Origin of the sequence: Colwellia sp. BRX8-4 (assembly GCF_014077345.1) — a bacterium.
Taxonomy (GTDB): Bacteria; Pseudomonadota; Gammaproteobacteria; order Enterobacterales; family Alteromonadaceae; genus Colwellia_A.
The window spans coordinates 1-57,671 of sequence record NZ_JACGVS010000021.1 but is presented as its reverse complement, the minus strand read 5'-3'; the positions used below and the strand labels follow the sequence as shown (position 1 = coordinate 57,671).

At 38.0% G+C, this 57,671-nt stretch carries 50 protein-coding genes and 1 other RNA gene (1 of these 51 running past the window's edge); 26 read left to right on the top strand and 25 right to left on the bottom strand.

The features are described 5' to 3' along the window. The 3 genes from ubiH to H4J56_RS15910 all read right to left on the bottom strand — a co-directional run. Positions 1–685 carry the 5' portion of a 2-octaprenyl-6-methoxyphenyl hydroxylase gene (gene ubiH / locus H4J56_RS15920; RefSeq protein ID WP_182213937.1) on the bottom strand. The gene continues 539 nt to the left of window position 1, outside the view, so only the first 685 of its 1,224 coding nucleotides appear in the window; its start codon is at positions 683–685; its stop codon lies beyond the left edge, outside the window. A 189-nt stretch (positions 686–874) separates the two neighbouring features. After that, positions 875–2,242: a Xaa-Pro aminopeptidase gene (gene pepP / locus H4J56_RS15915; RefSeq protein WP_182259589.1), complete on the bottom strand. Its 1,368-nt coding sequence runs from the start codon at positions 2,240–2,242 to the stop codon at positions 875–877. A 14-nt stretch (positions 2,243–2,256) separates the two neighbouring features. Next, positions 2,257–2,826 (bottom strand): UPF0149 family protein, encoded by a 570-nt coding sequence (locus H4J56_RS15910; RefSeq protein ID WP_070374244.1) that lies wholly within the window; start codon positions 2,824–2,826, stop codon positions 2,257–2,259. Between the two features lie 185 nt (positions 2,827–3,011). Here H4J56_RS15910 and zapA point away from each other — a divergent pair, with 185 nt between their 5' ends. From zapA to metK, 5 genes are all read left to right on the top strand, one after another. Beyond that, a complete protein-coding gene (gene zapA / locus H4J56_RS15905) occupies positions 3,012–3,320 on the top strand; it encodes a cell division protein ZapA (protein WP_182222197.1) in 309 nt (102 codons plus the stop codon). A gap of 92 nt (positions 3,321–3,412) precedes the next feature. Beyond that, positions 3,413–3,594, top strand: a non-coding RNA gene (ssrS, locus tag H4J56_RS15900) — 6S RNA. A 481-nt stretch (positions 3,595–4,075) separates the two neighbouring features. Continuing rightward, complete coding sequence (locus H4J56_RS15895; RefSeq protein WP_182213943.1) at positions 4,076–4,777, top strand: ABC transporter substrate-binding protein; 702 nt, start codon at positions 4,076–4,078, stop codon at positions 4,775–4,777. 103 nt (positions 4,778–4,880) lie between these two features. Next, the gene (gene murI / locus H4J56_RS15890) at positions 4,881–5,729 is read left to right on the top strand and encodes a glutamate racemase (protein ID WP_220465961.1); all 849 of its coding nucleotides are present in this window, start codon (positions 4,881–4,883) and stop codon (positions 5,727–5,729) included. A gap of 130 nt (positions 5,730–5,859) precedes the next feature. Beyond that, positions 5,860–7,047 carry a methionine adenosyltransferase gene (gene metK, locus H4J56_RS15885; protein ID WP_182213945.1) on the top strand — a complete coding sequence of 396 codons (1,188 nt, stop codon included), beginning with the start codon at positions 5,860–5,862 and terminating at the stop codon, positions 7,045–7,047. Positions 7,048–7,138: 91 nt separating this feature from the next. On the opposite strand, the gene H4J56_RS15880 is transcribed toward metK, so the two are convergent. From H4J56_RS15880 to H4J56_RS15870, 3 genes are all read right to left on the bottom strand, one after another. After that, positions 7,139–8,119 carry a rhodanese-related sulfurtransferase gene (locus H4J56_RS15880; protein ID WP_182213947.1) on the bottom strand — a complete coding sequence of 327 codons (981 nt, stop codon included), beginning with the start codon at positions 8,117–8,119 and terminating at the stop codon, positions 7,139–7,141. Between the two features lie 248 nt (positions 8,120–8,367). Next, complete coding sequence (locus H4J56_RS15875; protein ID WP_182230157.1) at positions 8,368–11,475, bottom strand: efflux RND transporter permease subunit; 3,108 nt, start codon at positions 11,473–11,475, stop codon at positions 8,368–8,370. Between the two features lie 10 nt (positions 11,476–11,485). Then, the gene (locus H4J56_RS15870; protein WP_182230158.1) at positions 11,486–12,670 is read right to left on the bottom strand and encodes an efflux RND transporter periplasmic adaptor subunit; all 1,185 of its coding nucleotides are present in this window, start codon (positions 12,668–12,670) and stop codon (positions 11,486–11,488) included. A 239-nt stretch (positions 12,671–12,909) separates the two neighbouring features. On the opposite strand from H4J56_RS15870, the gene rsmE reads away from it, so the two are divergent. From rsmE to ruvX, 4 genes are all read left to right on the top strand, one after another. Further along, positions 12,910–13,671 (top strand): 16S rRNA (uracil(1498)-N(3))-methyltransferase, encoded by a 762-nt coding sequence (rsmE, locus tag H4J56_RS15865; protein WP_182213953.1) that lies wholly within the window; start codon positions 12,910–12,912, stop codon positions 13,669–13,671. A 24-nt stretch (positions 13,672–13,695) separates the two neighbouring features. Then, positions 13,696–14,652, top strand: a complete 957-nt coding sequence (gene gshB / locus H4J56_RS15860) for a glutathione synthase (protein WP_070374249.1) — start codon at positions 13,696–13,698, stop codon at positions 14,650–14,652. Positions 14,653–14,792: 140 nt separating this feature from the next. Continuing rightward, positions 14,793–15,347: a YqgE/AlgH family protein gene (locus H4J56_RS15855; RefSeq protein WP_070374250.1), complete on the top strand. Its 555-nt coding sequence runs from the start codon at positions 14,793–14,795 to the stop codon at positions 15,345–15,347. 19 nt (positions 15,348–15,366) lie between these two features. Then, positions 15,367–15,801 (top strand): Holliday junction resolvase RuvX, encoded by a 435-nt coding sequence (gene ruvX / locus H4J56_RS15850; protein WP_070374251.1) that lies wholly within the window; start codon positions 15,367–15,369, stop codon positions 15,799–15,801. Positions 15,802–15,920: 119 nt separating this feature from the next. Here ruvX and H4J56_RS15845 read toward each other — a convergent pair whose 3' ends face one another. Together H4J56_RS15845 and H4J56_RS15840 are read right to left on the bottom strand one after the other, a co-directional pair. Further along, a complete protein-coding gene (locus H4J56_RS15845; RefSeq protein ID WP_182213955.1) occupies positions 15,921–17,048 on the bottom strand; it encodes a PilT/PilU family type 4a pilus ATPase in 1,128 nt (375 codons plus the stop codon). Between the two features lie 427 nt (positions 17,049–17,475). After that, positions 17,476–18,519 carry a type IV pilus twitching motility protein PilT gene (locus tag H4J56_RS15840; RefSeq protein ID WP_070374253.1) on the bottom strand — a complete coding sequence of 348 codons (1,044 nt, stop codon included), beginning with the start codon at positions 18,517–18,519 and terminating at the stop codon, positions 17,476–17,478. A 68-nt stretch (positions 18,520–18,587) separates the two neighbouring features. On the opposite strand from H4J56_RS15840, the gene H4J56_RS15835 reads away from it, so the two are divergent. The 8 genes from H4J56_RS15835 (at position 18,588) to H4J56_RS15800 (ending at position 24,328) form a co-directional block, all read left to right on the top strand. Continuing rightward, positions 18,588–19,268: a YggS family pyridoxal phosphate-dependent enzyme gene (locus H4J56_RS15835; RefSeq protein ID WP_182251348.1), complete on the top strand. Its 681-nt coding sequence runs from the start codon at positions 18,588–18,590 to the stop codon at positions 19,266–19,268. 91 nt (positions 19,269–19,359) lie between these two features. Next, a complete protein-coding gene (proC, locus tag H4J56_RS15830) occupies positions 19,360–20,175 on the top strand; it encodes a pyrroline-5-carboxylate reductase (RefSeq protein WP_182251343.1) in 816 nt (271 codons plus the stop codon). A 41-nt stretch (positions 20,176–20,216) separates the two neighbouring features. After that, the gene (locus H4J56_RS15825) at positions 20,217–20,765 is read left to right on the top strand and encodes a YggT family protein (RefSeq protein WP_070374256.1); all 549 of its coding nucleotides are present in this window, start codon (positions 20,217–20,219) and stop codon (positions 20,763–20,765) included. 94 nt (positions 20,766–20,859) lie between these two features. Then, the gene (locus H4J56_RS15820; RefSeq protein ID WP_070374257.1) at positions 20,860–21,300 is read left to right on the top strand and encodes a DUF4426 domain-containing protein; all 441 of its coding nucleotides are present in this window, start codon (positions 20,860–20,862) and stop codon (positions 21,298–21,300) included. 85 nt (positions 21,301–21,385) lie between these two features. Further along, a complete protein-coding gene (locus H4J56_RS15815) occupies positions 21,386–21,979 on the top strand; it encodes an XTP/dITP diphosphatase (RefSeq protein ID WP_182251344.1) in 594 nt (197 codons plus the stop codon). Between the two features lie 2 nt (positions 21,980–21,981). Then, positions 21,982–23,130: a radical SAM family heme chaperone HemW gene (gene hemW / locus H4J56_RS15810; protein ID WP_182230159.1), complete on the top strand. Its 1,149-nt coding sequence runs from the start codon at positions 21,982–21,984 to the stop codon at positions 23,128–23,130. 2 nt (positions 23,131–23,132) lie between these two features. Next, positions 23,133–23,645: a tRNA adenosine(34) deaminase TadA gene (gene tadA / locus H4J56_RS15805; protein WP_182230160.1), complete on the top strand. Its 513-nt coding sequence runs from the start codon at positions 23,133–23,135 to the stop codon at positions 23,643–23,645. Between the two features lie 44 nt (positions 23,646–23,689). Further along, positions 23,690–24,328 (top strand): lytic transglycosylase domain-containing protein, encoded by a 639-nt coding sequence (locus tag H4J56_RS15800; protein WP_182230161.1) that lies wholly within the window; start codon positions 23,690–23,692, stop codon positions 24,326–24,328. Here the strand turns inward: H4J56_RS15800 and H4J56_RS15795 are convergent. Together H4J56_RS15795 and H4J56_RS15790 are read right to left on the bottom strand one after the other, a co-directional pair. Next, positions 24,284–24,742: a MarR family transcriptional regulator gene (locus H4J56_RS15795; RefSeq protein ID WP_310733846.1), complete on the bottom strand. Its 459-nt coding sequence runs from the start codon at positions 24,740–24,742 to the stop codon at positions 24,284–24,286. The two genes, H4J56_RS15800 and H4J56_RS15795, sit on opposite strands and share 45 nt — an antisense overlap. Positions 24,743–24,903: 161 nt before the next feature. Further along, positions 24,904–25,578 (bottom strand): nitroreductase family protein, encoded by a 675-nt coding sequence (locus H4J56_RS15790; protein WP_182213965.1) that lies wholly within the window; start codon positions 25,576–25,578, stop codon positions 24,904–24,906. A 376-nt stretch (positions 25,579–25,954) separates the two neighbouring features. On the opposite strand from H4J56_RS15790, the gene H4J56_RS15785 reads away from it, so the two are divergent. Further along, positions 25,955–26,845: a universal stress protein gene (locus H4J56_RS15785; protein WP_182259588.1), complete on the top strand. Its 891-nt coding sequence runs from the start codon at positions 25,955–25,957 to the stop codon at positions 26,843–26,845. Positions 26,846–26,987: 142 nt separating this feature from the next. Here H4J56_RS15785 and purL read toward each other — a convergent pair whose 3' ends face one another. Continuing rightward, positions 26,988–30,914 (bottom strand): phosphoribosylformylglycinamidine synthase, encoded by a 3,927-nt coding sequence (purL, locus tag H4J56_RS15780; RefSeq protein WP_182222231.1) that lies wholly within the window; start codon positions 30,912–30,914, stop codon positions 26,988–26,990. Positions 30,915–31,176: 262 nt separating this feature from the next. Here purL and mltF point away from each other — a divergent pair, with 262 nt between their 5' ends. Next, complete coding sequence (gene mltF, locus H4J56_RS15775) at positions 31,177–32,547, top strand: membrane-bound lytic murein transglycosylase MltF (RefSeq protein ID WP_259366376.1); 1,371 nt, start codon at positions 31,177–31,179, stop codon at positions 32,545–32,547. A 272-nt stretch (positions 32,548–32,819) separates the two neighbouring features. Here mltF and H4J56_RS15770 read toward each other — a convergent pair whose 3' ends face one another. Then, the gene (locus H4J56_RS15770) at positions 32,820–33,410 is read right to left on the bottom strand and encodes a carboxymuconolactone decarboxylase family protein (protein WP_182259587.1); all 591 of its coding nucleotides are present in this window, start codon (positions 33,408–33,410) and stop codon (positions 32,820–32,822) included. A 497-nt stretch (positions 33,411–33,907) separates the two neighbouring features. Here H4J56_RS15770 and H4J56_RS15765 point away from each other — a divergent pair, with 497 nt between their 5' ends. Further along, complete coding sequence (locus tag H4J56_RS15765) at positions 33,908–34,678, top strand: ABC transporter substrate-binding protein (RefSeq protein ID WP_182222187.1); 771 nt, start codon at positions 33,908–33,910, stop codon at positions 34,676–34,678. Between the two features lie 129 nt (positions 34,679–34,807). Here the strand turns inward: H4J56_RS15765 and cysS are convergent, their stop codons facing one another. After that, positions 34,808–36,193 carry a cysteine--tRNA ligase gene (gene cysS / locus H4J56_RS15760; protein WP_182222186.1) on the bottom strand — a complete coding sequence of 462 codons (1,386 nt, stop codon included), beginning with the start codon at positions 36,191–36,193 and terminating at the stop codon, positions 34,808–34,810. A gap of 190 nt (positions 36,194–36,383) precedes the next feature. Here cysS and H4J56_RS15755 point away from each other — a divergent pair, with 190 nt between their 5' ends. The 3 genes from H4J56_RS15755 to H4J56_RS15745 all read left to right on the top strand — a co-directional run bounded on the left by H4J56_RS15755 (position 36,384) and on the right by H4J56_RS15745 (position 38,804). Beyond that, on the top strand, positions 36,384–36,875 hold the full coding sequence (locus tag H4J56_RS15755; RefSeq protein WP_070374269.1) for a peptidylprolyl isomerase: 492 nt from the start codon (positions 36,384–36,386) through the stop codon (positions 36,873–36,875). A 9-nt stretch (positions 36,876–36,884) separates the two neighbouring features. Then, positions 36,885–37,640, top strand: coding sequence for a UDP-2,3-diacylglucosamine diphosphatase (locus H4J56_RS15750; protein WP_310733770.1), 756 nt, complete (start codon positions 36,885–36,887; stop codon positions 37,638–37,640). A 150-nt stretch (positions 37,641–37,790) separates the two neighbouring features. Then, positions 37,791–38,804, top strand: a complete 1,014-nt coding sequence (locus tag H4J56_RS15745; RefSeq protein WP_182222185.1) for a GGDEF domain-containing protein — start codon at positions 37,791–37,793, stop codon at positions 38,802–38,804. Between the two features lie 20 nt (positions 38,805–38,824). Here the strand turns inward: H4J56_RS15745 and H4J56_RS15740 are convergent, their stop codons facing one another. The 4 genes from H4J56_RS15740 to H4J56_RS15725 form a co-directional block, all read right to left on the bottom strand. Next, a complete protein-coding gene (locus tag H4J56_RS15740; RefSeq protein ID WP_182230164.1) occupies positions 38,825–39,592 on the bottom strand; it encodes a tRNA isopentenyl-2-thiomethyl-A-37 hydroxylase MiaE in 768 nt (255 codons plus the stop codon). Positions 39,593–39,912: 320 nt separating this feature from the next. Then, positions 39,913–41,028: a lipocalin-like domain-containing protein gene (locus H4J56_RS15735; RefSeq protein ID WP_182259592.1), complete on the bottom strand. Its 1,116-nt coding sequence runs from the start codon at positions 41,026–41,028 to the stop codon at positions 39,913–39,915. A 7-nt stretch (positions 41,029–41,035) separates the two neighbouring features. Then, positions 41,036–43,447 carry an ABC transporter permease gene (locus H4J56_RS15730; RefSeq protein ID WP_182259586.1) on the bottom strand — a complete coding sequence of 804 codons (2,412 nt, stop codon included), beginning with the start codon at positions 43,445–43,447 and terminating at the stop codon, positions 41,036–41,038. After that, entirely contained in the window at positions 43,431–44,084 is a 654-nt protein-coding gene (locus tag H4J56_RS15725; RefSeq protein WP_182213981.1) for an ABC transporter ATP-binding protein, read from the bottom strand. Before H4J56_RS15725 ends, H4J56_RS15730 begins: the two co-directional genes overlap by 17 nt. 551 nt (positions 44,085–44,635) lie before the next feature. Between H4J56_RS15725 and H4J56_RS15720 the strand changes: the two genes are divergently transcribed. After that, positions 44,636–46,042 carry a diguanylate cyclase gene (locus H4J56_RS15720; RefSeq protein WP_182259585.1) on the top strand — a complete coding sequence of 469 codons (1,407 nt, stop codon included), beginning with the start codon at positions 44,636–44,638 and terminating at the stop codon, positions 46,040–46,042. A gap of 69 nt (positions 46,043–46,111) precedes the next feature. Here the strand turns inward: H4J56_RS15720 and H4J56_RS15715 are convergent, their stop codons facing one another. After that, positions 46,112–46,906, bottom strand: coding sequence for an alpha/beta fold hydrolase (locus H4J56_RS15715; protein ID WP_182213984.1), 795 nt, complete (start codon positions 46,904–46,906; stop codon positions 46,112–46,114). Between the two features lie 259 nt (positions 46,907–47,165). Between H4J56_RS15715 and H4J56_RS15710 the strand changes: the two genes are divergently transcribed. Then, positions 47,166–47,444, top strand: coding sequence for a hypothetical protein (locus tag H4J56_RS15710; protein WP_182222180.1), 279 nt, complete (start codon positions 47,166–47,168; stop codon positions 47,442–47,444). 269 nt (positions 47,445–47,713) lie between these two features. Continuing rightward, the gene (locus H4J56_RS15705) at positions 47,714–48,313 is read left to right on the top strand and encodes a Yip1 family protein (RefSeq protein WP_182176549.1); all 600 of its coding nucleotides are present in this window, start codon (positions 47,714–47,716) and stop codon (positions 48,311–48,313) included. 120 nt (positions 48,314–48,433) lie between these two features. Here H4J56_RS15705 and purF read toward each other — a convergent pair whose 3' ends face one another. The 7 genes from purF to H4J56_RS15670 form a co-directional block, all read right to left on the bottom strand. Then, complete coding sequence (gene purF / locus H4J56_RS15700) at positions 48,434–49,951, bottom strand: amidophosphoribosyltransferase (RefSeq protein ID WP_182213987.1); 1,518 nt, start codon at positions 49,949–49,951, stop codon at positions 48,434–48,436. A 112-nt stretch (positions 49,952–50,063) separates the two neighbouring features. Then, positions 50,064–50,546, bottom strand: a complete 483-nt coding sequence (locus H4J56_RS15695) for a CvpA family protein (RefSeq protein WP_182213989.1) — start codon at positions 50,544–50,546, stop codon at positions 50,064–50,066. Positions 50,547–50,704: 158 nt separating this feature from the next. Next, complete coding sequence (locus H4J56_RS15690) at positions 50,705–51,328, bottom strand: SPOR domain-containing protein (protein ID WP_182244855.1); 624 nt, start codon at positions 51,326–51,328, stop codon at positions 50,705–50,707. A 30-nt stretch (positions 51,329–51,358) separates the two neighbouring features. After that, a complete protein-coding gene (gene folC / locus H4J56_RS15685; protein ID WP_182259584.1) occupies positions 51,359–52,651 on the bottom strand; it encodes a bifunctional tetrahydrofolate synthase/dihydrofolate synthase in 1,293 nt (430 codons plus the stop codon). A 21-nt stretch (positions 52,652–52,672) separates the two neighbouring features. Continuing rightward, on the bottom strand, positions 52,673–53,533 hold the full coding sequence (accD, locus tag H4J56_RS15680) for an acetyl-CoA carboxylase, carboxyltransferase subunit beta (RefSeq protein WP_182213995.1): 861 nt from the start codon (positions 53,531–53,533) through the stop codon (positions 52,673–52,675). Positions 53,534–53,748: 215 nt separating this feature from the next. After that, complete coding sequence (truA, locus tag H4J56_RS15675) at positions 53,749–54,531, bottom strand: tRNA pseudouridine(38-40) synthase TruA (protein ID WP_070374283.1); 783 nt, start codon at positions 54,529–54,531, stop codon at positions 53,749–53,751. 493 nt (positions 54,532–55,024) lie between these two features. Continuing rightward, positions 55,025–57,671, bottom strand: a 2,647-nt coding sequence (locus H4J56_RS15670) for a FimV/HubP family polar landmark protein (RefSeq protein ID WP_310733844.1), incomplete at its 5' end; no start/stop codon positions are given.

The following is a 57,671-nucleotide window of genomic DNA, read 5'->3' as shown; positions in this document are numbered from 1 at the left end:
GTTTTGACAGCGGTAACATCGCAATAGGACCAGTATCAGTAAAGCGTTCAAAAGCCAAATTGTTGTGGGGAATCGCCGTACTTACATTGGTAATAAGTGCCGATTGATCGTAGTGAGACTCTTGCACAGCAATGTTAGCAAATTTTCGACAGGCTGAATGAACACCATCACAGGCTAATAGTAATTTCGCGCTAAGCTTTGCTGTTGAATTAAGCGTCAGTTCAACCTGCTCTTTTTGCCAAGTAATATCGGTTATTTTATCGGGAGTGAACCAAGTGATATTACCTGTTATTTTGTTTTTCTCTTTTAAACTGCTTAATAATGCTTGCCCAAGCAATGACATTTCAACAACAAAGCCGAGTGCATTAACTTGATGATGCTCAGCATAAAGTCGAGCTTTACCGTAGAAGCCTCGATCAGAGATATGAATATTTTTAATGGGCTCGGCTAGGTGCTTTAATTGTTGCCAAACGCCTAAACGTTCTAAATAGGTTGCTGTGCCATGTGAAAGCGCTAACACACGATCGTCAAAAGTTAATCTTGGATCTTCTAATACCGGATTAGCTTCAACAATGGCAATAGACAGTGGCTGACCCTGTTGTTTTTTGCAGTCGATCAAACTCAGTGCCATTAATGCACCAGATAAACCACCACCAGAAATTACGATATCGAATTCTTTTTTCATAGTTACTTTTTTTAGCTATTTAATACAGTCGCTTAAGATAAAGCGTTAAAGTGAAATGCTAAGTTCATTGCCAATTCATCATTGAACTGTGAAATAAAACATTGATTAATGATTGCTGCCTGAATTTAAATACGTAAATCTATGATGACAAGTTCATATGGCAATGTGAATTGACGATAAAAAAGTCAGTTAATTATTCGCAGTCATTAGTTGTTCAATTTCAGCAATTGATTTTGGCGCATTTACCGTTAAGTTTTCATGACCTTGATCAGTTACTGCTATATTATCTTCAATTCTTATTGCTATACCGCGCCACTTTTTATCAACACTATAATCATCAAGTGGAATATAGATGCCCGGCTCTATGGTCATCACCATACCTTGTTCAAACGCTCGACATTGCTCGCGTTTATCATTTGACTGATAATCACCAACGTCATGAACATCTAAACCCAACCAGTGCCCTAAACCATGAATAAAATACTTTTTACAGGCTTTGTCCTCGATTAACAGAGCTAAATTCCCAGACAATATACCTAAACGATGTAAACCTGAAGTTAGGAAGTTATTCACTAAAACATTAAGCTCGGCAAAGGTTGCGTGTGGCTTTATTGCATCAATCGCTAAGTTCTGTGCATCTAGCACGAGTTGATAGACTTCTCGTTGTGCTAATGTGAACTTGCCATTTGCAGGAAAGGTGCGAGTAATGTCAGCCGCATAGCCGCTAAGTTCACCACCGGCGTCAATCAACACCAATTCATTATTTTTCAGTACGTCATCATTGTTAGTGTAATGTAAAATATTGCCATTATCACCACAGGCAACGATACTGCCATAAGCTGGGTGCCTTGCACCATTACTGGCAAATTCATGCAATATTTCCGCTTCTAATTGGTATTCAAATTTACCAATCGCTGACTGTTTCATCGCTCTGGCATGAGCCGCACCGCTAATAATATTTACTTGACGCATAATATCGAGTTCGCCAGCACTTTTGATTAAACGCATTTCTTCAATAATATTTCGACAATCAACCAGTAGTGTCGGTGCTTTTACGCCAAGGCGGCTTTGCGCTTTAACCGCTGACAACCATGCATATATTTGGCTATCTAAGCGGGTACTTTTTCCTTGGCAAAACAACAAGTGACTTTTATCCGCAATATAATCAGGGAGGTATTCATCTATTTCGGTTAGTGGAAAACATTCATCTACACCATAATGCTCTACCGCTAACGTTTGTCCTACTCGCCTACCGTGCCAGACTTCTTGAAGGGCATTTTTCTCAAGGTTAAATAAAATACTTTGTTGATTTTCTTCTCCCTTATCAGCAGATTTAATCAGCACTAAAACAGCATCAGGTTCGTTATATCCCGTTAGATAATAAAAACTTTTATCTTGGCAAAAAGCATATTCGGTATCGTTGCTACGCGTGACTTCTTGTGCAGCGGAAAATATCGCAATAGAATTTTCTGGCATCGAAGCAAAAAATTGAGCACGACGTTGGATGAATTCGGCCAAAGGTAATAAAGTATTTTTAACTAAAGTTGATGTATTCATGACTTGATCTTTTTTTAGTGGACAGTATCTTCTGCGCTTTTACTTTCTGGCGGTGAGCCGAGCTCAGTAAAACACAATAAAGCAGAAATTCTGACATATTCAGCTATTTCAAAATAGGCTTGCTCGGTATCTTCGTCTTCTTCCATTTCGTCAGACAAATTAGAGATTTCAGCAAAATCAATAAGGACTTCTTTAACGTCTTCTGATAATACCGCTTTGTTTTTTTGTTGTAGGCCGAATCCTAAATTGAAGCCTTGTACCCAAACACTTAAGGCATGGCCACGTTCAACTATACTATCGTCATCATCTGGTAACGTTAATTGAAAACCATAAGAGTCATCAATAATGTCATGCCAAACTTTTGCAAACATTGATTTCACCAACGACTTAACGGCACGAGGTAAACCTTCGCCGTTGTTAAACAAGTCATTAATCATCACGATATAGTCCTCACTTTCAAAGGTAAAACCGGCACAAACTAAGCCAGTTAATACCCCATGTAATTCAGCGCCATGGACGGTAATACTTTCTGTTGTAAGAATTGCTTGCACTGAGGCAAAGTCTAAAGAGGTTTCGTTGGACATGTTTTAATCATCAATAAAATGCGTGAGTTAATGCAAGGTATCGTAACATTCACGCTTTTATGATGCTAGAGATTAAAAGGAGAAAACCCTAGAGAACGCTTGCATAGTGTACTGCTCATCGCTATAGTGCTCAGATATGTATATATTACTATTAATTAAGATGTTTTTGTGAGAATAAGCCTGTTATGAGTCAACACTCGGTTACCATTGAAGTTGCTAATAGAAGACTGAAGATTTCATGTCCTAGCGGGCAAGAGTCGTCTTTACTATTAGCCGCTGAAGAGTTAAACCAACGTTTGCTAATAGACAGTAAAACTTGTTCTATAAAGACACCTGAACAATCACTAGTAATGACTGCACTTAACTTATCTAATGATTTATTAGCTGCTCGTAAAGAAATTATCGATGAACGTGCTGCGATGCAAAGTAAAATTGATTTACTACAAGCGACTATCAAACAAGCTGTAATTTCCGAATACCTCAAGAAAGCCTGATTTTTCAGCAACCTCTGTTCACTAAAAAAACAAACAAACTTAAGTTACAAAAAAACACTTAAATCGCTTTGAAAAATTAGCTATACTAATTTCGTCTTCTGGGGTGTTTGTATGTTAACTATGTCCCTGAGCCGATAAGTTTTAACTAAGGAAGTTGATTATTAACTATTGTGCAAGCCCGGCTCGTATCGGGAAGCCTACGGTTGAAATGATACCTCCGCCCTGAACACCCGGTGTTCAGGACTAAAGTCGACTGCGGCACCTTGGAAGCATCCTTTTTATAATCATATTAGACATATTAGGTTTAAACATATTAGGCTTAGACATATTAGGCTTAAACCTGATACCTCCGCGCAGCACCTAACAACACCCAGTGTTCAGGACTAAAGTCGACTGCGGCACCTTGGAAGCATCCTTTTTAAAACCATAGCAGGTTTAAACATATTAGGCTTAGACCTGATACCTCCGCGCAGCACCTAACAACACCCAGTATTCAGGACTAAAGTCGACTGCGGCACCTTGGAAGCATCCTTTTTATGTTCATATTAGACTTATTAGGTTTAAACATATTAGGCTTAGACCTGATACCTCCGCGCAGCATCTAATAACACCCGATTTATCAAATATTATTTATAATGTTATAGCTGAAATAAAGAATAAAAGGCTAACTTACTATATACTTAATAGACTTATTGTTATTAATTAGCTTACTTGTTTATATGCCTATAAAATACCTCTGTGTAATGCTGTTGCTAATGCTGAATACTTCATCAAGTATCGCTAAGCAACTTGTTGTTACTGAGATATTACCGCCCTACCAATTCTATCAAGAGAATACTGCTCTAAGTGGATTCTCCGTAGAAGTCATGCAGGAAATATTCAAAATTACCGGTGATGAAATTGATTTACAAGTATTCCCTTGGGCTCGAGCTTATAAAACCGCACTTAACCAACCCAATACTCTTATCTTTTCACTATCTCGCACCAAAGTTCGAGAAAATCTATTTATTTGGGGCGGTAAATTAATGAGAGAAGATATTTATGCTTGGTGTTTACAAGAAAAATTTAAAACACCCGTCACTGATATAGAGCAACTTAAAAAATATAAATTGGCGGTCACTAATTCGTCAAGTACCGCTCAATATTTTCAGCAACAAGACTACCCCTTTATTTATACTGTCGTTTCACCAGAGCAAAGCTTACAGATGCTCTACCTTAATAGAGTTGATTTTATAACGGGAACAAAGAGCACCTTAGTGGCGCGAGCGAGTAAATTAAATTTAGAGGTAAGTAGACTAAAAAAAATTATACCTCTCTCAGTCGTTAATCATGACTTATATTTTGCTTTTAGTCTAAATAGCGATAAAAAGATTGTCACTAAATATACCAACGCTTATAAAATAATAGAGAAAAATGGCACTTTAGACAAACTGAGAAATAAGTGGCAAGTGCAGTAAACGCTACATACTTAGTAAATAATGGCTAGTGCGCTTTACTTTTATCTAAAAAATCAATATAACAAAGACGAATTTTATCAGTTAGTTAATAACCATAGACAACATGACCCAAAATCATCTAGCCAACAAATCAAAAAAACCACAAGGGCAAGTTTATGCTGACACACCAGCGATCGGTATTTTTGACTCTGGCATTGGTGGTTTGTCGATTGCTAAGTGTATCCATCAACATTTACCCAATGAAAATCTTATTTATGTGGCTGATAGTCAATTTGCACCTTATGGCGATAAGTCGTCAGCAGAAATTATTGAACGGGTAAATAAAATTGCTGACTGGTTGATTCGCCAACAGGTAAAAGCCATTGTTGTTGCCTGTAATACCGCAACAGTTAGCGCTATCGATCAACTGCGTTTAAGGGTTTCAATTCCAATTATTGGCGTTGAACCAGCGATAAAACCCGCTGCGTTGCACAGTAAAACAAAGAAGGTAGCCTTGTTAGTAACAGGGGCAACCGCAATAAATACTCGTTTTCTATCTTTAGTGAATAAGCATAAAAATGGCGCTGAAATTTATATTCAGCCATGCCCTGGCTTAGTAGAGCTTATCGAGCAAGGCCTTCATGAAAGTGAACAGTGCCTTGAAATACTGCATACTTTTTTGCAACCTCTTGTGCAAAGTAATATAGATACCTTAGTCTTAGGTTGTACACATTACCCCTTTGTTCGTTCGCTTATACAAAGAATTGTTGGTGATAAAATTACCATCATGGAAACCGCTCAGCCCGTAACGGATCAACTTACTCGGCAACTGGCAAACCAAGGATTATTGGCAAGTACTCTATCTATTTCACAACAACACTTTTTTAGCTCTAAGGTATCTAAGCAACAAGCCAAATTGATGTCAGTACTTTTTGGTCAGAATGTTACCCTTCAGCAATTTCCTGCTCTATAAATGAACAATTAATAATTATTTTTAGCCGTTTAGCCATCTAGGCGTAAAAAAACTAGAAAATAGTTAATCTTGCAGTTAGAATAACTCCAATTCGAAAATATTTTAAACTATTACATTTTTCTGAGGTTATATGTCTACTCAATTTTTCACTTCTGAATCAGTTTCTGAAGGTCATCCGGATAAAATCGCCGATCAAATTTCTGATGCGGTACTTGATGCTATTATCGCTAAAGATAAGAATGCTCGTGTCGCTTGTGAAACTATGGTGAAAACTGGTGTAGCTATTATTTCAGGTGAAGTTTCTACCACGGCATGGGTTGATCTAGAAGCGATTACCCGTAATGTTATCAGTAATATTGGCTATACTTCGTCTGACGTTGGTTTTGATGGTGAAACTTGTGGCATTATGAATTTAATTGGTCAGCAATCACCTGAGATTGCCCAAGGTGTTGACCGAGCAAACCCTGAAGATCAAGGTGCTGGTGACCAGGGATTAATGTTTGGTTATGCGACCAATGAAACTGAAACGTTAATGCCTGCACCAATATTTTATTCTCATCGTTTAGTAGAGCGTCAAGCTGAAGTGCGTAAATCAGGGGTCTTACCTTGGTTGCGTCCTGATGCTAAATCTCAAGTCACTTTTATTTATGAAGATAATAAGCCAGTAGCGATTGACGCGGTTGTTTTATCAACTCAACATAATCCAGAGATTTCTCAAGAAGATTTGCACGAAGCTGTGATGGAAAATATTATCAAAGCTGTGTTACCTGCCGAGTTATTAACTAAAGATACTAAATACTTTATTAATCCTACTGGCCGTTTTGTTATTGGTGGTCCGGTAGGTGATTGTGGTTTAACGGGTCGTAAAATTATTGTTGATACCTATGGCGGCATGGCTCGTCATGGTGGTGGTGCTTTCTCAGGAAAAGATCCATCAAAAGTTGATCGCAGTGCTGCTTATGCTGGTCGTTATGTAGCAAAAAACATCGTTGCGGCTGGTTTAGCTGACCGTTGTGAAATTCAAATTTCTTATGCCATTGGTATTGCTGAGCCAACGTCAATTTCAATTGAAACCTTTGGTACCGGTAAAGTCTCTGAAGCAAAATTAATTGAATTGGTAAGAGCACATTTTGATTTACGACCATACGGCATTACTAAGATGCTTGATTTGTTACACCCTATGTATCAGATGACAGCAGCTTACGGACATTTTGGTCGTGAACCTGTTGAAGTCACTGTTGGTGATGATACTTTTACTGCATTTACGTGGGAAAGAACTGATAAAGCTGACGCACTTAGAAAAGCTGCTGGTTTTTAGTTTTCACGACTAAACATCAAGGCTCCTAATAAAAAAGCGACTTAATAAGTCGCTTTTTTTATGTTCAAAGGGTAAATAGCAACCTAGCTCATCACGACTTAGTCGACTGTGCTTTTTTGCTGGCAACTTTATCTTTTCGTCGTTGTTCGATAACATCTTGAACATTGCCACCAATATGCTTTTCGCCTCGTTGGTTCGCTAAATTTATTTGACGCTCACGCTCAGCGAAACCACTGCGCTGCTCGTCGGTATACTTGTCATAACAACGATGACAACTCACACCTTTAACATAGTGTTCGCTTTGCATTTCTTCGCTTGTTATCGGGTAACGACAAGCAAAACATTGGTCGTACTGGCCTTGCTCTAAACCATGTCCAACGGCAACACGGCCATCAAAAACAAAACATTCGCCTTCCCACATTGAATTCTCTTGTTCAACTTCTTCTAAATATTTAAGCACACCTCCCTCAAGGTGGTAAACGTCTTCGAAGCCTTGCTCTTTCAAGTAAGCTGTTGATTTTTCGCAACGAATACCACCAGTACAATACATAGCCACTTTTTTGTGCTTATTTTTATCTAAATGTTGGGCAACATATTCTGGAAATTCACGGAACGTTTCAGTCTTAGGGTTAACGGCGTTTTTAAAGGTACCAATTTCAATTTCATAATCGTTACGCGTATCAATCAATAAAACTTCTGGATCTGAAATAAGCGCATTCCAGTCTTTTGGTTTCACATAAGTACCAACGGTTAATAATGGGTCAATGCCTTCAACACCCATAGTAACAATTTCTTTTTTTAATTTTACTTTGCTACGTTGAAAAGGGTTTTCATCAGCATATGAATATTTATGAGAAACATTAATTAAACGTTCATCCGTCTCTAAATGAGCTAAAAGCAGATCGATACTGGCTTTTGTACCTGCAACCGTACCGTTAATACCTTCGTTAGCGAGTAATAACGTACCTTTGATCTCGTTTTCTAACATAACGCTTAATAAAGGTGATTTAAGTTGTTCGAAGTTTTCTAAGCGCACAAATTTATAAAGTGCACAGACAGTAATATTTTGCATAGTAATAATACCCATTGAGCCAGCCAGAACGTAAATCCGGAGCTGTAGATTAATATAAAACCAACACCTGCTACTAGCGATGTTAGTCGAAAGATGCGCATTCTATCAAAAGCGCTTATTTAGATAAAGTACCTCGTCGCTCGCCTTAATTATAAAGTTGTTGTCTATCGTATTATTTAGAGCTAAAAAAAGACTTAACACCACAGTGAAAAGTCTTTTAAAAGGCAAAGTATTTCAATAAAAATTCGTTAACTCGGTGAGCCTTTAAGTTTTTCGCGCAACCTTTGAATAATCATATAGAAATATGGCACAAGTAAAGTACCCAATATAGTAGCAGCTAACATACCTGATAGTACGGTAACACCCAAGAATATCCGGCTACTAGCGCCTGCCCCCGAAGACATAACCAAAGGAATTACACCTAACACAAAAGAGAGTGCAGTCATTAATACGGCTCTAAATCTTAATTTTGCGGCATCAAGCGCGGCTTCCATAATACTTTTACCTGCGGCTCTAAGTTCCATGGCAAACTCAACAATAAGAATCGCGGTTTTAGTCGATAAGCCGATGAGTAGCACTAACCCCACCTGAGCATAAATGTTATTCTCCATGCCCAAGATATACAGCGTTAACATTGAACCAAACAATGCCAAGGGAACCGCTGCGATAACCGAGAATGGTATGGTCCAGCTTTCATATTGCGCCACTAAAAATAAGTAAACAAACAACAATGCTAAGCCAAATAGAACAGGTGCTAAATTACCTGCCTCAATTTCTTGTTTAGACTGCCCGGCCCATTCGAAAATATAGCCCTGAGGTAAGTTTCCAGCTAATTCTTCCATAATAGCTATTGCCTCACCTGATGAATGACCACTCGCTGCTTGCCCAGTAATGTTAGCACTACGATATAAATTAAAGTGTCCGATACTTGTTGGTCCTAAAATAGGTTCTAACTTAGCCAGTGTCGTTAATGGCACCATTTCACCCTCTTGATTACGGACAAAATAGTGACGTAAGTCAGACGGGTCTTTGCGGAACTCTTTTTCTGCTTGAACAGTTACTCTATAAGTACGACCAAACTGGCTAAAATCGTTAATATACATTGAGCCAAGTTGGGCTTGTAAAGTAATAAAAATATCAGACAAAGCGACACCTTGGGCTTTGGCTTTATTTCGATCGACCTCTAAAAAATATTGCGGAACATTAGCGCGGTAAGTACTAAAAACTTGATTTAATTCAGGACGCTGATTAGCTTCATAAATAAGACCATTCATCACTTGCGCCAAATCACTTGGGCTTCTGCCTTCACTATCTTGTAATTTAAATTCAAACCCCGAACTTGACCCTAGCCCAGGAATAGGCGGCGGATTAAATATCATGATTTGCGCGTCTGGTATGGTCCAAAGTTGCCCCATTAAACGTTGAATAACAGCACGTAACGCTAATTCTGGTTCAGTTCTGTCCTCCCAATCTTTTAGCATAATAATGCCTAAACCATTATTAGAACCCGCTCCTCCTAATAATGAAAAACCAGCAACAGTAATCACATCAGTCACCGCAGGATCAGCTTTTATTATCGGCGTTATTTTATCAATAAGTGCTTGTGTTCTATTACTCGATGCAGCATCTGGTAATTGAATATTAAGAAAAACATAACCTTGGTCTTCACTTGGCACAAACCCCGAAGGTACCGACGTTGTTAACCAACCAGTTGCCATAAATAAAACACCAACAATAATACCAACACGAGCGGCGCGTTTTAATAAAAAATTTACCGCTGTGGTATAGCCTCCAGTCATCTTCTTAATACCCCGTTCAAAGGGAATTAACCATTTTATTGGCTTCATATTATCTTTACTTAATAACACCGTACAAAGCGCAGGGCTAAGTGTTAAGGCATTAACAGAAGAAATGATAACGGCAAATGAAATAGTAACCGAGAATTGTTTGTACAGTTCTCCGGTAATACCTGGCATAAAGGCCACAGGAATAAATACTGCTAGTAACACCAAAGTAGTCGCTATAATAGGACCTGAGACTTGTTCCATTGCCTTAGTGACAGCGGCTTTTATTTCAAGTTGCTCTTCTTTAAGGATTCGTTCTACGTTTTCAATAACGATAATCGCATCGTCAACGACTATACCTATCGCCAGTACTAAGCCAAAAAGAGTGATAGTGTTTATCGAATAGTCCATGGCCAACATAAAGGCAAAAGTACCTATTAATGACACAGGTATCGCGATGGTCGGAATAAGTGTTGCTCGCCAATTTTGTAAAAATAAGAACACTACTAAAACTACTAAGACTATCGCCTGAAATAAAGTCACTTTCACTTCGTCAATAGAGCGTAAGATAAACTCAGTGGTATCGTAAGGGATAGCGTATTCAAGCCCTGCAGGAAAACGTGTTGATAGTTTTTCCATTTCCAGTTTAACCAAACGAGCAACTTCTGTTGCATTTGCACCAGGTAATTGATAAATAACTAAGAATGCAGTTTCGTTGCCATTTAAGCGTGCTTGAACACCATAGTTTTGCGATCCTAGTTCTAAGCGTGCAATATCGCACAAACGGACAAAATTACCGTTTGTGCGAGCACGAACAATGGTTTGCCCGAACTCTTCAACCGTTTTTAAGCGCCCTCTTGCTTGAATGGAGTACTCAAATTGTTGGTTAGGCAATGCCGGGCTTGCACCTAACTTGCCAGCAGCAACAATTAAATTTTGTTCTTGAAGGGCTTGTTTTACCTCGGTAACGGTAACCCCTAATGATGCCATACGGTCGGGTCTTAACCATGCACGCATGCTGTAAGTCATTTCACCCATCACACTGGCTTCAGCAACGCCAGGGATACGTCCTAACGGTTCAGTTAGTGAATTAGTCGCATAGTTACTTAAAAACAATTGGTCGATTTCAGCTTGTTTTGAAAATAAATTGATCGCCATTAACATCGAGCTAGACTTTTTCTTAACCGTAACCCCCAAGCGTGTTACTTCTGAAGGCAATGCACTTTGAGCCAATGCGACACGATTTTGCACATTGACCTGTGCCATATTGTCATCGATACCGACTTTAAAAAACACGGTAATGGTTGCTGAGCCATTATTTGAAGCGGTTGATTCGATGTACATCATATCTTCGACACCATTGATTTTTTCTTCAATGGGACGAATAACTGACTCTTCGACAACTTGCGCACTCGCACCTGGATACACCGCAGTAATTTGCACTTGTGGTGGTGTTATTTGTGGGTACATATTAACGGGTAATAAGCCCATAGCAATGATGCCTGCTAAGGTGATAACAATTGAAATAACAAAGGCAAACTTGGGGCGATGAATAAACGTTTTACTGATCATAGCAGTCCCCTTATTGGGCTAAAAAGTCAGAAATAATACCGGTAAATGGATCAATACTTTTAGCTACGGGTTTAACTTCAACACCATTTCTGACTTTTTGTAAACCTTCGACAATAACCCGCTCGTTGGCGTTAATACCTGATTCAACCACCCACATTGCATTAATTCTTCGCCCTAAAGTAACCAGACGCTGTGAAACTTTATTATCTTCGCCAACAACAAGGACAAATTTTCCTTGTTGGCTTTCCTGTACAGCGACCTGAGGCACTAAGGCCATTTGTTCTTTTTTCTTACCTTCTATAATTAAAGTAAGAAATAAACCGGGCACAATAATACCATCAGGGTTATTAAATATTGCGCGTAATTCAACCGTTCCCATGCCTTGATCTATTTTTGTTCCGGCAAACGTTAACAGGCCCTTTTCACTATATTGAGTGTTATTAGGTAAAAGTAAGGAAATATCAATCGATAAATCTTCAGGCTTTTGAGTGTTTTTATGTTTTTGTAAATAAGAAACATATTCGCTTTCTTCTACTTGAAAACTGACATACATAGGATCTGTTGCTGTTAATGTCGCCAGTGTGTTACTACTTGGGCTGATAATCGTGCCAATACTATAATTTACTTTGCCAATACGTCCTGAAAATGGCGCTTTAATAACGGTGTAACTTAAATTCAACTCAGCGTTTTCTAATGTTGATTGGGCGACCTGCACTGATGCCCTTGCTTGTGAATCATTAGTTATTAATTTATCGAGATCAGATTGAGAAATATAACCTTGCCCTGCGACTTCACGCCCACGTTTTAAGTCTCTTGCAGCACCATTAGCACCAGCGACTTTACTGGCTAAATCGGCTTTTGCTGACTCTAAAGAAACTTGGTAAGCCGCGGGATCAATATTAAGTAACACTTGAGATTTTTCAACAATAGAGCCTTCACTAAAGTTACGATCGATTAACTCACCTTCAACCCTAGCGCGTAAGTCAACTTCTTTTGACGCAACTGAACGAGCAACAAATTCACGGTAACTACCAATTTCATTGACCTTTATTTGATAAACAGAAACAGCGGGAGCAGGAGCTGCTATTTTAACTTGTTCAACTTGTCCACAACTTATCACTGTAAAAGTCATCACTGATAAAAGACTAACGCGAAATAAAATAGGTTGAAAAGCTTGCTGATATTTTGTGAACATCTATGTTCTCCGTTTAGTGCTAACAGCACGTGACAAAACTACTATTAAGAATAAATTGCTAAAGAATATATTATTACATGTGATGATAGTTAATTCAGTCTGAAAATGTATTTAAACATTGAAAACACCTTATGCTTTTTTTAAATAGCCGTTTTTACGCTATTTTATAAAATCATAATTGAAATATGAGCAAGTCGCCCTTATATTTCTTGATAAGATAATAAAAAATATTAATAAAAATGAGCAATCCTAGAATTTTTCAGCAACAATCATTTTCTGTTGGCGACACTATTACTTTAAGTGAAGATGCCTTTGGCCATACCATAAGAGTTCTGCGTTTAAAAAGTGGTGATGATTTAACCCTTTTTAATGGCGAATTAAACCAAGGTGTACTTGGCGATTATCAAGCTGAAATAACTGACGTTAGTAAAAAAAATGCCCAAGTCATTATAAAATCGTTCAGCGAAAAAAATGTTGAATCACCATTAAATATTCATTTAGGGCAAGGTATTTCACGTGGCGACCGAATGGACTTTACCTTACAAAAATCGGTGGAGCTGGGTGTTAACACCATTACCCCGCTATTTACCGAACGTTGCGGAGTAAAGCTAAACGGCGATCGCTTACAGAAAAAAATAGACCAATGGCAAAAAATAGTGGTCAGTGCTTGTGAACAAAGTGGCCGTTGTTCGGTCCCTATTGTTATGCCTGCTGTTTATTTAGATGAATGGCTAACTCAACAAACTGCTTCATTAAAACTAAATTTACACCCAAAAGCGCAATACTCAATAATGAATTTGCCTGAAAAAAACATAAATGATTCAAATCAGCGAGTGCGTTTACTTATTGGTCCAGAAGGCGGTTTAAGTGACGATGAAATTAAACGAGCCAATCAAGCCTCTTTTGTTGATGTTTTATTAGGACCAAGAATATTAAGAACAGAAACGGCAGCATTAACGGCAATTACCGCATTGCAATGCCGCTTTGGCGATATTAATTAGTAACGAACACATTAGGAAATAAAGATGACAATTAAACTTGGCGTAGTAATGGACCCTATTTCACAGGTCAATGTAAAGAAAGATTCATCTATGGCGATGATGTTCGAAGCTCAAAAGCGCGGTTACGAAATTTATTACATGGAAATGAAAGATTTATACCTTGATCAAGGACAATGCCGTGCCACAGCACAAAAATTAAAGGTTTTTGACGATCCTCAACATTGGTATGAACTAGACGAAGTAAACGACATAGCTGTTTCAGAACTTGACGCGGTTTTAATGCGTAAAGATCCTCCTTTTGATACCGAATTTATCTACGCGACCTACATGCTTGAGCGCGCAGAAGTTGAAGGCACATTAATTGTAAACAAACCACAAAGCTTGCGTGACTGTAACGAAAAACTTTTCACCGCTTGGTTTGCAGAGTTGACACCACGTACCTTAGTGACACGTAACAATGATAAAATTCGTGAATTTCATCAAAAAGAAAAAGACATTATTATTAAGCCACTTGATGGCATGGGCGGTGCGTCAATTTTTCGTATAAAAGAAAATGATGCTAATGTCGGTGTTATATTAGAAACACTCACCAACCACGGTAATCAATACGCCATGGTGCAAGAATTCATGCCTGAAATTAAAGATGGTGATAAACGTATTCTTATTGTTAACGGTGAACCTATGCCTTATTGCCTTGCACGTATCCCTGCACAAGGTGAAACGCGTGGTAATCTAGCTGCCGGTGGCCGTGGTGAAGCAAGACCCCTTAGTGCTACCGATAGGTTAATTGCTGAAACTATTGCACCAGAATTGAAGAAACGTGGTCTATACTTTGTTGGGTTAGATGTTATTGGTGACAAAGTTACCGAAATTAACGTTACCAGTCCCACCTGTATCCGAGAAATTGAAGCTGCATATCCTATTAATATCAGTGGAAAATTAATGGATGCAATAGAAGAAAATATTCGTCCTAGAGTATAAATATTTTAGTTATATTTTTTACCATTTAAAGTTATGAGTCTCTACTAGCGGTGATCCTTTGAAATAAACGATCACCATACCTCTATAAAAACAATGATACATAGAGTTTTTTTAAAACTTAAAGTGTAAAAGGTGATGGTATGGAAAGCTTAGAAAATCAACTATTAATTGCAATGCCTGCATTAGACGATGCCTATTTTAATAAAACCGTAACTTATATTTGTGAGCACAATGAAGAAGGCGCTATGGGTCTTATTATTAACTTACCCGTTAATGTGACTTTAAACGAATTGCTCATCCAGATAGATGCTAAAAAAGAACAAGCACCTGAGTTAGGTCAACAAGTGCTAACCGGAGGTCCTGTTTCTCAAGACCGAGGTTTTGTTCTACATAGCCCACAAGATTGCTGGAAACAATCGTTATCGCTAAGTAAAGAGGTCATGATCACCACCTCTAAAGATATTTTAATGGCGTTAGGGACAGAAGGTGCGCCTGAAAAATATATGGTTACCTTAGGTTATGCTGGTTGGGGGCCTGGTCAATTAGAAGAAGAAATAAAAACTAACGCCTGGCTTTTAACCCCTGCTGATGGTGATATTGTTTTTAATACACCGATTGAGCAGCGCTGGAAAAAAGCCACAGAAAAACTAGGTATTGATATGGCTCATTTATCTACGGATATTGGCCATGCTTAACAACATTGAGGAATAATAAGTGTCAAAAGATGTCGGCCAACGCACCGTTTTAGGTTTTGATTTTGGTAAAAAATATATTGGCGTTGCTGTTGGCCAAGAAATGACCGGAAGTGCCTCTCCTTTAGGCTCGATTAGAGCTAAAGAAGGTATTCCTAATGAGATGGAATTAACAAAATTTATTAAAGAATGGCAACCTGACTATTTAGTAGTGGGATTACCCTTAAATATGGATGGTAGTGAGCAACAATTAACCCTTGATGCCAAAAAATTTGGTAACCGCTTATCGAATAAATTCGCCCTGAAGGTAGAATTTCAAGATGAACGTTTAACCACAGCAGATGCCAAAGAACGTTTATTTGCCGCAGGAGGCTATCGTAATTTAAAAAAGGATAATATTGATGCTGAGTCAGCAAGATTAATTATTGAAAGCTATTTTGAAACGCTTTACGACTAGAAAATAGCAATATAGTCAAACCACATAAAGCTCATGCGTCAAGTGGTTTGACTATCTATTGTTACACGGTTCAAGAAACTTAGCTTAACACCTAGCAATGTTTCTTAAGTATCTGTTAACTAAATATCTTTAGGGCCAAAACCGTCAATGGTCACGCCACTTAATGCACCGGTGCCTCCTTGCTCATTACTGCGCAACTTAATCATTAAGCGTAAATCATTAGGTGAATCAGCATGATGCAATGCATCAGCATAGTTTATTGAGCCTTTTTGATACAACTCAAACAAAGCACCATCAAAGGTCTGCATGCCAAGTTCTTTAGACTTTTCCATCACTTCTTTAATACTACCAATATCACCTTTTTTAATAAGTTCAGCGATATAAGGCGAGTTAAGTAAGATCTCAATCGCCGCAACACGCCCGTTACCGTCGCAGGTAGGGATCAGTTGCTGAGCGATAATACCGCGTAAATTTAACGCTAAATCAAACAATAACTTGCCATGTTGATCGGCAGGCACTAAATGCATAATACGGTCAATCGCTTGGTTAGCATTATTTGCATGCAAGGTTGCGATACATAAGTGCCCGGTTTCAGCAAAGCTTAACGCATGTTCCATGGTTTCTTGGTTACGGATCTCACCAATTAAGATAACATCGGGTGCTTGGCGTAATGAGCTTTTTAAGGCCGCATCGAAACTTTCAGTGTCTAAACCAACCTCTCGTTGCGTTACCATACAACGCGCATGTTCATGAACAAATTCAACAGGGTCTTCAATGGTAAGAATATGGCCACGCGAATTTTTATTACGATAGCCAATCAATGAAGCCATTGATGTTGATTTACCCGTACCCGTGCCACCAACAAAAAGTACTAAACCGCGCTTTGACATGACTACATCTTTTAAGATTGGCGGTAAACCGAGTTCGTCAGCATCAGGTATTTCTGTGACGATACGTCGGACAACCATACCTGCCATATCGCGTTGCCAAAAGGCTGAAATACGGAAGCGGCCAATGTCGTCAATTGAAATGGCAAAGTTACATTCTTTTTCTTCAGTAAATTGCTTTTTCTGTTTATCGTTCATTGCGTTATGAACAAGAGCTAACGATTCATCGCTTGTTAAAAGGTGATCATCGATTGCTTGTAACTCGCCATTTACTTTGGCGCTTACCGCAAGCTTAGCGGTAACAAACATATCAGAGGCACCTTCTTTTACCATCTTTTGTAATAAGTCATGAAAATTCATTGATCTTTCTCTTATCTTTTAAACCGTAATGTGAAGTAATAGACACCTAGGGTTTGAGCTAGTTTTAAAAACCTCTAAATTGATTTTTATCAACTGCTTTTTCCATCGCATCCTGTTTAGTTATTAGGCCTCTATTCACTAGACCTTGTAGACAATAGATACCCATGGTTTGACCGTGCTTTAAAAGCCTCTAAATTGATTTTTATCCACTGCTTTTTCCATCGCATCTTGTTTAGTTATCAGGCCTCTATTCACTAGACCTTGCAAGCAATAGATACCCATGGTTTGAGCTGGCTTTAGAAACCTCTAAATTAGAAGCCTCTAAATTGATTTTTATCCACTGCTTTTTCCATCGCATCTTGCTTAGTTATTAAGCCTCTATTCACTAGACCTTGCAAGCAATAGATACCCATGGTTTGAGCTGGCTTTAGAAACCTCTAAATTGATTTTTATCCACTGCTTTTTCCATCGCATCTTGCTTAGTTATTAAGCCTCTATTCACTAGACCTTGCAAGCACTGATCCATGGTTTGCATACCATGAGACATACCGGTTTGAATGGCACTGTACATCTGCGCTATTTTGTCTTCACGAATTAAATTTCTTATTGCAGGAACACCTAACATTATCTCATGAGCGGCAACACGACCCCCACCCACTTTTTTAATCAAGGTTTGTGAAATAACCGCACGAAGTGATTCTGATAACATTGAACGCACCATAGATTTCTCTTCACCGGGGAAAACATCAATGATACGGTCGATGGTTTTTGGTGCAGAGGTTGTATGTAAAGTACCAAAAACTAAGTGGCCGGTTTCCGCCGCTGTCATCGCTAAACGAATGGTTTCTAAGTCGCGCATTTCACCAACAAGAATAACATCAGGGTCTTCACGTAAAGCACTGCGCAGAGCAGCTTCAAAACTTAGTGTATCGCGATGAACCTCACGTTGGTTTATTAAACATTTTTTGTTTTCGTGAACAAACTCAATAGGATCTTCAATGGTAAGAATATGATCGTGTTTGTTGTTATTAATATAATCGACCATAGCCGCTAAAGTGGTTGATTTACCTGAGCCTGTTGGGCCCGTGACTAAAACTAAGCCTCTAGGTATATCAGAAATTTCACGAAAGATATCAGGACAGCCTAAATCATCTAAGGATAATATTTTGCTTGGAATAGTACGAAATACCGCTGCAGGGCCACGATTTTGATTAAAAGCATTGACACGAAAACGTGCTAAATTTGGCACTTCAAAAGAAAAATCGACTTCTAAATTTTCTTCATACTCTTTGCGTTGACGATCATTCATAATATCATAGACCAGAGCATTAACATCTTTCTCGTCAAATGCTGGGATATTGAGTTTACGTACGTCACCGTCAACACGAATTGAAGGCGGAGTGCCTGCAGATAAATGTAGATCAGATGCATTATTTTCCACACTAAAGGCAAGTAATTCGGTAATATCCATAAAAAGACCTCTTAATAATTATTTTTTATAATATAAAGTAAGTTGAAACTAAATTGACACAAAACAATATGACACCCATTAAAGATAATCTTGCTAAGATAAATCTGCAAATTTTTAATGCTTGCGAGCTAGCAAAACGTCCATCTTCACAGGTGACCTTACTCGCGGTAAGTAAAACCAAAACTAGTACCATGATCGAACAAGCTTATTTAGCGGGCCAACGAGAATTTGGTGAAAACTATATTCAAGAAGCCGTTGAAAAAATAGCAGAATTACAAAGTTTGTCAGACATTACTTGGCATTTTATTGGTCCTATACAGTCAAACAAAACACGATTAATTGCTGATAACTTTGCTTGGGTACATAGTGTTGACCGCATTAAAGTAGCAAAACGCCTTAATGATCATAGGTCTAGCCAAGATACTCCCCTCAACGTTTGTTTACAAGTCAATATTAGTGGCGAAGAAAGCAAGTCTGGCATAGCCGTTAAAGATATTAAAGCGTTAGTTGATTGTATTGAGCATTGCCCACATTTAACCCTTCGCGGCTTAATGGCTATCCCTGAGAAAAATGCCTCTGAACAAAGTTTTGAAAAAATGCAGCAACTTTATACGCAATTAAAAAAAGAACATCCTAGTATGGATACTTTATCGATGGGCATGTCAGGTGACTTGAGTGACGCTATTGCCAAAGGTTCGACTATGGTCAGAGTTGGCTCAGCCATTTTTGGCGCTAGAGAAGATAAATAGTTATATTCGGATACAATCTATTTCACTTTCTTTAAGTATAATTCGTTACAATAGTTAAAATATTCACATTCTTATTTATCATAGGTATTTCATGACAAAAATTGCTTTTATTGGCGCTGGTAACATGAATGGCGCAATTATTTCTGGCTTAGTAAACACAGGCTTTGCCAATCAAGATATTATCGTATCAAACCCTTCACCTGAGAAGCGACTGGCTTTACAAGAGCAACTTGGTATTAAAGAAACAGCAGACAATATCGTTGCGGCTAATTTTGCAGATTTTATTGTACTTGGTGTTAAACCTCACTTTATTGCTGAGGTTTGCCAAAAAATCAGCCAAGAAATTGATATTAGCAACAAGTGCTTTATTTCCGTTGCTGCTGGCTGCACTGTTGCACAAATGCAAAAAGCCTTAGCTAAACCTTGTGGCATTATTCGTACTATGCCCAATACCCCCTCGCAGATTGGTTTAGGTGTTACTGGTTTATATGCCGACGAAAATGTTAATACTCAACAAAAACAGGTTGCCGAAGAACTAATGAGTTCGGTAGGTATTATCAAGTGGTTAGCCACTGAAGATGAAATTGACAATATTATCGCAGTTTCTGGCTCAGCGCCTGCCTATTTCTTTTTGTTTATGGAAGCAATGGAAAAACAAGCGATAGCGTTAGGTTTTTCAGCAAAAGAAAGCCGTGAATTAGTGCAGCAAACCGCTTTAGGTGCTGCGCAAATGGTGGTAAACAACGATATTCCAATCAGTGAATTACGCGCTAAGGTCACCTCAAAAGGTGGTACAACCAATGCTGCTATTAATTCTTTTATAGATGATGGTTTGGATAAAATAGTAACAAATGCAATGAACAGTGCATTGCATCGCGCTAAAGAAATGGCGCAAAATAACGTTTAATACGTTTGAATTTTATTAATTATTAAGTTTTGGAGAAGTAGATGGAAGCCATTAATTATTTGCTGAGCTTTGCCTTTGACGCATTATTAATGTTGTTAGTTTTACGTGTATGGTTACAATTGGTCCGTGCTGATTTTTATAACCCGTTAAGCCAGTTTATTGTAAAAGTTACCAACCCAGCCGTTATTCCGCTTCGCCGCGTTATACCTGGTTTTGGTGGTATTGATGTATCAACATTGTTGTTAGCTTTTGCCGTAGCAGCGTTAAAGTTTATTCTTATCCCATTACTTAATGGTGGAGATATCAATATTATTTCGGCGCTATACTTAGGTCTTATTTATTTAATTAAACAAACGGGTGTATTGCTATTTATGTTAATGCTCGTTATGGCATTAATGAGCTGGGTAGTTCAGGGTTATAACCCTACGCAAGCTATCTTCCAGCAGTTAACTGAACCGTTTTTAAAACCGATAAAACGTATTGTACCCAGCATTGGCGGTTTAGACTTATCTATACTTATTGCTTTCTTATTACTAAACGTAATTAATATTTTCCTATCTGGCGCCATTCCAGGTTGGGCAATGCTATAATAACGTAGAAACAATAAAACAGGTTTTGTAATAATTTGGCTATAAAACCTGTCTTATTAAATGTATGGATCATTAAAACAAAAAGGAACACATTATGAAAAATATCTTTCAAACCTGTTTATTTATTATTTTAGTTTCATTGACCCTAGTCAGTAACGTTTTTGCTGAAAACATGAAAAAATTGGGTTCGATGCAAGTTCATTATATGGCAATAAATGCCACATTTTTAACACCAAAAGTAGCAAAAGCTTATGATATTGAACGTAGTCGTTTTAACGGTTTAATTAATATTTCGGTTTTAGACGATACTAAACCGTCAACGCCAGCTAAAGCAGTAACTATTCAAGGAAAAGCTCGAAATGATATTGGTCAAATCAAAACCCTTGAATTTGACGAAGTAAAAGAAGGTGATGCTATTTATTATTTAGCACAAGTTAATTACACCAACGAAGAAACCTTTTACTTTGATATCACCATTAGTGACGGCAAAGAAACCCACCAGCTTAAATTCAAACAGAAATTTTATGTTGATTAATCACTAATTGCATACAAATAATTAATATATAAAATCAGGTTTTACCTGATTTTACTTTTTCATTTCTACACGCTCAAGGTACAAAATGTCAACCATCGTATTAGCCACAGGCAACCCAGGTAAAGTTAAAGAACTTAGCCATTTATTAGCCGCACATAGCATTGAAATAAAACCCCAAAGTGAATTTAATGTCAGTGAAGTGGCAGAAACAGGCACTACTTTTGTTGAAAATGCCATCATTAAAGCGCGTCATGCAGCTAAAATAACGGGCTTACCGGCAATCGCTGACGACTCAGGTTTAGAGGTTGATGCATTAAATGGCGCACCGGGGGTTTATTCGGCGCGTTACGCGGGTGAAAACGCTAGTGATAGTGACAATACTGATAAACTGTTAAAAGCATTAGAGAATATACCTAATGAACTACGTACCGCTCGATTTCATTGTGTGCTGGTTTATATGAAACACGAGCACGATCCAACGCCGATAATTTGTCATGGCGTTTGGGAAGGCACAATTACCCATGAAAAATTGGGCGAACAAGGTTTTGGTTATGATCCTATTTTTTGGCAAGAGCTACAGCAACAAACTTCAGCACAATTGCCTCGCGATTTAAAAAATAGTTTAAGTCACCGCGGCCAAGCACTTGCTAAGCTTGTACAACATTTTGGTGTTAAATAATAATGCTACAAGCGCCCCCGCTTTCTTTATATATCCATATCCCTTGGTGTGTTGAAAAATGCCCATATTGTGATTTTAACTCACATGCTTTGAAATCAGCGGTTCCAGAAGAAGAGTATGTAAAACATCTTATTGATGATTTAGATGCAGATATCGCCAAGTTCTCTCTAAGTGATCGCCCATTACACACTATTTTTATTGGTGGTGGTACACCGAGCTTATTTTCTGCACAGGCGATTGAAAGTTTATTAACCCAAGTCCTTGCGCGCTTCTCACATAAAGATGACATTGAAATAACGTTAGAAGCGAACCCAGGCACCGTTGAAGCTGAAAAGTTTATTGGCTTCTTTAATGGTGGTGTTTCAAGACTATCGATTGGTGTACAAAGTTTTGAATCTGACAAACTAATAAAATTAGGTCGAATTCATGACAGTAACCAAGCAAAAAAAGCAGCCGAGTTGGCTTATTCTTGTGGTATAAAAACCTTTAATCTTGACTTAATGCATGGCTTACCACAGCAAAACATTGCTAACGCCCTTGATGATTTAACCACCGCTATTTCACTGAATCCAACCCATTTATCTTGGTATCAGTTAACAATAGAACCCAATACCGCTTTTCATTCTCGCCCGCCTAAGTTGCCTGAAGACGAAGTACTTTGGGATATTCAAGATCAAGGTATCGCCTTATTAGCTGCCGCGGGTTATCAGCAATACGAAATATCGGCTTACAGTAAACCCGGTTTTGAATGTCAGCATAATATCAATTACTGGCAGTTTGGTGATTATCTGGGCATTGGCTGTGGCTCACATGGCAAAATAACAGATCCACTTAATGGTAAAATTTTCCGTACCATCAAAGTAAAACACCCTAAAGGTTACTTAGACGAGAGTCGTCCACACTTAGATCATTTAGTTGAAGTCAGTGCACAAGAATTACCTTTTGAATATATGATGAACAGACTGCGCTTACATGAACGTTTTAGCTTAACGGAATATCAACAAAGAACAGGCTTATCAATTGAAACTGTCTTGCCGACATTGCAAATCGCTAAACAAAAACAATTGATGCAAGAAAACAATGATGGCACTTGGCAAGTCAGTAAATTAGGTCATCGCTATTTAAATGACTTACTCGAGATGTTTTTATAGTGATGGATAGTGAAGCACAACAAGCATTAGACCAAGTGTTTATGCAACGAGCTTTTGAGCTTGCCCAACAAGCAGAAGCGATTAACGAAATCCCCGTTGGTGCTGTGGTTGTCGCTAATAATCAAGTGATAAGTGAAGGCTACAATCAGTCGATTACACTTAACGACCCATCAGCCCACGCTGAAATGGTTGCGATACGCCGAGCTGGCTTAGCTTTACAAAACTACCGTCTGCTCGACTGTACGCTCTATGTAACATTGGAGCCTTGCCCAATGTGTGCTGGTTTATTGGTACATAGCCGAATTAAACGCGTGGTGTACGCGACGCCAGACTTAAAAACAGGCGCTGCAGGTAGTGCCTTTAATTTATTGTCTGATGAAAAGCATAATCATCAAATTGTGCTGTCTTGTGGCATTATGGCAGAAGAATGTAGCCAATTACTGTCCGCTTTTTTTAAACGCCGCAGAGCTGAGAAAAGAGCACTAAAACAGCAAGCGAAGTTAGTACAAAAATAAGCGCTATACTCAGTATTATTGTTACTTCAATCTAGAGCGTTTTATTGAAATTATCTTGCGGCTTATTGTTCCTATTTATGTGCTTCACTCATCATGCCATTGCAGAAGATAGTGTGAGAGTTTACCAATATCAATCAGAAAAAGGCATCAGCTCTTTTTCTGATATTCCCCCTAGTACCTCAAGTTATCAACAGATCAGCATAGGTTGCTTTGCCTGTAAACTTAACGCTATGGTTAACTGGCATAACACGCGTTTATTTATTGATCACTTCAGATCAACCATCAATCAACAGGCAAAGCTTTATAAAATTGACCCTGCCCTTATTCTTGCGGTCATTCATGCCGAATCACACTTTAACCCACAAGCTTTGTCTAAAACTGGCGCACAAGGGCTCATGCAGTTAATGCCGGCAACAGCTAAAGCGTTAGGCGTTAGGAATTCATTCGATGCTAAACAAAATATTAGCGCAGGCAGTAAACATTTAGCACGTTTAATAAGAAAGTACGGTGGTAATATTACGTTAGTTTCAGCGGCCTATAACGCAGGCGAAGGTGCTGTTAAAAGGTATAACGGCGTGCCCCCTTTCCCTGAAACTGAAATTTATGTTGAACGGGTAAAAATTTTACATCAGCGCTATTTAACCCACATCACCACTTCGCCCTTTTTTGTACCAACGAATTAATTCTTTTTGATCGCCAGGAGCATCTTCACCTCGCGCTATTTTAGTGAGCGCTTGTTTCGCTAGTAATTGTTCGACTTTATCTTCAATTTTACTGAGCGTATTATAAAAAGCACTAGTTTCATCAGCGGTTAAAACACTTTCAAGCTCTTTTGAACGCAACTCCATCGCGGTAGTAAGCTGTTGATATAACGCCTTACCTTGGTCATTTAGGGCTAAAATTTTAATGTTTTTACTTTTTTCATCTCGACGAATGTCGATTAAACCTTTTTTATCTAATGCTTTTACTGCACGACTAACATTATAAGAATCAATACGAGATTGATAAGCAATGTCCGCTGATTTAATCGGCATGTATGAGCCAATATTTAATAGAACGCGCATTTCTCTGGGTTCTAGATCACAGAGTTCACGAATTTTCCAGTCACGATTTAAAGCGAGTAAATTGCTAACAACCGCGACTCTAAACGGTAAGTGCTTGGTTAAATCTAAGGGTTCAGCTATTTCTTTCGTTAGTCTAAACGCTTTATTTCTGGCAGATATAGTAATGAGAGTACCTCGGGGTTTTAAAATAAGGACTACAAAAAAGTCGCAATTTCATTCAGTGGTTTTTTAACTAAAGCATGCTGAGGCACAGTAGCATCTTCGCTTGGATAGCCGGTAATAAGTAACATATAAGCGCGATCATTTTCTGGACGTCCACACACTTTACTTAAAAAAGACATAGGTTTTGGTGTATGGGTTAGCGTCACTAAACCAGAGGTATGCAAGGCATTAATTAAAAAGCCCGTCGCGATCCCAACAGATTCATGAACATAATAGTTAGTGTTTTTCTCTGTTGAACTTATGCCACCTTTCTTTTGGCTGAATATGGCGATAAGCCATGGTGCATTTTCTAAGTAAGGTTTATTAGCATCTGTGCCGAGCGCTTTTAAAGCACCTAGCCACTCTTCACCTGCTCGGCCTTCATAAAAGCCTCGTTCATGAAATTCAGCCTGTTCTCTAATTTTCTTTTTTATATCGCTACTATGCACAGCGACAAAGTGCCAAGGTTGATGATTAGCACCACTTGGCGCCGTTGCAGCCGCTTTTATACAGTTTTCTATAATCTCTTTAGGCACAGGGCGATCGCTAAAATTGCGAATGCTATGGCGACGCTTTATATCCAAGTAGAAGTTTTCAGAACGCAAGCGCATTTCTTCAACAGGGTATTCAATGTAATCGGTGAGCGGGCTTGAGTCATGATCTTGCATCGAGATTTATCCATTTTATTTAATACCAATAGCTAGCAGGATATAACACTGTACAGATATTGCAAGTGCAACAACAATTATAGTCAGCATGCTATTTTCCGTACCTATATTTTTACACTATTGTCGATAAGTTAAATAAATTGAAATCAAAGCAGTTAAGTAAAATTACGCTTTATAATTAATTTTACAATTAACGCTAATATTTTCAATAAACTAAAATCAACAATTAAAATCTGTATATATGTTCTACTTTTTATGATTATTTTATTATAAATCCTTCCTTTTTAAGTTTAAATAAGTCTTGTGGCTACATAACCTATTTTCATAAATAAACTATATTTAATTATTTGCTTTTAAAGTAACTGGAGACACTTCCATGGATAGCTTCTCAAATATATTAACGCTAGTTAAACCTAGAACGAGCGATTTAATTTCACTAAAAAAATCGATACTTTTGGCTAAAAATAATCACGCTCGCGTCACTGTTTTAGCAACAAAAGAAAAACCTTCTCGCTATGAACGCTGGCTTAATCATAAAACAACAACTGAGTTAGATAATGAAGAAAAAATTAATAGCTTAATTCATCTTGCCAAACAAGAAGGTATTTCTATTAACTATAAAATACGCGAGGAGCGCGATCAATTTATCACGCTAAAAAAGCAACTAAAGGAAAATCAGTATGACTTGGTGGTAGCAGAAAACCTAAAAAAAGCACCACACCTTTGGACGTTTGAACAAGCAGAGTATACGCATTTATTACGTGTTTCAGATACGTCAGTTTTATTCGTTGGTGACCATCAATGGTTAAATAATGGCAATGTACTAGCGGCTATTGAAACAGAGGAAAATACCGTAACGCATAAAACATTTAATAATGAAATTATTGAAAAATCATCTGATTTAGCAAAACTATTAATGAGTGATATTCATTTGTTTAATTGTTATTTAGAAAGTTGCAGTGTTTCCTTTCAGCCAATGAAGTCAATGAAACAATCTAAAAATCATTTAGATCATCTAACATCATTCGTTAAACCCTATCATTTTAAAGGTGAAAATTTACACGTTGAGGAAGGATTAGCCGATGATATTATTCCATCTTTAGCAAATAAATATAATGCGAATGTTGTGGTTATGGGATATGGGGAACACCAAGGATGGTTATCTAGAATTAAAGGTCACACGCTTGATTATGTTTTAAATAACTTACATTGTGACTTGTTAGCATTAAAGCAATCTAATAACCATGCAAATAAACCACACCACTGAGCAAAAATTATTTTCTTATTAAAACAACCCTATAAATAATTTTCTGATTAAAATAATTTTAGACAAAAAAATACCGTTCACCTTAAGTGAACGGTATTAAATGGTTAAGTGCTTTATTTTTAACTAGACACACTCAAAAAAATTAACCAATAAAAGCACGCGCATTACGGAACATGCGTACCCAAGGTGAGTCTTCTTGCCATTCATCTGGGTGCCATGAGTTTGCAACCGTTCTAAAAACACGCTCAGGGTGTGGCATCATAATAGTAACACGGCCGTCTGTTGTGGTTAGGGCGGTAATACCGTCTGGCGAGCCGTTCGGGTTAGCTGGGTAAGTTTCAGTAACTTGACCATAGTTATCAACATAACGCATTGAAACCGTGCCAGAATCATTGGCTGCGCCAATGGCTTCTTCAGAACTAAACTCTGCATGACCTTCACCATGAGAAACAGCAATCGGCATACGAGAACCTGACATGCCTTTAAATAATACTGAAGGGCTTTCTTGAATTTCAACTAATGAGAAACGTGCTTCAAAACGTTCAGATTTGTTTTGTACAAAATGTGGCCACGCTGCTGAACCTGGAATAATTTCTTTCAGGTTAGATAACATCTGACAACCATTACAAACACCTAAAGTAAAAGTATCTTGGCGTTCGAAAAAGGCTTTGAACATGGCTTTAGCATCTTTGTTAAACAAGATAGATTTTGCCCAACCTTCGCCAGCACCTAATACATCGCCGTAAGAGAAACCACCACAAGCGACTAAACCGTTAAAGTCAGCTAAATCGGCACGCCCTGATAAAATATCAGACATATGCACGTCAATGGCAACAAAACCAGCACGGTCAAAAGCGGCCGCCATTTCAACATGAGAGTTAACGCCCTGCTCACGCAATATCGCAATTTTAGGGTTAGTGCCCTGCAATGAATCTTGTGCAATTAACTTAGCAACAATATCCTCATTAATATCAAAAGTAAGCTCAGCATGTAAACCTGGGTCTTCGGTATCGTACTTAACATCATGTTCTTGTTGAGCACATTCAGGGTTATCACGCAGTGACTGCATTCTGTAGGTGGTTTGTGCCCAGACGGTACGATAGTAAGTACGAGAATTTTCAAGTACTACCTTGCCATCACGGCTAAAGCGAAGCGTATCTTCGTTATTAATGCGGCCGATATCAGTACAACAATCTAAAATTCCATGAGCCGCTAAAATAGCATCAATCGCTGCGACATCGCTTTCACGAATTTGAATAACAGCACCGAGCTCTTCATTAAACAATACGTCAATGTCATTACCTGAAACTGAGCTTAATTTTGTTAGATCAATATCAACACCGGTGTGACCAGCAAAAGCCATTTCAACGACAGTTGTGAATAAACCACCATCAGAAATATCGTGATAAGCAATAAGCTTTTCATCACGAACCAAGGTTTGCATAGCATTAAAGAAGCCTTTTAAGGTTTCAGGACAATCTACATCGGGGGTTTCATTACCCAAGTGCTTATAAACCTGTGCTAAACATGAGCCACCTAAGCGCTTTTTACCTTTTGATAAATCAATAGCTAGAATTCGAGTCTCGCCTTGATCTATTCTTAACTCAGGGGTGACTGTTTTTCGAATATCTTCAACAACACCAAAAGCAGTAATGATTAATGACATAGGTGAAGTGACTGATTTTTCTTCGCCGTTATCTTCCCATTTGGTTTTCATTGACATTGAGTCTTTGCCAACCGGAATAGTTAAGCCAAGCGCAGGACAAAGTTCTTCGCCTATGGCTTTAACCGCTTCGTATAAACCAGCATCTTCACCTGGGTGACCTGCGGGTGACATCCAGTTAGCAGACAATTTAATACGGTTTAAATCACCGATATCTGTACCGGCAATATTAGTTAGTGATTCAGCGACCGCTAAACGAGCAGAAGCGCCAAAGTTTAATAATGCGACCGGTGTACGTTCACCCAAAGACATCGCTTCGCCATGGTAAGAGTCAAGCGCAGAGGCGGTTACACCACAATCGGCGACAGGTACTTGCCAAGGGCCAACCATTTGATCACGATTAACCATACCTGTTACCGAGCGATCGCCAATGGTGATCAGGAACGTTTTTTCTGCAACTGTCGGTAATGACAATATGCGGTCCGCGGCATCCGCTAAGGTAATATCCGTTAAAGAGAACACATCACCCGCTGCTTTAGCTGTGGCGACATCTTTAAATATTTTAGGCGTTTTGCCTAATAAGACTTCAAGCGGCAAATCAATCGGGGTATCGCATTTAGCATTACCAGAAAAATGTGCATCAGTAACCGTTAAGTGTTCCTCTTCGGTTGCACGCCCTACCACTGAGAATGGTGCGCGTTCACGAAGACATATTTGTTCAAACGTTGCTAAATTCTTGTCTGATACTGCAATAACATAACGTTCTTGAGATTCGTTACACCAGATTTCATGAGGAGCCATGCTGCGTTCATCATTAGGAACATTACGCAGTTCAAAAACACCGCCACGACCGCCATCAGACACTAATTCAGGGAATGCATTAGATAAACCACCTGCGCCAACATCATGAATAAAAGCGATAGGGTTGTCTTCGCCAAGCTGCCAACACTTATCGATAACTTCTTGGCAACGACGTTCCATTTCAGGATTTTCACGTTGCACAGAAGCAAAGTCGAGGTTCTCGGCTGATTGGCCAGAAGCCATTGATGATGCTGCTCCGCCACCTAAACCGATATTCATTGCCGGACCACCAAGTGCGATTAAGTGAGCACCAACAATAATTTCACGCTTTTGTACGTGTTCGTCACGAATATTACCCAAACCACCGGCTAGCATGATGGGTTTATGGTAACCACGAACCTCTGAGCCATTAAACGAGTTAACTTCTTCTTCGTAAGTACGGAAATAACCTAAAATAGCTGGACGGCCAAATTCATTATTAAATGCCGCTCCGCCTAAAGGACCTTCCAACATAATGTCTAATGCTGAAACGATACGATCTGGTTTACCAAAATCAGTTTCCCAGGGTTGAACAAAATTAGGAATGCGTAAATTTGATACTGAAAAGCCCACTAAACCTGCTTTGGGCTTGGAACCAATGCCTGTCGCGCCTTCATCACGAATTTCACCACCTGAGCCTGTTGCTGCTCCAGGGTAAGGAGAAATAGCTGTTGGATGATTATGCGTTTCAACTTTCATTAAAATTTGAATGTCTTCGTGATGATAACTATAAACGTTGGTTGCTGGATTAGGGAAGAAACGACCACCTTTATTACCGACCATAACGGCAGCATTATCTTTATAGGCACTTAAGACAAAGTCAGGGTTTATTTCATGGGTATTACGGATCATTTTAAACAGCGACTTCGGCTGTTTAACACCATCAATAGTCCAGTCAGCATTGAATATTTTATGACGACAATGTTCAGAGTTTGCTTGAGCAAACATGTAGAGTTCGATGTCGTGTGGGTTTCTACCTAACTTGGTAAAGTTTTCGAATAAATAATTTACTTCATCTTCTGCTAGCGCTAAGCCTAATTCGACGTTAGCAGCCATTAATGCGTTTTTACCACCATTTTCAATATCTATAACGGTTAATTCACTAGGTTCAGCCGTCGCAAAAAGCGCAGTCGTTGCTGACATCTCAGTAAAGACCGTTTCCATCATTCGATCTGAAATTAAATGATTGAGTTGAGCCTGCAGCTTTGCATCCAAAGGTTTGCTGGTAATATAATAAGCAATACCTCGTTCTAAACGGTTAACTTTCGCTAGACCACAATTATGAGCAATATCTGTTGATTTTGAAGACCAAGGAGAAATAGTACCCGGACGCGGAGTAACTAATAAAAATTGACCAACAGGTTCATGTTCTTCAATGTTTGGTCCATACTTAAGAAGTTGCTGTAAAACTTGAAACTCTTCGTCGCTAAGATCAGCTGAAATATGTGCAAAGTGTGTGAATTCAGCATAAATATCTGTCACAGGAAGTTCTAATTCAGCGCATTGAGCCAATAACTTTTTAACTCGAAAGTCTGAAAGAGCAGGAGCGCCGCGAAGGGTTTTCATCAACATCGTCATAAACGTAATCACCAGTTTAGTTTTATTTTAGTTGCGTTTTCGCAGTTAAAATAATGGAAGAAAAATCGCGCATATTATAGTTTATATAAAGGGTTTTGATAAGCGTTAAAAGATTAACTTAAACAGTTAATCTTGATAATTGATAAAAAGTGCTTTGAATAAAGCTGGAATCACGCCACAATGACCTTATATGATTAAGATAAATTTTAAAATAGTTAAAAAAATCAGCAAGTTTGTAAGCATATTCTTCTTGAGTACTTTTTTGCTATTCGGCTGTCAGCCAACAGAAGATAATGCCAGTTTGCAGCGAATAATTGAGCGTGGCTATATTAAGGTCGGTACTATTTATGGCTTAACCAGTTATTATCTAGAAGCTGAAGACGCTGCAGGTTTTGAATATGAGCTGGTAAAAAATTATGCAGACTCATTAGGTGTTGAATTAAAAGTAGTGCCTAGCTATAGCCTTGAAGAACTTTTTGATAAATTAGACAGCGGCCAAGTTGATATATTAGCAGCAGGCTTAGCGGTGACCGATAAAAGACGTCAAAAATATAATTTCTCTCCTAGTTATGATGATATCAGCCAAAAACTCGTTTTTAAACAGGGCGGCATTCGACCTCGTGACATAGAAGATTTAACGGGGAATTTATTGATCATGGCGCATTCAAGCCATGAAGAAAATCTTATCCAATTAAAAAATAGCCATCGTGAGTTAACTTGGCAAATCAGTGATGAATTCGATAGCGAAGAATTATTACTGAAAGTATTATCAGAAGAAATTGACTACACCATTATCGACAGCAATACCCTAGCAGTTAATCGCCGCTATTATCCTGAAATCAGCATTGGCTTTACCATAAAAAAACCACAACCTTTGGCTTGGGCAGTTAGAAAAAATAATGACCAATCAATCTATGCCAGTCTTGTTGAATTTTTTGGCAAAGTACATCACGACGGTACATTATTAGCACTTAATGACAAATATTATGGTCATGTTGAAGAGTTTAATTATGTTGATACCCGAATGTTTATTAAAGCGGTTGAAGGTAAACTGCCTCAATACCAACCGCTCTTTGAAAAGTATAGCCAAGAGATTGACTGGCGATTATTGGCCGCGATTAGTTATCAAGAATCTCATTGGGAACCTCACGCCCGCTCGTATACGGGTGTGCGTGGTATGATGATGTTAACTTTGCCAACGGCTAAGCAAATGGGTATTAAAAGTCGCTTAGATGCTGAACAAAGTATTCGTGGTGGCGCTAAATACTTTAAACAAATGATCGATAGAATGCCCGATAGAGTACCTTTCCCCGATCGTTTGTGGTTTGCACTTGCCTCATATAATATTGGTTTAGGCCATTTAAATGACGCACGAAAAATAACAGAAAAACAAGGTGGCGATCCCGACCGCTGGGTAGAGGTTAAAGATCGCTTACCATTACTTAAACAAAAAAAATATTACAAGCCAACTCGATACGGTTATGCCCGTGGTGATGAAGCGGTAAATTATGTTGAAAACATCAGACGTTACTACGATACCTTGACTTGGATGGATAATAAATCAAGAGAATATGTTCTTCCTGAACCGGTGGAAACGCAAGCCATCGCTATAATAGAATAACTTAAGTTGATAATCTGTGTTAATGTGAAGTTAGCTGTTGTTTCACTCAATAACTTTTACGTTGTCATCAAAGTGAAACATAGTTAAGCAATACTAAGTAAGTAGATAACTTCAAAGAGAGTCAAAATGAACAATAAAATTAGACGACAAGTACAAAGTTCCCATAGAAAAAGACAGTTACAACGACAAAAACATAAGATAAACACCCGTCGCTTGGGACATTTCCTAATAGAAAACCAATAGAAAATCACTATTGGTTTTCACCAATAACCTTAAGTATGCTTACCTTGAGTCCATGTTGACTCGTTCAATAGTCGATTACCTGCATCAACAGCCCCTGTTTCCATGGTTGTCCCCATAGAGTCATTCCAACGATTTAAAAAGCCAAATAAAGATATAACGCTAAGGATTTCAACAATTTCACCGTTATCCCAGTATTTATGTAGTTCGCCAGATATACTATCGTCAACGGCATTGGGTACACTTGAAGCCGCAAGCGCAAATTCAAACGCTGCTTTCTCTGCTTTACTGTAGCTATCACTTGTTCGAAAAGACCAAATATCAGCTAACCTTTGGTCAGTTCCACCATAGCGCTCTGCCGCTAAAATTGTATGTGCCTCGCAATAGCGACAACCTGTATTAGCACTGGTTATATAACCCACCAAACGTTTTTGTTCAGCGGTTACTCTACCTTCATTTGCCATTACAGCAATATTTAAACTAATAAACGCCTTAGCTATAGCTGGGCGCCGTTGCATGGTCAGTAAACTATTCGGACAAAAACCTAACGTTTCATTAAAGAAACGGGCAAGCTCAGTAATGTCTTCATTTTCATCGCCAGTAAGTGGCTCAACTAACGCCATAACTATCTCCAAGTATCGTTAAACTAATCGTTAAACTAATCGTTAATGATAGATTAGTGCAAACCGGAGATATTGCAAGTGCAACATCTTCGGTTTATGTAACTGATAGGAAAGTATCAAATAATAAGGCGTTAGAACGCCACGGAAACGGCGGTGATATTCAGCTAAATTCACTTTAGCAATAATAAAGTTAACGCGTTAGCTGTTAAGCAGCGAACAACAACAGGGCCAGCTAAATCTAGCCGTATTACTGTTTATCTAGCGGATAATTAATAGTTTCAACGCCAATATTAATTTATTTTTATCGACAGCAACTGCACTTTTTGCTTTTAAATTAAGCTTATGTCAATGTAGATGTAACAAATTGTTGCTGTTGGTACCATTGATAGTGCAGTATGATGATATAAATTTGTCTACAATCCACTTCTAGGCAAATAAAGTTAACCTTAATATCAGGATCTCGATTCATTAATTAGCTGATGCATGGAAGAAAGAGAATGAAAAAATATATACTCTTAGTTCTATTATTGATTGTAAATAGTCCTGCTCACACTGCTCCTTCAAGAGATTATGCGGTTGGTTGGGAGTTATGGTATCCCTATCAATATCACAATAAAAAACAAGAACTTGTTGGTTTAGATTTCGATATTTTCAATACTATTATTAAAGAAACTAATTTCAAGGTAACCTTCACTGAACTGCCTTGGAAAAGACATTTACAATACATAAAAACAGGCAAAATGGATATGGCGATGGGTGCATCCTATACGCTTGAACGAGAAGAAAACGCCTATTTCTCTCTACCTTATCGTCTTGAGAAAGTTAATCTTTTTGTCAAAAAAGGCATGGCTGATAAAATTAAGCTCGAGACATTAGCTGATCTGGCTAATTCTAATTATATGATTGGTGTTGAAGGGGGATATTTTTATGGTGAGGAATTTCAAAAACTTATTACAACCAAAGACTTTCAAAGCCATATTAATAACGTTATCGACTTAGAGCAAAATGTAAATCTATTGCTAAAAGGTCACATCGACGGATTTTTGGTCGACCCTGTAACGATGAAAGTGTTCTCTGAAAAATATTTTTTGCAAGATGAGTTTGAAATGCACTCATTAAAAATATACCAAGATAATATTCATATTATGTTAAGCCGTGAATCCTGCACTATTGAAACCCTTAATCTTATTAATAAAGCTATTACCAAATTAAAACAAAGTGGCGAAATTGCTAAAATAATTAAACGCTGGACAGCAAACAATCAGTAATTAACACATTATTGTATTTCGTAGATCATCTAATTTAAAAAGTAACATGACTTTTAAAACAAAAAACCTCAATAACAATGTGTTATTGAGGTGTCATTTTTTATCAACTGGCTGTTAACCGTCTATAAATTAGCTTTTACGCCAAGTGGTTTTGCCAGCACTGTCTTCAACGATAATATTCATCGCCGCTAATTTATCTCGAGCTTCATCAGCTAATAACCAGTTTTTACTTGCTCTCGCATCATTACGTTGTTTTATTAACGCTTCAACTTCAGCGACTTCATCGCTGTCACCTTTTCCTTGTAAAAAACTTGCTGGAGATAATTGTAATAAACCAATCAATTCTCCCAAACCTTTAAGCGTCGCGGCTAAATAGGGCGCCTTATCACTGCTTTCATTTTTAGCGACATTTAACTCTTTGGCTAAATCAAATAATACCGCTAACGCTTGTGGTGTATTAAAGTCGTCATTCATTACTTTAATAAATTGAGCAACAAACGTGTCATCCTTATCTAGTGAAAAATCAGCAAGCACCTCAACATCACGCAAAGCCGTGTAAATACGCTCTAGAGCAGAGCGTGCCTGTTCTAAATTATCTGTAGAATAGTTTAGCTGACTACGATAATGTCCAGAGGTTAAGAAGAACCGAACAGTTTCTGAGTCATACTGGCTTAGCACATCACGAATAGTGAAAAAATTATTGAGTGACTTTGACATTTTTTCTTGGTCAACTTGCACCATACCAGTATGGATCCAATAATTCACGTAAGGGGAATCAAGCGCACAACAACTCTGTGCTACTTCATTCTCATGGTGTGGAAACTGTAAATCTGAGCCTCCACCGTGAATATCAAAATGATGACCTAGTTCTTTAGCGCTCATCGCTGAACATTCAATATGCCAACCAGGACGCCCTGCTCCCCAAGGTGATTCCCAACTTGGATCGCCTGGTTTAGCTGACTTCCACAAAACAAAATCCAGTGGTGACCTTTTACTTTCATCGACTTCTACACGAGAGCCGGCTTGTAATTGCTCTAAATTTTGACCGCTGAGTTTGCCATAGTCTGCAAAGCTCGACACAGCAAACAACACATCGCCACTAGTGGCGACATAGGCATGCTCTTTTTCGACAAGTGTGACGATCATGGCAATAATTTCGTCCATGTGCGTCGTTACTCTTGGTTCTATATCTGGTCGTTCAATATTCAAACTATCAAAGTCTTCATGCATTAATGCAATAGTACGCTCGGTAAGCTCATCTGGTGTTTCGTTATTTTCTTGTGCCCGCTTAATTATTTTATCTTCAACATCGGTGATATTACGGACATAATTTACGTCATAACCAGAAAACCTTAGGTATCTAGCAATGTTGTCAAAGCTAATATAAGTACGTCCATGACCGATATGACATAAATCGTAAACCGTACAACCACACACATACAAACCGACTTTACCTGCTTCAATTGGGGTAAAAACTTCCTTCTGGCGGGTCAATGTATTGTATATCTGTAACATAAGATTTTCTGGCTCCGATCACGATTAAAATAGGGGTAATTAATAGTTAATAAAAATTATATCAATTTTCGATAATTGTACCCGAACAAAGCGCTAGGGTCATTATTTACCTACACATTATCCATAAGTTTGCTTTACAGTTCTGTGCTTTCGTTTACAATTCCCACATCGAAATTGAAGAGTAAATAAAATGATCATTTTAAAAACAAACTTAGGCGATATCAAAATTGAATTAAATTTTGATAAAGCACCTCTTACAGCAAAAAACTTTCAACAGTATGTTGAAGACGGTTTTTACAACGGCACTATTTTTCATCGTGTCATTAAAGGTTTTATGGCACAAGGCGGTGGTTTTGCTTCTGGCTTAGAAGAAAAAGATTCTCGTGAAACCATTCAAAACGAAGCAAGTAATGGCTTAGAAAATAAGCGTGGCACTTTAGCGATGGCAAGAACACAAGAGCCACATTCAGCTTCAGCTCAGTTTTTTATCAACTTAAGCGACAACGATTTTTTAAATTTTAAAAACGAATCTGTGCAAGGTTGGGGTTATTGTGTATTTGCTGAAGTTGTTGAAGGCATGGACATTGTTGATAAAATGACTCTGGTTGAAACTGGCCGTATGGGTTTTCATGACGATGTTCCAACAGAAGAAATCATTATTGAATCAGCGATTGTTGAATAATAAAAATTAGTGACTAACGCAATAAACAACAAATCAGTAACCTACTTTATTGCTGATTTGCATTTAGCGCAAAACAGGCCCGATATAACGGCCTGTTTTTTGTCATTCCTTGAAAAAGATGCCCCTAACGCCGAAACACTATATATATTAGGTGACTTATTTGAATACTGGATTGGTGATGATGATAAAAATCCTTTTGTCGTCGAAGTAGCCCTCGCGCTAAAAGCATTAAGCATGCTAGGTACTCGTATTTATTATATTCATGGTAACCGAGACTTTCTCTTAGGGAAGCGCTATGCCAAAGCTTGTGGCATGACGTTATTACCTGAAGTGGATGTTATTGATCTCTATGGTAAACCCGTCGTTATTATGCATGGTGACACTTTATGTACACGTGATATCGCTTACCAAGCCTTTAGAAAGAAATCTCGTTCTTGGTGGTGGCAAACGATGATTAAAAACTTACCACTGTTTGTACGTAAGAATATTGCTGAAAATTATCGCTTAAAAAGCGCCAGTGCAACGGCAATGAAGTCACAAGAAATAATGGATGTCACCGAGACAGAGGTTGTTGACAAGCTTGAATTACATCATTGTCAGTTACTTATTCATGGACATACTCACCGCCCTAACATTCATCATATCCAAGCCAATAACCTACCTGCTCAGCGCATTGTTTTGGGTGATTGGTATGAGCAAGGCGCATGGTTAAAGGTAACAAAAGACAGTATAGAGTTACTTTCTCAAGCCTTTAAAACGCCTTAAACTTATTTTCTCAATAAATTAAATACTGCTGTTATAAATAAGTAATATCACGACAAAAAAAATGATTAAACCGGCTATTGTGTCGCATTTTCCATTGAGTTTTCTTTTAATTAACTGTTATTATGTAGAAAAATAATAAAGAGAATTACGATGCAGGGAAGTTTTGATCAAGCGATGAAAGTCGCAGAACAAGCTAAAGAATTTATGCTTTTGCATCTAATTGCGCCCATACCGAGCCATTACGCTGTTGCCTACTGTTATTTTTCAAAAGAAAACGTGTCACTCATAAAAAAAATAGATGGGCAATTAAGCAGCAAAAAGCCACTCGACGCTATTTTTATCGACGCATTGTTTAGTGAGTTTCTTTCAAACAGCCAAAATATTGAAGATAATATCTTTACACCTTTTGGCGAAACACTGAACAGTACCTTAGCGCAACTTGATAACCAAGTTTCAAGCGGACAAGCAGTAATAAGTCATCTCAATAAAATAGAAAAAACGCTTGGTCAGCTAAGTGTAGAAAAGCCTCTCCAAAACATTACTACTTTTTTACTTAATGCTATAGGACAATCGACAGCTCAACATGAGTCTTTATCTACTGAGCTATATAAAGCATCTGAAGAAGTATCACAGTTAAAACTGAAGTTAGAAGAATCTCGTCAAGAAGCCCTAATTGATACCTTAACAGGATTATTAAACCGTCGAGGCTGTGATAAAAAATTACAGGCACTATCACTTGATAACATTCATTCATCATTAGTTATCGATATTGATCACTTCAAAAAAGTGAATGATTCTTTTGGACACAGTGTTGGCGATAAAGTGATTCAGTTGGTGGCAAAAATCATCAAAGAACACGTCACACCTGATGACATTCCTGTGCGCTACGGCGGTGAAGAGTTCGTTGTGGTATTATCAAATAAGTCGCAACAATTTGCTCATACGATGGCTGAAAAAATACGTTTGGCTATTGCGAAATTAAAATTAGTGCAACGTCAAAGTAATACTCAGCTTCCGCCTATTACGGTGTCTATTGGGGTTGCCGAATTACACAATAACATGACATGGGCAACATTATTTAATAATGCCGACCAAGCGTTGTACCAAGCAAAAAATTCCGGCAGAAATCGTTGTGTATTAGCAAGCGCCAATACTGCAGCTTAACTTGAAAAAGCTAACTAAGCTTAAAGAGTCGCTGCAGGTAAGCCACTATGAAACTTAAAGTCTTCATCAGCACTAATAATTAACGTCGCTTCGATATCAGCAAAATATTTTATTCGTTCAGAAATATCGGTTCCAGCAATCTCTGTCGCTAATGATAAGTAATCTTGATAATGGCGAGCTTCGGAGCGTAGTAATGATATATAAAAATCACCCAGACGTTTATCAACATGAGGGGCTATTTTAGCAAAACGTTCACACGACCTAGCTTCGATAAAGGCACCGATAATTAACTTATCAACCATAGCATCAGGTTCAAAAGATTTTACATGACGAAGTAAGCCTTTCGCGTATCGGCACGGCGTAATACTTTGATATTCAATACCATACTCATCCATCATTTCTAATACTTGGTAAAAATGATGTAGCTCTTCTTTGATCAGTAAGACCATTTTGTCGATAAGGCCTTGCCCATGTGCTGAACCTGACTTAGGTAATATGGCTTTAGTTAACTTGTTTTTCGACGGTAATGAGCGCCAATCCCCTTGCCTTTTATAGATTAATTGCTCGAATGGCTGCAGCCATGCCAACAAAGCATCACCGCTTTCTTTATCAACTGCATATTTTCGGATCAAAAACATAGCGGACTGAGCTGCTTTTAATTCACACACCAGGTGATCAATTAATAGCACGGGTAAATTTTCAGGCTTAACGGCTTCATCAATCCATGCTTGTGGTGTTTCACACTTTAAGAATGACAATATTGGAGATAATAATTTTGTAGTCGACATTTGGTGAAATTCTTCACTATATACACTAGATTGATATCGATTTTATCATACCCTTATTAATAATTGCGCGGCTATTTTCAGAGAAAGTTAACAATCCAATAATAATTGAGTATTGTCTATGCTACTTTAAACGCGAAGACCACAAAGTAAGGGGTTTTATGAAACACATTATCTCACTCAGTCCCCTTTTAGAGAGTAAAAAAAGTAATATTATCAGGTAATGATGATGGCAATTTTTGCATATAACTTACGCATGACTGCTTTTATTAGTCATTTTGACCAGGGTTTGCAAAATAAAATAACAACTTAATAATGAATAATTAGTGGCCAGTGATTTCGGCATAGCCAATACCATTAAAACCACCCGTTGCTTTTACGCGTCCTTCCCAGTAAGGGATTGTTAATTGATTACGTGAATCTTTGGTAATACTTTCAATAATAATGATTGGTCTATTCGTTAATTCAACTTGCCATTTACTAGGATAATCGTGGTTATTTAATGTCACGGTTTCAATAACAGACAGCTTAATATCTTCTTTAAAAAGCGGTGTTGTTTCGCCATTGGGGGCTATCTCAGTACCACTACAATACTCATAATTATTATCATTACCTCGAATACAAAAGAGCATGAGCCCTTGCTTTTCTGATTGAGTGGCTGATTGAGTGGCTGATTGAGTGTCAACAATACTGAACCAATCCCAACCGAGTTGATTTTTGTCGAGTAAACTCGCCGACCACTCTCTGTCATACCATGCATTCCCCGAAACGTTATAGGTTTTCCCCGCAAAAGTTAGACGGCCTTTTACCTTTAAAAAGGGATAACTAAAGTAATAAGACGCATGACCACTTTGTGTTTTTTGGCTATAGCCCTTGTCGCCATGCAAGGCTATTGGGCTGTCGCTTAGTGTTAATGCTATTTCATAGTTTTCATGTGCTGCTGTTAAATTGAGTGGCAAAAATTCGTTGTTGATACTGCTCAACTGCCAATCATCAATACTGGCATCAAACGGCGAGCTAATGACCTTAGCTTGCCTTGCTCGTGAAAACCGTTCAAACGCAACATGATCTTGTTGGTGTTGCATGGCAAAATGAGCAAAGTAAAGATTGTTATCCCACCATTGTGACTCAAGGTTAGCTGGCATTAGTGTGCGAAATAATGTCCATTGAACTCCAAAAGTCTCGCCAGTGTCACTTTGCAAATTAGCCGTTACATACCACCACTCAATACCTTGTTCAGCATGAATACCATGATCAGCGGGAAAGATAAGAGGAGTGCCCTGTATTACCGGTTTGCCAATAGCCACTTGTAATTTAGATGATGTTATTTTTTGCTCAGTCGGTTGACACGCAGACAGCACAAAAATTAACAGCACAAGCGTAAATCGTACAAAAACAAACGGAGTCAATAATACCCCGGTCAAAGCTTGTCTTTTTATCACGCGATTATGACTCCTTAGTCGCTAAGTTAGTTAATTTTCGGATCGGTAAATAGGCACATAAAACAGAGACTCCAACTAGCGTTAAGCACGTTATTAATAAACTGCTTAAATCTAAACTAAAGTGAATAGTCCAACCAAAGGCAATTGGCATGACAAACTTTAATAACGCAAAGCCCAGTGCGAAGCCAAGCGGAATAGCAAACAAAGCAGTAAACACAACCACGCCTGCTGTTTGTAGCAGTTTCATGGTTAATAATTGCCCTTGTGTTACGCCTAAATTACGTAATATGGTTAATTGCTTTAATTGATTAACACTTAAACTTAATAGGCTGGTACACAAACTTAACAATGCAATAGCGAGAATAAAACTATTGAGTGCTTTGGTCACTACAAACGTATCTTCAAACAAGGCATTAGCTATTTCTTTAAATCTTTTATTGGCTAAAATTTTTGTACTGTCTTGTTTAAATTCGTCCATTAAACGCTCGCTAAAAACAGCAACGGAAGTACGACTTTTTAGCCGTATTGAATAACCAAAAACATCACGGTTTAGTGCTGCTGTTTTCTGGCGTTCCTCTAACGTAAGTAACGATATTCTTGGGTTACCATAATCATAAAAGAACCCTGTTATACGACAAGTAAATTTAGTTGAATTTTGCTTAAATACCATCACGTCATTTAATGAATAATTAAACTTAATTTTACTTTGTTCGTTAGCCAAGCAACCTTGACCATAAAAATTTTCTCCATTAATGGCTGAGCCTGAAGTCAGCGAAATATGTTGATAATGTTCAAAGCTATTACCAAAACTTGCAAGATTCGCAGGTACTTTATTTACATCACCATCACTTTGCATATAGATACTCAACTTCTCAACTTCAGGTAAGTTAGTGAGCGCTTGCCTTAAAGTATTATCGAGTTTATCTGAACGTAAATAAATATCTGCACTTAATTGCTTTTCAAGATGGGCATTTAACGTATGGCTAAAGCTTTTCACCATAATTTGCATGCCGATAGCACTGCCAAGCGCCACTAGAATTGCAATAATAGCAATATGAAGGTCTTTTACATGAAGTCGGGTATCGGCATGAAGCCATTGTGTTAATGGATTTGTGATTGTCAACGGTAATGAAACCAAGAGAGACAGTACTTTAGGCACAAGTAAAATAAACAACATTAAAAGCGCAAAACACAGCAGCAAGGCTTGATACTCATTAGTCGCATAATAGAGTAACCCTATGACTGCTACTAATGTACTGACCAACAAACTATAGAACATCAATTGACTTTTTTGGGCAACTTGCTTGGCTTGCGCCAAAAGTATTACCCCCAAAGCCGAAATATTAAGGGCAAAGCCTAATAAGACATTTGACCATTGCCAATTGATCACAAGCGCTTTATCGAGTTGATACAAGCCAACTAGAGTGCTGTTAACATCAAGCACTAATGCATTAGCAATTAAATAACCACCTAATGTACCTAATAAAGCAGTGCAAACACTAACAATAATAAGTTCAATGACAAGACTCAGTTGAACACTTAACTTAATGCAACCTAATAGCTGCATTTGCTCTATTAATTTTTGTCGCGCAGTTAACGTCAGTTTTATCGCATTAAAACTCAAAAACGCCGCAACAATATAACCAAGCATGGCAAGTGCGGTCAAATTAAAAAAGAAGGCTTCAGATAAAACATCGAACGATTGTTGCTCTGCATCAATCAACTGTGCTTGCCCAGCAATTAGCTGTGCTATTTCTACTAATTGCTGCTCGCTAACATGCGAGAGCTCAATAAAGCTGAGTTGCCCTTTAGCTGCTAATAAATAATCAGCATTGGCGATATCGGTGATCGCCCAAAGTCCAATATTGTCAGCTAATACAACTTCAGGTTGTTGCTGATCGTTTTGCAGCGAAAAATTTATTGGTTCACCTGTTTTTGTCACGATGCGTTTTGCAAATTTCGAGTCAACTAATAAGGTAGAAAGGGAAAAGCGTTGAGCTGTTTTATCAACATTTTCATCACTTTGTTGGTATTGCGCACGGTTTAACCACAGCAGAGTATCCACACCCTGAATGGCAAGTGTTTCTCCGTTGTTGGTTTTTAATTGACCTCGTAAAACGGGTTGAGTATTGATAAAGCCATGTTGTCGTAAAGTGAGCCATATATTGCCATCAATAAAGTACTTTCCTGTTAATGGCTTAATTAAATGTGTAACGGGGTTATTGATTAATGCGGAAGAATTTTGATAGCGTGTATTAGCCTCTTGATTAAGGCCAGAAATTGCGGTTAATAGTGCACTACCTAGACTAAAACCTAGAAAAAATAACGCCATTAACCAAGGATGTCTTCGATAGAAGGCTAAATGAGTGGCGATAATAAGTTTAATTTCATTGGTCAAATTATTCAAAATGACCATCTCTAAGTACTTTTACATGGTCAAAGTAATCGGTTAATTGATGACTGTGAGTCACCATCACCAAATTGATTTTTTGCTCACTGCATAACTCAGTAAGAAGTTTAACGACTTGGTGCGAGCGCTGCCGATCTAAGTTACCTGTTGGTTCATCTGCAAAAATTATCTGAGGTTTGTTGAGTAAAGCTCTTGCGATACCAACTCTTTGTTGTTCTCCACCTGAGAGTTTTTCTGGCAGTGAATCGAGCTTACTTTCGAGCCCGAGTTTATTGACGATATTGTCAAATTCATCCGCTGGTTTTTTGGGGTAATTGAGTTTGTGTTGAAAGAGAATATTTTGCTTTACGGTTAAACAGTCAAGCAATTGGTAATGCTGAAATATTAGCCCTATTTTACGACGATAAAGCGCAAGTTCTGTTTCATTCAGTGATGAAAGCTCTTGATTGTTAATACTTACCGAGCCACTATCTGCTTGCAAGAGTCCCGCTAAAATATGTAAAAAGGTTGTTTTACCTGAACCACTATCACCAAGTAACGCGAGGTGCTGTGCTGCAGGTACAAATAAATCGAGTTTATTTAAAATATTTTGTTTGTTGCCGCCATCATTACGGCTAAAAGATAAGTCCTTCACGCAAATCACGGTAACTCCTTATTATTACGTAGAATATCATGGTAAAAACACTACAAAATCACCCAAAAAGTATTTAATCCCCTAAAAATCAACCCTTCATTCAGCGAGATAATTATGAGTAATAATTTCATTTAGCCGACACTAAGTGAGTAATTAACAATATAAATAATTTTTTTACAGCTCCATTAACTCATCCCTCGTGTTTAACATTATAAAAAAGAAGGTAGGCGCTAATAGTGTTGTGGTCTAAATATCCTAATTAACTAAGCTATGGGTACTAAATTAGTGTCTATTTATCATAGCTATATCAAGAATTATCACTTATTTACACAAGATGATCAGAAGTGTCTATACTCAAAGTAAGCTTTAAAATAGCGATATCACATATATCATACCTTATAGATTTATAAATCTATAAGGATACTCGTTTGGGTAAACTCAACACTTAATAAAACTGTCTGTAAAATTTTTATTTCATGGTTAGACGTTAATGAATGAAATGAGTAAATATTATCAACTGTTTGATATTGCATAGCTAATACCAAACCAATAGGTTACAGATGAATATTTCCACTGGCAATAAAATCGGTTTTTTATGCTTTATCGTCATATTAAGCATGTGGGGTTATGTTTTCTTTCATATTATTGGTATTTTTGATCTGCGAGCAATTAAAGATGAAAAGCGCCATATATATTCGCTAACCATTGCTAATGAGCTACGCCAAAGTTCAGATGACCTAACACGTATGGCACGCACCTATGTGGTTACCGGGGATGAGATTTATAAAGAGTATTATTTTGACATCATTGCAATACGTAACGGAGATTCTCCTCGACCAAAAAAATACCCTCCCACTTACTGGTATACGTCACTTACACCAGAACGGTTTACTTCAGATAAATTAGGCATACAAGTCCCATTAAAGACTCTTATGGGAAATATGGGCTTTACAGAAAGTGAGTTATTACTACTGCAACAGTCCCAAAACCGCTCAGATAATTTAATGACTATCGAAAAACAGGCTTTTGCGTTAATGAAAGGACTCTACAATGATGGTAAAGGTACGTTTACCCTTAAAGGAGAGCCTGATAGGGCTTTTGCTATTAAGCTATTATTTTCACCTCAATACCAGCAAGAAAAAATTGCCATTATGCAACCTATTCAAAAATTTATCGATGCTGTGGAGACTAGGTTAATTGTCGAGGCTGATGAGTTTAACATTAAGCAAAAAAAATATTTATGGTACGTCATTTTATTATTGGTTATTTCAACACTTATGGCGTTAATTATCACTTTTTATGTCAGAAATAAGATTGTTCTGCCTATATTTTCACTGGTTCACGATGCACAAAATATAGCTGAAGGAAATTACCAAGCACGTAGCAAGGTCATCGTAAAAAATGAAATTGGCTCACTGAGCAAAAATTTAAATAAAATGGCTAACCATATAGAACAAGACATTAATAAATTAAAAAAAATGGCGACAACGGATGAGTTAGTTGGCATTGCTAACAGACGTGCCTTTATGAAATCTTTGCAGCTTGAATTAGAGCGATCCCATCGTTATCAATTTCCACTGTGTTTATTAATGTTAGATGTAGATTATTTTAAAGTATTTAATGATACCTATGGTCATTCGGTTGGCGATGAAGTCTTAAAAATTATTTGCAACGTAAGCCAATTGGCACTGAGAGAGAATGATCTGATGGGGCGAATTGGCGGCGAAGAGTTTGCGTTCATTCTTCCCGCTACCAACATCGACTTCGCTTTAATTGTTGCTGAGCGCATCCGCGCGGCTGTTGATAATGCTTTTCTTATTATTGATAATAAAAAGGTAAAGATCACCGTAAGCATGGGAGCCACCCAATTAACTAAGCCAGATGATGTTGGTTTATTTCTCAAAAGAGCAGATGTAGCCATGTATAAATCAAAGGACAACGGTCGTAACCAAACCAGCTTTATTTAACCGCTATTGACTAATATTGATAAAAGAACAAACATAACTTTGTTCTCAAGGGTTATATATCTTATAAAATTAGTGTTGTTGAGCGATAAACTCTAACGAATGTTGATTAAAGAGTTCTGGGTTCTCAACATTGCAGACATGACCACATTTATGAATGGTGTGTAATAAACTGTTTTTATGTTGCTTAACCATTTCCATTACAGGTCCCAAAAACATATGGTCTTCCTTGCCCATAATATAAAGGATAGGTATATCAATTTCTTTCTCTTTGAAATAACGCATCAAGGGGTTCACGTCCATCGCTAACTTAAACCAACGAATAAATTCTTTCTGGCACAAACGTTTAGCTTCACGAACAAATAAGTGTCGAGATTCCTTATGGCGCTTTTTCGGCATCATAATAAAAGCAAATAAGCGATACAACCACATATATGGTAGAAAATGCTTAAAGGTATTTCCTAAATAAACCAAAATATTACTACGAGCATTAAAACGAGTAATAGCGCCACCTAGAACCATACTTGATACATATTGAGGCGCAATTTCAGCTATGTTGCGAATGATAATAGTTCCTAAAGAAATGCCAACAAAATGTGCACATGTAATATTGTTGTGATCTAAAACATCGATGATATCTTCAGAGACTTTATTAAAGGAGTAATTACTATCAACAAAGGTTTGTACCAGATGGCTGGACTTTCCGTGGCCACGAAGATCAAGTAAGAGCACATTATAAGTTTTTTGATAATCTCTGATCTGACGAAACCAAATTGCCGAACTACCGCCAGCACCATGGACAAAAACAACCCATACTTTACTGGTTTTATGTGGATAAATAGTATGGAAAAGAATTGATTTGCTCATTACTGCAAACACCCTATTACGATGAGTTATACAAACTTAAGAGTAGCTAGTATAGCTAAATTTAAAAAAAATCTCCTAATAAGTTAGCTAATATCCCCCCTTACTAGGCTAATACTTTAATGATGTACTGTCTTAATTGACTATTTTGCGAAAAGATATAATAAAGTTTAGAATAGTTTGTCTTCTTAATAAAAAGCCAATATCAATGGCGCTGCTCTTTTAGGTCCGAGCATTACAACGTCTCTTCAAGGTAATAAAGATGAAAAAGAAAACAGTAAACAGTCTCTTAAAAAAACATGACAAACTTGTTCATAGTGAAAATGTTACTGTCGTCTCTCATGTTCAACGCGAACAAGATGAGTGGTTTATTAATACGGTAATGATAAAAGGCTGTGATGTTCCATTCAAATATAAGCGGAAAAAAGCTTATAAATCGCTTAGCAAACAACAAGTGAATATGACCTATTACACAAGCACTGAAATGATTGCTGGCTTTGAGATAGAAGTCATGAATATTGTTAGAATAAAAGTCGCCTGATTTTCCATTAAAACTGACATTTTTAATAGCCCACACTTTTCTTTGAAAGAACAAAATAATATATCACTATATAAACATTTGTTATTTTCGGTATAAAAAGAAGTTATTTGCATTTAATTTAGCTTAATTGCTATTCATCTCTTGACGAAAGCTTCGCCATCTTACATAAATAAGCTATCAATAATAAAAACATTGATCGACACAGACATTTATTAATAAAAAATAAAAAGCAATAAATGTAATTTTGGGGACAGCGAGAGGATTTTATTATGATATTAAATCATATATGGGGATTGTATACTGACCCTAAGAAAGAGTGGCACACAATTGAAAGGCGCCACGAAAGCTTAATGTACAGCATGGTTCATATTTTAACCATAGCGTTAATACCTGCCATTTGTAGTTATTTTGCCGCCGCTCATATTGGTTGGACAATAGGCGTAGGTGATCCAATAAAATTAACTCAGGCAAGCGCAATGACCATGTCTGTCGGCATGTATTTTGGTTTAATCTTTGGTGTTATTGGTTTAGCTTTTTTAATTCAATGGATGGCAAAAACTTTTGATGCTAAGCCAGATTTTACCCAGTCTTTAGAATTAGCCGCTTACACAGCAACACCGTTATTAATGGTTGGCGTAACTGCATTATTTCCTGTTTTATGGTTTGTTGCTTTAGCGGGACTAGCCGCACTTTGTTATTCTGTATATTTACTTTACTCTGGCGTACCCATCATGATGAATATTCCAGAAGAAAAAGGCTTTATTTATTCAAGCTCTGTAGTTACTTGCGGGTTAGTTCTTTTAGTCTCTTTAATGGCATTTAGCGCTATTATGTTAGGTATGGGCTTTGGCTCAGAACATATATCTTAACGCTTTTATTATAAGTATGTATCTTTAGGATTTGATGATAAAAAAACCCGCTTAGTGATAAACTAAGCGGGTTTTTATTTTACTTTATTTTTCTATACTGTCGTTTAGACAAGCCTGATGCTATTCAGCACCTTCATTGTGCATATCGATAATTGAATCAGCATTTTTATCTGAGTCTTCTTTATTCTCATTATTTCTCATCGCATCTAAACGCTCTAAATAGCCCTGAGTAATGTCTTTAGTTATATATTGACCATCGAACACAGATGTCTCGAATTGTTTGATTTCAGGGTTTACACTGCCCACAGCACTAACTAAATCTTCCAAGGTTTGAAAAATAAGTTTATCTGCACCAATTAATTGGCAAATATCGTCTAATTCACGGCCATGAGCAATGAGCTCATTGGCACTTGGCATATCAATACCATAAACATTAGGAAAACGAATTTCTGGAGCGGCTGAGGCAAAATAAACATTTTTTGCCCCCGCAGAGCGAGCCATTTCAATGATTTGTCCAGAAGTAGTACCCCTTACAATAGAGTCATCGACTAACAATACATTTTTACCAGCAAACTCTGTTGTTATCGCATTAAGTTTACGGCGAACTGATTTCTTACGCTGCTCTTGACCCGGCATAATAAAGGTACGGCCAATATAGCGGTTTTTCACAAAACCTTGACGGTATGGGATGCCAAGGTGTCGAGCAATTTCTAAAGCAGTATCACATGATGTTTCTGGAATAGGGATAACAACGTCGATCTCTACGTCTTCCCATTCTTTTGCTATTTTATCACCCAATTTTTTGCCCATTTCAACACGAGAGCCGTAAACAGAAATTTTATCAATCGCTGAATCAGGACGCGCAAAATAAACATATTCAAAAATACACGGGTTGTATGTTGGGTTCTTTGCACATTGCTGGCTATGAATTTGTCCATCTTCAGTGAAATAAATAGCTTCGCCAGGCGCAACATCACGGACAAATTCAAAGTCGTTTGCATCAAGCGCTACCGACTCAGAAGCAATCATATACTCGATACCCGTAGCCGTTTCACGCTTACCAAATACTAGAGGACGGATGCCATTAGGATCACGAAACGCCACCATGCCATGGCCAATAATCAAAGCAACCGTTGCATAGGCACCACGAATACGCTCATGTACATTAGATATTGCAGTAAAAATATCATCAGGTGTTAATTTCAAATTTTCAGTCAATTGTAATTCATGACCGAGAATGTTGAGTAACAATTCAGAATCAGATGTGGTATTTACATGACGACGTGCGACATTAAATAACCACTCTTTTAATTCAATAGCGTTGGTTAAATTACCATTGTGTGCAAGAGAAATACCAAAAGGAGCATTGGCATAAAATGGCTGAGCTTCTGAAGAACTTGAAGTACCTGCGGTTGGGTATCTAATATGACCAATACCCATGTTACCTTGTAATCGCAACATATGACGCGTATGAAACACGTCTTTTACTAAACCATTTCCTTTACGTAGTCTAAAGGTATTGTTGTGAATAGTCACAATACCAGCAGCGTCTTGACCACGATGTTGAAGTACAGTTAATCCGTCATATAATGCTTGACCTACCGATGTTTTACCAACAATGCCAACAATACCACACATGCGTTTATTCTCCACAGAACTAAGTTTAAGGGCGTTTTAATAACATAAACGCTAAGTAAATAAAAATTATACTAATGAACATCAGCCCCATTTTCATGGCACTAAAATAACGTTATTTCAAAAAGCTTGATGAATTCTTTAGGTATTCGAAAAACCATTCAACAATGAGTGTAAACTCGGGGATGAGTTGAGAACTTGCCCACCATGCGGTTGATGACGCTGGCGTAAATGCATCCATAAAGAATAATAATGCGCTGGTAACTAACACGCCACGTAATGCACCAAAAACTAGCCCTAGCAGGCGATCGGTTCCAGACAAGCCTGTTTTACTGACCAATTGACCAATAAGATAATTTACCATAGCGCCAAGAATTAACGTGGTAATAAAAAGAATAGCAATTGCCGCGGCATTACGTAGGACTTGATCGGAAATGTTTGTCAATAAACTAGCAAGATTTACATAGAAGTGGCTGGCAATAAAGAAGGCACTGATCCAGATAACTAGCGAAACTGCTTCTTTGACAAAGCCGCGAACCAAGCTAATTAATGTTGAAATGCCTACAATTGCCAAAATGGCATAGTCTATCCAAACCATAAATTAATCGTTACCAATGAATATTTACCAGCATAATAAGGCGCGCATTCTAACAGAAACGCCCCTTATTTTACCAATGTTTTATTTAAAATAGCCATTGCCATTGAAAGTGCTTAACTACTTTTTACACCGTATTATTGGGCAGTGGTTATAACTTATTATTTTGTTGGGTAAAAACGAGCAATTTTACCTTCAACACCGGTTAATTTTTTCAATGCTGGGATTTTTTTTATCAATGAGTTTTTGATCAGTTCAGGACCAATGAAAACTTTAATTAATGGGCCGTTTTTTGTTTTTATCGGTTTTGTGAAAGCGGTATAACCATTATCTTTAAGCTTGAGTAATAATTGTGCAACATTTTTTTTATGACGAAAACTACCCAGCTGTACTACCCATGCTTGTTGCAACACTGATTTTTCTGGCAAAATATTATCTACTGCTTGCTCAGTTAACGCTTTATCGTCTTCTTTCGTCGCCACAGCGTTATTTAAACCCGGGTCACTCTCTGTTTCAGCCGTATCTTTTATTGCTTGTTCAGTCGAAGAGACATCGTCATCTAATGCCGCTTCATCACTCAGTATTTCGTCAGTATTTATAACAATTTTATCTTCAGGAAAGCTTGGTGTGCTCTTAACAAACTCGACCTTAGGCGGAGGTGGAATTTGTTCAAACTCATCTTGATAGGTCTTTTTATTACCGTCTAGTAAGTCTGGCAAAATAATAATAGCAACCGCAGCCACAATAATGGTGCCAACTAAGCGGTTTTGAAAAGGTGTAGACAAATGGAACTCCCAGGCTGCAGTTAATAAAAACTACAGCAATAAACGTCGGACTTCAGCTACGGTGTAAAATGATCCAAACACTAAGATCAAATCTGTTGCTGTTGAATTTTTGTTAGCCATTCTAAATGCCTCAGTGATATTGTCAAAACAATTAGCTGAATCTTCATTTAATAACAATTTTTCGGCTAATTCCTTTGCAGTAGCTCCACGAGGCATAGATAAACTGCCTAAATACCATTGATCAACCAGTGCAGATAATGGTCCAAAGGTGTTAGCAATATCTTTGTCTTTTAACATACCGGTAACCGCATAAAGCTTGTCATACTTTTGCGACTTTAAATACTCAACTAAATAACGTGCTGCTTGAGGATTATGACCAACATCAAGTAGCACAGGACTGTTTAACGATTTTTTACTGATAAGCTCAGTTCGACCGGCAACTTTTGTTTGGTTTATTAAGGCATTTACACTTTCAGTATTAAAAACAACAGAACAATCATTAAGTAAAGCCAATACCGTTAGTGCCGTTGCTGCATTATCTTGAGGTATAAAAGGCTTATTTAAACCATTGATTTGGTACTCGCCAAATGTCCAACACCACAAGGAGTGACAAGTGGGTACTTTGTGCTGTTCAATAGAGAAATCATCGCCTCGCAGACTGACCACGGCTTTAAGTTTTTTAGCATGGGCAAGTACAGATATAGGACAATCGGTATCACCAATAACAACTTTTTGATTCGCACGCATGATACCCGCTTTTTCAAAGCCGATACTTTCGCGATTATCACCTAGGTACGCTTGATGGTCTAAGTCTATCGTGGTTATGACGGCAATATCAGCGTCAATTAAGTTTGTGGCATCTAAACGCCCACCTAAACCTACTTCCAAAATAATAAAAGCAGGTTTTCTTTCCATTAAAACTAAAAATGCGGCTAATGTTGTGTATTCATAATAGGTTAGTGAAATATCACCACGCTGTTGCTCTATTTGCTCAAAGGCGTTGATTAATGATTGACTGTCAACGTCAATATTATTAATACGTAAGCGTTCATTGAACTTTTCAATATGTGGTGAAGAATAAACCGCCACTGTTTTATCATCACCGAGCAAAGCATTTTCAATAAAAGCACAGGTAGTGCCTTTACCATTAGTTCCTGCAACCGTGATCACTTGGGCAAAACTGAAATCAATATTTAATCGCTTAGCCACATGCGAAATGCGTGTGAGCCCCAAGTCGATCTCAGTTAAATGTATTGTTTCTAAATAAGAAAGCCATTGAGCTAGAGACTTACTAGCAAAATGGCTTTTGTTGTTTGTTGGCATAGTGTTGTTGTGAAGCGTTAGTTAAGAAGCGTTAAGGCTTGGATGTCCCATGAATTTAGCTAACATACGAGAAAGCGTACTACGCATTTCACGTCGGTCAACAATAATATCAATAGCACCCTTTTCTTTTAAAAATTCACTACGCTGAAAACCTTCAGGTAACTTCTCTCGAACAGTTTGTTCAATAACACGTGGACCCGCAAAGCCAATTAACGCTTTAGGCTCTGCAACGTTAATATCGCCGAGCATAGCTAAACTTGCAGATACGCCGCCCATCGTAGGGTCAGTTAATACCGAAACGTAAGGTAAACCTTTTTCGCTCATTTTCGCTAATGCTGCACTCGTTTTTGCCATTTGCATTAATGAAAATAATGCTTCTTGCATACGTGCTCCGCCACTTGCAGAAAAACAAACAAGTGGTAGGTTATGCTCAAGGCAGTATTCAACACCTTTAACAAAACGAGCGCCAACAACTGATGCCATTGAACCACCTAGAAAAGCAAACTCAAACGCAGCAGCAACGATAGGCATACCATTAAGTTCACCTTTCATCACAACCAGTGCATCTTTTTCACCGGTACTTTTTTGTGCAGCGCTTAAGCGGTCTTTATAACGTTTTGAATCTTTGAACTTTAAAATATCCTGTGCTTCAAACTCTTCACCTAATTCAGCGCGATTATTTGCATCTAAAAAGCAATCAATACGTTTGCGTGCTGAAATACGCATATGGTGATCACATTTTGGACAAACAGATAATAATCTATCGAGTTCTGCTTTATAAAGTACTGCATTACAAGAAGTACACTTGCTCCAAACGCCTTCAGGGATATTACGTTTTTGGGTGGTTTTTGCTTTTGGGAGAATTTTTTCTATCCAGCTCATAATTTATTTTTGCCTTCTTTTACCTAATATGTCCATGGGAACATAGGAAAACTTGCCAATATTGGTTTCAAACCTATCAGCAAATTGTTAATTTTTTGAATTAATCTAACTATAACCGACAATTAAAGCACATTTAGCCCTACTATGAATACAAAAAACTGGTCTGTTTTGTTGGAATTAGCAGTTTGTAATTACTCATTCTGTCACTATTTATCTTAAAGTAAAAACAGTGGCCCCAGCGGAGGTTTTGGAATATTGAACTCTTGTGGGTAGTCAACACCAACAAAATACAAACCTGCAGCAGATGCCATCATGCCAGCTACACAACGATTTTTAGCTTCAAGAACTTCCCCCAACCACGCTACTGTTTCTAATTGTTGGCCTATACGCATTAAACTACCCGCAATATTTCTCACCATATGATGTAAAAAAGCATTGCCTTTAACATCAATAATAACAAAATCACCTTGGCGTGAAACATTGCAATGAATCAATGTTCTAACTGGAGAATGCGACTGACAATGAACGGTGCGAAAGGAAGTAAAGTCATGTTTACCCAATAAAGACTGTGCCGCTTGATGCATTAATTTTTCATCAAGTGGATAATGACAGCAGGTTATTCCTTGGCTTAAAATTGCAGATCTTAAACGATTGTTATTAATAACATAGCGATAACGACGTGCTGTGGCGCTAAATCGAGCATGAAAACTGTCGTCAACTTGCTTCACCCAAGACACAGCAATATCACTAGGTAGATTGGTATTTACGCCCAGTGTCCAAGCAACATCTTTACGCACTTTGTCTGTTTCAAAGTGAATAACTTGGTTGGTCGCACTAACACCCGTATCAGTTCTGCCCGCACAAATAACTTCAATTTTTTCATCAGCAATTTTTGATAAAGCTTTTTCTACATTTTGCTGAACACTGACCGCATTTTTTTGTCGTTGCCAACCGTGATAACGGCTTCCATCGTATTCAATACCTAAAGCGTAACGCATCAATAACTCCCGATTATAATGCGCGCATTATCCAATATTTTAGGGTTTATGCCAATCAGGTTCTTTGATTATATAAAAAAACCCCAATAATGGCTTTTATAAAAGCTAAAGTAATTGTGATTGATTAACTCATATAATTGGGCAGTTGCTGAGCATCGCCCTTTGCTACTACATCTTGTAATATTACTTCGGCGTTTTCTATTATTGCGCCTATTTCTATTATATAAAAAATTCTTTTATATAAAAAAAGCCACAACAGTGGCTTTTATAGAATGAAATAACGTCTCTTGATTAGCTAATATTATCAAGTAGTTGCTGAGCATCAAATTGTTGCTGGGCATCGCCCTTTGCTACTACGTCTTGTAATATTACTTCGGCGTTTTCTATTATTGCGCCTATTTCTATTATATAAAAAATTCTTTTATATAAAAAATTCTATTATATAAAAAAAGCCACAATAGTGGCTTTTATAGAATGAAATAACGTCTCTTGATTAGCTAATATTATCAAGTAGTTGCTGAGCATCAAATTGTTGCTGGGCATCGCCCTTTGCTACTACATCTTGTAATATTACTTCGGCGTTTTCGTTATCTCCTATTTCAATATAAACTTTCGCTAAATCTAATTTAGCTGCAATACCGTTATCATCTTCTTCTTCTGCGGCGTTATCACCAGAAAACTCAGGGAACTCATTAAGCCCGACATTAAAGTCAGTTTTATTGTAGGGCTCTTCGTCTTCTGTGTCGCTTAAACTATCTGATAATAAAGAGTCAACAGAGACAAAATCATCTTCATCATCATTGTCAAAATCAACATTTAAATTATTATCACTATCGAGGTCATCACCAATATCTAACACATCATCTAAGTCAACATCGAAATCATCTTCGCTGTCGCCTTCAATGTTAATCTCATCATCGGTATCAGTAGCGTCTAAGTCAATGTCATCAGCATTGAAGTCAGTTGAAAAGTCGAGATCATCTGAAAGTGTTGTCTGATTTTCTTCTGCTATGTTTGCCAACAAGTCATCAAAGTCAACATTATCGAGTGCTTCAATCTCATCAATCTCACTATTGTCATCATCGTCAGAGGTGTTTTCATCGGCTAATAAATCAGCTAATACATCACTATCGGTATAATCAGTTGCTTCTTCTGCCGCTAGTTCATTAACTTGTCCATCAATAAGTATATCGTCACCAATATCTAAATCATCAGCGTTTGAGTTGTCACCCTCAGCCACCTCAGCTAAAAGTGCATCTATGTCTAAATCATCTGACAAGTCATTATTTTTATTGCTATTTTTTTCGTTTATACTTTCGTCATGGCTTGCATGAGTATCATCAACTAATTCTTCGGTGTCATCTTTAAGTAGCTCACTAAAATCTACCGATAAAAATGGCGCTACGTATTCATTGGTAAAATTATCGATAAGCGCTTTATTTTCATCTTCTGTAGTCTCAGTGTCATCTGCAGTTTCATCACCCTGAATATCACCTAATAAACTATCAATATCATCAGGGTCAGTTAACGCTATATTTTCATCTAAGTTATCAGCAGCCATTTCATCAAGAGGATCAATGATATCATCGGCAGTGATAGGTTTTGTCATCTGCTCTGGGGCTGACATTGAATCTAGCAAGGCGTCGATGTCATCAGGATCTGATATTTCAAAATTTTCAGCTTGTTCATTTAATTCAGCAACGGCACTTTCTTTAACCATTGAATCCATAAGTGCGTCGATGTCGTCTGGGTCAGTTAACTCTGCAGTGCTATTATCAGTTGCATCCTCTACTGGCTCTGGTTCTAGCTCAGGCTCTGGTTTTGGCGCTGCGGCGGCCATTGAATCCATCAGTGCATCGATATCATCGGGGTCGGTTAGCTCAGCCGAAGCATCTTCTACTGGCTCAGGCTCAGGTTTTGGCGCTGCGGTGGCCATTGAATCCATCAGTGCATCGATATCATCGGGGTCGGTTAACTCAGCCGAAGCATCTTCTACTGGCTCAGGTTCAGGTTTTGGCGCTGCGGCGGCCATTGAATCCATCAGTGCATCGATATCATCAGGGTCGGTTAACTCAGCCGAAGCATCTTCTACTGGCTCTGGTTCAGATTTTGGCGCTGCGGTGGCCATTGAATCCATCAGTGCATCGATATCATCAGGGTCGGTTAACTCAGCCGAAGCATCTTCTACTGGCTCAGGTTCAGGTTTTGGCGCTGCGGCGGCCATTGAATCCATCAGTGCATCGATATCATCGGGGTCGGTTAACTCAGCCGAAGCATCTTCTACTGGCTCAGGCTCAGATTTTGGCGCTGCGGCGGCCATTGAATCCATCAGTGCATCGATATCATCAGGGTCGGTTAACTCAGCCGAAGCATCTTCTACTGGCTCTAGTTCAGATTTTGGCGCTGCGGCGGCCATTGAATCCATCAGTGCATCGATATCATCAGGGTCGGTTAACTCAGCAGAAGCATCTTCTACTGGTTCTGGCTCAGGTTTTGGCGCTGCGGCGGCCATTGAATCCATCAGTGCATCGATATCATCGGGGTCGGTTAACTCAGCCGAAGCATCTTCTACTGGCTCAGGTTCAGACTCAGGTTTTGGTGCTGCGGCGGCCATTGAATCCATCAGTGCATCGATGTCATCGGGGTCGGTTAGCTCAGCAGTACTATCATCAACTGCATCGTCTACGGGTTCTGGCTCAGGTTTTGGCGCTGCGGTGGCCATTGAATCCATTAGTGCATCGATGTCGTCTGGGTCGGTTAGTTCTGTTGCAGCTTCTTCATGTACAGATTCAATTGCCTCTAAAGCACTATCGTCGTCTTCGTCGCCAATGTCGTTTAATAAGTCATTCAATAAATCTTGATCTAATTCACCACCTTCTAATGCTTCGCCTGGCAGCTCTTCTTTACTTTCATTGTTATTAATTTGGTCTTTATCCGCTGGAACGTCGTCATCATCGTCATCAAGACCTGAAAGTAAGGAATCTAAGTCGCTTTGGTCTAACTCACCACCTTCTAACTCGTCGCTATCAAGTGATATGTCTTCTAAATCATCTAAATCATCGAGTCCGTCCAAGTCATCTAGATCATCATCTAAATGAATAACATCATCGTCATCATCTAATGAACCTAATCCATCATCT

Bases quoted from the DNA above. Each gene is read 5' to 3' on its own strand.
- pepP (WP_182259589.1), bottom strand. From the start codon at position 2,242: ATGAATACATCAACTTTAGTTAAAAATACTTTATTACCTTTGGCCGAA.
- H4J56_RS15910 (WP_070374244.1), bottom strand. From the start codon at position 2,826: ATGTCCAACGAAACCTCTTTAGACTTTGCCTCAGTGCAAGCAATTCTT.
- zapA (WP_182222197.1), top strand. From the start codon at position 3,012: ATGAGTCAACACTCGGTTACCATTGAAGTTGCTAATAGAAGACTGAAG.
- H4J56_RS15895 (WP_182213943.1), top strand. From the start codon at position 4,076: ATGCTGAATACTTCATCAAGTATCGCTAAGCAACTTGTTGTTACTGAG.
- murI (WP_220465961.1), top strand. From the start codon at position 4,881: ATGACCCAAAATCATCTAGCCAACAAATCAAAAAAACCACAAGGGCAA.
- metK (WP_182213945.1), top strand. From the start codon at position 5,860: ATGTCTACTCAATTTTTCACTTCTGAATCAGTTTCTGAAGGTCATCCG.
- H4J56_RS15880 (WP_182213947.1), bottom strand. From the start codon at position 8,119: ATGCAAAATATTACTGTCTGTGCACTTTATAAATTTGTGCGCTTAGAA.
- H4J56_RS15875 (WP_182230157.1), bottom strand. From the start codon at position 11,475: ATGATCAGTAAAACGTTTATTCATCGCCCCAAGTTTGCCTTTGTTATT.
- H4J56_RS15870 (WP_182230158.1), bottom strand. From the start codon at position 12,670: ATGTTCACAAAATATCAGCAAGCTTTTCAACCTATTTTATTTCGCGTT.
- rsmE (WP_182213953.1), top strand. From the start codon at position 12,910: ATGAGCAATCCTAGAATTTTTCAGCAACAATCATTTTCTGTTGGCGAC.
- gshB (WP_070374249.1), top strand. From the start codon at position 13,696: ATGACAATTAAACTTGGCGTAGTAATGGACCCTATTTCACAGGTCAAT.
- H4J56_RS15855 (WP_070374250.1), top strand. From the start codon at position 14,793: ATGGAAAGCTTAGAAAATCAACTATTAATTGCAATGCCTGCATTAGAC.
- H4J56_RS15845 (WP_182213955.1), bottom strand. From the start codon at position 17,048: ATGAATTTTCATGACTTATTACAAAAGATGGTAAAAGAAGGTGCCTCT.
- H4J56_RS15840 (WP_070374253.1), bottom strand. From the start codon at position 18,519: ATGGATATTACCGAATTACTTGCCTTTAGTGTGGAAAATAATGCATCT.
- H4J56_RS15835 (WP_182251348.1), top strand. From the start codon at position 18,588: ATGACACCCATTAAAGATAATCTTGCTAAGATAAATCTGCAAATTTTT.
- proC (WP_182251343.1), top strand. From the start codon at position 19,360: ATGACAAAAATTGCTTTTATTGGCGCTGGTAACATGAATGGCGCAATT.
- H4J56_RS15825 (WP_070374256.1), top strand. From the start codon at position 20,217: ATGGAAGCCATTAATTATTTGCTGAGCTTTGCCTTTGACGCATTATTA.
- H4J56_RS15820 (WP_070374257.1), top strand. From the start codon at position 20,860: ATGAAAAATATCTTTCAAACCTGTTTATTTATTATTTTAGTTTCATTG.
- H4J56_RS15815 (WP_182251344.1), top strand. From the start codon at position 21,386: ATGTCAACCATCGTATTAGCCACAGGCAACCCAGGTAAAGTTAAAGAA.
- hemW (WP_182230159.1), top strand. From the start codon at position 21,982: ATGCTACAAGCGCCCCCGCTTTCTTTATATATCCATATCCCTTGGTGT.
- tadA (WP_182230160.1), top strand. From the start codon at position 23,133: ATGGATAGTGAAGCACAACAAGCATTAGACCAAGTGTTTATGCAACGA.
- H4J56_RS15790 (WP_182213965.1), bottom strand. From the start codon at position 25,578: ATGCAAGATCATGACTCAAGCCCGCTCACCGATTACATTGAATACCCT.
- H4J56_RS15785 (WP_182259588.1), top strand. From the start codon at position 25,955: ATGGATAGCTTCTCAAATATATTAACGCTAGTTAAACCTAGAACGAGC.
- purL (WP_182222231.1), bottom strand. From the start codon at position 30,914: ATGAAAACCCTTCGCGGCGCTCCTGCTCTTTCAGACTTTCGAGTTAAA.
- H4J56_RS15770 (WP_182259587.1), bottom strand. From the start codon at position 33,410: ATGGCGTTAGTTGAGCCACTTACTGGCGATGAAAATGAAGACATTACT.
- H4J56_RS15765 (WP_182222187.1), top strand. From the start codon at position 33,908: ATGAAAAAATATATACTCTTAGTTCTATTATTGATTGTAAATAGTCCT.
- cysS (WP_182222186.1), bottom strand. From the start codon at position 36,193: ATGTTACAGATATACAATACATTGACCCGCCAGAAGGAAGTTTTTACC.
- H4J56_RS15755 (WP_070374269.1), top strand. From the start codon at position 36,384: ATGATCATTTTAAAAACAAACTTAGGCGATATCAAAATTGAATTAAAT.
- H4J56_RS15745 (WP_182222185.1), top strand. From the start codon at position 37,791: ATGCAGGGAAGTTTTGATCAAGCGATGAAAGTCGCAGAACAAGCTAAA.
- H4J56_RS15740 (WP_182230164.1), bottom strand. From the start codon at position 39,592: ATGTCGACTACAAAATTATTATCTCCAATATTGTCATTCTTAAAGTGT.
- H4J56_RS15730 (WP_182259586.1), bottom strand. From the start codon at position 43,447: ATGGTCATTTTGAATAATTTGACCAATGAAATTAAACTTATTATCGCC.
- H4J56_RS15720 (WP_182259585.1), top strand. From the start codon at position 44,636: ATGAATATTTCCACTGGCAATAAAATCGGTTTTTTATGCTTTATCGTC.
- H4J56_RS15715 (WP_182213984.1), bottom strand. From the start codon at position 46,906: ATGAGCAAATCAATTCTTTTCCATACTATTTATCCACATAAAACCAGT.
- H4J56_RS15710 (WP_182222180.1), top strand. From the start codon at position 47,166: ATGAAAAAGAAAACAGTAAACAGTCTCTTAAAAAAACATGACAAACTT.
- H4J56_RS15705 (WP_182176549.1), top strand. From the start codon at position 47,714: ATGATATTAAATCATATATGGGGATTGTATACTGACCCTAAGAAAGAG.
- purF (WP_182213987.1), bottom strand. From the start codon at position 49,951: ATGTGTGGTATTGTTGGCATTGTTGGTAAAACATCGGTAGGTCAAGCA.
- H4J56_RS15695 (WP_182213989.1), bottom strand. From the start codon at position 50,546: ATGGTTTGGATAGACTATGCCATTTTGGCAATTGTAGGCATTTCAACA.
- folC (WP_182259584.1), bottom strand. From the start codon at position 52,651: ATGCCAACAAACAACAAAAGCCATTTTGCTAGTAAGTCTCTAGCTCAA.
- accD (WP_182213995.1), bottom strand. From the start codon at position 53,533: ATGAGCTGGATAGAAAAAATTCTCCCAAAAGCAAAAACCACCCAAAAA.
- truA (WP_070374283.1), bottom strand. From the start codon at position 54,531: ATGCGTTACGCTTTAGGTATTGAATACGATGGAAGCCGTTATCACGGT.